This is a genomic window from Myxococcales bacterium (assembly GCA_022563535.1).
Classification (GTDB): Bacteria; Myxococcota_A; UBA9160; order UBA9160; family UBA4427; genus DUBZ01.
This window is the reverse complement of the sequence record JADFNE010000018.1, coordinates 1-57,671: the sequence shown is the minus strand read 5'-3', so window position 1 is coordinate 57,671 and position 57,671 is coordinate 1. Positions and strand designations below refer to the sequence as shown.

Here is a 57,671-nt window from a genome sequence, read left to right as displayed (position 1 = left end):
CACACGGGAACCCGAAAAGTCCAAAGGACTCACGTCTGCATTCTGGATCGACTCGCCCAATGCGGTCTCCAACGCGGTAGTCGTGCTGACTGGGGGATACTTCGATCGGTGCGTGTCCGGGCTTCGCACTGCGGGGGCCCCTGCCACCGGGGCAAGCAGTATAGCCCACGCTCACTTGGCGGGCCTGCGCACTCCTCGCCGGCGAGCCGAGACCCTGACCATACGTCCGTCGCGATCGCGCCGGACGAGCCCCTGTAGCTCGAGATCGATGAGTTCGAGGTCCACGAGATCGAGGTCGAGCTGTTGCGGATCGCGCTCGATTCGACGTCCCAGCTCATCCCGGGACAGGGCTCCGCGGTCGAGGGTCGTGAGGATTGTCTCGGCAAGTGGCCCGATTTCCTCGAAATCGGCAATCTCGGAGATCTGGACTTCCTCGGGCACGGGCAGTCCCAGCCCGTCAAACACGTCGTCGACCTCAAGGATGGGGATCGCACCGTCGCGAATGAGCCGGTTGGGGCCCCAGCTGGTAGGAGAAGTCACGGGCCCGGGCAGGGCCATCACATCTCGGCCTTGATCGAGGGCGTGGCGCGCCGTGATCAGCGAACCGCTGCGTTCTCGCGCTTCGATCACGATCACACCGCAACACAGCCCGCTGATCAGCCGATTGCGCAGGGGGAAGTACGCTGGTCGCGGCGGAGTTCCGACCGGGAGTTCGGTAAGCAACGCACCGCCCTCGGCAATCTCCGAGGCGAGCCGACGATGTTCCGCCGGATACACCCGGTCGGGACCACACGCTTGAACCGCCACAGTGACCCCGGACGCATCGAGTGCTCCCCGATGCGCAGCTGCATCAATCCCCCGGGCCAACCCGGAGACGACCGTTACCCCGGCTTGCGCCAGCCGTTCACCCAACGCCCGCGCCATCTCGAGACCGTAGACCGTCGCCGCCCTGGCCCCGACGATCGCCACGAGGGTTCCCGACAGGTGCGCGACATCACCAGCAATCAAGAGCAGCGGTGCGGGATCTTCGAGCACGGCGAGCTGCGTCGGATAGTGTCGTGAAGTCAGGGGAAGTGCGCGATAGCCTCGGCGCCGAAGGCCTACAACCGCCGCATCGAGCGCAGTGTTACTCAGCGCTTTGCTGCGGCCGCTGATCTCGAGGGCTGTTCGAGGATCTCCGGCCCGCAGCAGACACTCGCGCGCGAGCACGGGTGAGAGCCCCAACGTTGCTTGGAGTTGCAGCCAGTCGCGCAATTCTGCCCGATGCGACGAGTCGGATCGACCGGGGTCGAGCACGCCGGCCTCGGGTTTGGGTGTACTTGAAGGCGTACTTGTTGGTGTATTTGAATGTGTAGAAGTAGTCGCGCGGGTCAGAGACAAATCAAGAGTTCCCCGGGACCGAGGAACTCCTGATTAGCTCAACCCATCAAACTTGGCGCCCCGCCGCGGAAGATAGGGCGACGCCCGTTTTATTTTTTACTAGAACGCTTCCGGGAAATTCCGGGTCGCTCCGCGCACGACATCTCCGACCGCGAGTTCACGGCGTGTGTGCGCGACGTACGCCACCGCACTTTCTTCCTGAACCGTGACCACCACGAGATCGGCGATCACGCGGTCGGGCGTCATGACCGTCTGGCCCCGGACCTTGTCGTCCACCTCGTATCCGGGATCATAAACCTCGAGGTCGGTTCCAATTTCGACTCCCTGCACGGCGCCGACGTCCACAAACACGTAGTCGCTGGTTCCCATCAGGGTGCGGTTCGCAGGCAGGAACGCGACTTCACCCTCGATGCCATCTTCGGCGAACAAGACATCGATATCGCTGGGCAGCTTGGAACGCGGCATCACGCGATCACCGATCGACGTTCCCGCGAGGGACACCCGGATCACCGCAACACAGCTTTCGCCGGTCACTTCGATGACTTCGGCCCAGCCCAGAACATCGACGTGATACCCGATCAACGCGTTGGTACTGGGCGAGCGCACATCGGTCACATTGCGAAAGAAGGTAAATTCGTCACCGACTTCGACTTCTCCCTCGCCGAGTCCGAAGTAGATCGTGTCGAGCAGAGAAAGATGGAGTCGATCCGAGGGGCTGCCCAGGATGATTGTCGACGCCTTGAGCTGCGCGTCGCTTATGAAGCCCATGTTGTCCCGCATCGAAACCCGCACGGTGCGACCGGTTCCCCGGCCCATTTCACCTTCGTCCGGCATGCCCACAGGCAGCTGATCCATCTCGGGGATCTCGAAGTCGTCCGTCGAAGCCATCTGGGTGAACTCGTCATCCGAGGCCGGAACCTCTTCTTCGACGACGTCGGCCGGAATCTCGGCGGCGACTTCCACGTATTCATCCACATCGGTCTCGGCACCTGCGAGGAACTCGTCGGCTTCAGCGTCACTGATGCGTCGGATCTCGGTAGAGGAGATCCACAGTCGATCCCCGGGTTCAATCAGGTGGGGATTCTGGATATCGCCGTTGTCTTTCCAGACCGAGGGCCATACCCAGGCGGTGCCCAGGTAGGCGTTCGAGACATCCCACAAGGTGTCACCGGAAACCACGGTGTGAATGCGTCCCACGCGACCTTCTGCGTCGACAGCCACTGGCCCGAGCGTGATTCCGCCCACGACCAATATCGGTCCGTCGATCTCGATCGACGACATGGCGGATTCATCTACAGCAAGATCGGCCTCCGCTTGCGCGACAGGCGCATCCGCTGACTCCGGTGTCGGATCGCCCGGATTGAAATCTGGATCGTCAAAGTCGTCCCACGCGACCTCGCCCGCGGGTTCTGCCGGGACGGATTCGAGCGCGGACATTTCATCGGCAGGCTGCAACTCGTTCGACTCGACCTGCTCCGCAAATTCGTCCGCGGGCATGTCTTCGGCGAGGACGTCTACAACCACTTCAGCCACGACATCTTCACCAACGACGTCAGCGCCGAACTCGTCGTCGACTTCTACCCAATCCGTAGCGGTGTCCTCAGCCTCAGCCCAGTCGGGCGCAACTTCGACCGATCCGGTCTCGCCGGTCGGTTCGAGTGCCGGTTCGGTATCCGCCGAAACCGCAAAACTCAGAAACATCGCCAACACGGCTACCAATACAAGCGACCCAAGTCTCATCGAATTCTCCACAGTCCACCCATCGTCGGTTCGAGCGCTCTGCTGCCGAATCCGCGTGCGTATCACGCACGCACAACGAATGCGAATTCCGCGCAAGAGCGTCCTGTCTATCGGCGTTCCAGCGGGAGAGCTTGACGCCCTGCGGGAGGATGCAGGGGATCTGGGAGAGAACCGGAGAACATCGCGCAGTAGTGTGGCTTAGTTGCCGGTTGGTGGACCCTTGGTTTCCAGCTGGAACCCAAGATTCCGCGAGCGAACCAATGCGCTCCTCAGCCAGCTGCCGTCAGGCGGTCGAGCATGCTGCGGACTTCACTTTCCCAGGGCGGCGACTGAGGGGTCCGACCCTGTGCTCTTTCGGCCTTGTTGCGCTGCTCGAGATCGTGGAGCGAAGCTCGCAACACTTCTGCGGCGCGCTTCGTGTTGCCGTCTGCTTCGTAAGCCTGAGCGAGATGATGGCGAATCACCCCCAGAGCGGGGTCGTCGGCGTCGGCGCTTGCGACGGACTCCTTCAGGTAACCCACCGCAGCGCCATTGACTCCACGCTTGAAGAGCACCCAGCCGAGGGTGTCCGCCGCATTGGAATCGTTTGGCAGCAACGCCTTGGCGTCCTGCGCCAGATCGAGGGCGCGATCGAGATCCTTGCCCGTGTCGGCCAGCAGGTAGGCGAGATTATTCTTCGCGAATGCGTGATTGTCGTCGTACTTGATCGCGTTTTCATACGACTTTTGAGCCATATCGAGCTCACCCTGGGCTTCGTAGAGCAACGCGAGGAAGTGATGCAGGCGCGCCGAAGTCGGCTGCATCTGGACAGCTTTCTCGTAGGTCGCAATGGTCTCATCGGTGCGGCCAGTCAACGTGTAGAAGCGCGCCAACTGCTGATGCACGTTGATATCGTCGGGGATCAGCTCCGTGGCGAGAACGAATTGGGCTTCTGCCCCTTCCAGGTCATTGTTGCTGAACAAAACCATTCCGTTGAGCTGGACGAGGTCGGGGTCTCTGGGGTCCGCCTTGGCCGCCGCAATGATGAGTTGCTTGGTCTCGGAGAAGTTCTCTTTGCTACCCTGGTCGAGCTTGAATAGTGTCCGCAGCACCTGTTGGTTGTGTGGAGACCGCTCGAGAACTTGCATCAGGTACGCGCGTGCCTTGACTGGATCGGCAAGGCTTGCATGGACGCGCCCCAGAGCGAAGAGCACTCCTGCATCACGCTGGTCGGCCGGTACTTTGTCCAACTCGTTGCGCGCTTCCTCGCGCTTGCCGAGTCGGATTAGACTCTGCGCGACCAGTACTCGGGTTTCGCTGCTCTCGGGTCGAACTTTCAGATAGCGCCGCCCCTGTTCGATTGCATATTCGTGCTCACCCAATGTCTGATGAATCGTGGCAAGGAGTCTGCGAGCCTGGTGGAGTCCTGGATCGAGTTCGAGTGCCCGGGAGATTTCGACCCGGGCGAGACTGGATTGATCCACGGAAGCCATTGCTGAGCCAAGCGCAAAGTGAGCCTCGGGCCAATCGGGGCGACCGTCCACCGCCATTTGGAACGCATCAATGCCCTTTGAGGTTTCACCCTTGGCCAGGTAAGCCTTGCCCCGAACAAACTCGGCCTGGGGATGAAAGGGCGTTTCGGCGAGAATGGCCTCGACCACCTCGAGACCCTCCGCAATCTTCTGATTGGCCATGGAAAGCGCAGCGAGATTGTCTTCCGGGGTTTTCGCCGCTTCGGTACTGGCCTCGCGGTAGCCGAAATCTACCAGGAGTTCTGCCCGGCGAAGCTTTGCGTTCGCATTCTCAGGATCCGCCGCGACGGCCGAGTCCGCCGCTGCCAAGGCTTCTTCGAGTCGCTGGAGCGCTCCCAAGAACGTCGAAAGGACCAGATAAGGTCCCGGGTCGCTCGTATCTATTGTCGTAGCCTGGCGGAGCAACGCTTCTGCTTTTTCGTTTTCTCCTTGCAAGCGATAGTACTTGGCGAGCATGTAGCGCGAAAGGTTGGAATCGTTGTCGATTTCTATACCCTCTTCGAGCGCCGCAACTCCCAGTTCATTGCGCTCCGACCCGAAATACAGTCTGGCGAGGTTGATGAATCCCTCCTCGCGCCTTTTAGGCGATTTGGCCCTGTTGACCGCTTCCTTGAAAACTGTCTCCGCCTCGTCCAAGCGCTCGAGATCCTGAACCAGGAACTTCGCAAGGCTGGTGCGGGCAATGAAGCTCCCGAAGCGCTCCACTCCTTTCCAGAACCAAGGCTCTGCCTTTTCGCGTCCATTCGGCAAATACATGTAGTACGTCGCCAATGTCAGAAGTGTGTCGTAGTTTTTCAAATCGAGTTCGACGGCTTTGAGGTAATACTCTTCGGACTCACTTTCGCGCTTGAGCTTCTCGAGGGCCTTACCCATCAAAATATACCCTTGGTGGTTCTCGGGATCGGACTCGATCGAGATCTGCCCCATCGCGAGGGCCTGATCAGCATCTCCGGCAATGAGTGACAGCGCACCAAAGCTCAGGACAGCTTCAGTGTTGGCCGGGTCCAAACGAACGGTTTCGCTCATTTCCCAGTACGCGTCACGGCCCCGGCTCAGCTTCATGTAGGCCTTTGCCAGCTGATAGTGAGCGTCCGCGTGATTCGGGTTGAGCTTGATTACGTTCTTGTACTCGATCACCGCCTCTTCGTACCGCTCGTTTTCGACGTACCGCGTACCGTTGGCATAGAATTCAGCGAGACTGTCTTCGTCACTCTGACAGCCGACAAGCGTGGTCGTGATGAACAGTGTGATGGCCAGTGCGAACGCACGGCACAGTGAATTCATAGGAAAGCGGTAGTCCATGATGAGGTCCTCATTCGGTTCAGTCTGGCCGATCAAATAGAGCGAAACGCAGCGCCTGCGTCGACCGTATTCGTGCCCTTCGTCGGCACCCTTCGCCCGGTTGCATGCCCATTCCTCCATCACGTCCTTGGAGGATCAGGCGGCGAAGCTTAGCCTGCATTGCCATCGCGGTCGCTAGTTGCGGGCGAGGTTTTCCAGTTCAATTCAACGGTTCGTCCCTGCGCTTTATTGCCCGGCCCGAATCTGGAATCGCTCGGTTGCGGCGCCAGCTAGGATGCACGAGCTCCATGCGCTGAATCATGTAGTTGAGCTTGCGTTTGCTCACGCCAATCAACTGGGCTGCGTCCTTCTGAACGAATCCCGTGCGACGTAGAGCCGCCAGTACCAGCGCACGCTCTACCGTGTGCAAGGAAACACCATTGGGCGGCAATTTGATTTCCCACTCGGCATCACCGCGGTGGTGCCTGGGGCTCTCGAGGTGAATGTCTGCGACGTCGATCTGCGTTCCGTCAGAAAGGAGCACCGCGCGTTCGACGGCGTTGCGCAGTTCGCGCACATTACCGGGCCACGAATAGGACTCCATGCGCGAAATCGCGGCGTCCGTGAATCCGGTACACAGCCTCCCGAGCTCGAGAGAGAAACGTTTCCTGTAGCGTTCGGCCAGGGCCTTGATGTCTTCGCGCCGCTCGCGCAGGGGCTGGAGATGAATCTCGATCACGTTGATCCTGTAGTAGAGATCTTCACGCAGAGAACCGTCGCGCAGCGCTTGATCCAGATCGCGGTTGGTCGCCGCAATGATGCGCGCGCTGGTCCTTTGAACCGCGGTTCCGCCGAGTCGGTAGAACTCCTGGTCTTGAAGCACCCGCAGCAATTTGGCCTGGGTGGCCGGGGACGTCTCGGCGATCTCATCCAACAACAAGGTTCCGCCGTTGGCCTGCTCGAAGCGACCCGCTCGCTGGTGGTCCGCCCCGGTAAAGGCGCCGCGTTCGTGGCCGAACAGCTCCGACTCGAGGAGCGTCTCGGGGAGTGCAGCACAATTGACCTTGATAAAGGGTCTCGCAGCACGCGATGAATGAGCGTGGATCAGACCCGCGATCACCTCTTTGCCCGTTCCCGTCTCACCGGTAAGAAGAACCGTCGAACGAATTCCGGCGACTCGCTTTGCGGTCGCCACCGCACTGCGCATCGCCTCGCTGTTGGCGACGATAAAATCGTCTCGCACCCCCGACACCTGGCAGCGCAGTTCGGAGACTTCCTCCAACAGCCGTCCGTGTTCGACAGCCCGCCGCACACGCAATTCGAGTTCTTCGAGATCAAAGGGCTTTTGAATGAAGTCGAAGGCACCCCGCTGGATCGCCGCGATCGCGTTGTCCACGGTCGCGAATGCGGTCATCAACACAAAAGCGGTACGGGAGTCGCGTTGTTGTGTTGCGCGCTGGATCTGCGTTCCATCCGGCCCGGGCAGTCGCAGATCGCAGAGAACGACGTCAAAGGGCTCGCTGTCCGCGATCATCTCGATTGCGGACTGCCCATCCGACACTTCGATCACACTGGACCACTGTTCTCCGAGGGCCATCACGATGGCCTCACGCAGCGCATCGTTGTCCTCGACCACGAGAATACGAGCGGGCTGAGGACCCGCGTCGTGCGCGTTGGAGTCCGGGTCGGCGCTCACGAGCGAGAATCCCGCGCGAGTTCAGTCTCGGACCACGAGAAACATGCCCCGCGCCGAGGGCACGGACAGCTGACTCTGTGGATTACGATTTGGTGATCGGGAACCTTCACGACTGGGACATCGGTCGAGAGGGGCTATTGCCTGAGGTCGTACTCAGGCAATCGGTCGATCGACCTGCGGAATGACGTAGCGTTTTCCCTGCTGTTGCAACCAACCGTCTTGCTTGAGTCGTTTGACTGCCCGGGTAACGGTCTCCCGCGAGGTCCCGATCATGTCGGCAATCTGTTGATGCGTAAGCGTTGGGGTAATGCGCGTATGATCGGCGTTGCCCTCGTCCCGGGCGAGCCTCTCAAACAGACCTCGGGTGCGTTCCTGGACCTTCTGGAACGAAATTGAACTCGCCTGTTCTCCGGTTTCACGCAACCGACGGGTGAGTTCCTGGATCACACACATCGCCAAGGTCGACCGGCTCTTCAGCAGTTCCAGAAAGTCTCGGCGAGAAAGCGCCAGCAACTGAGTCGGCTCGAGGGTGGTGACGCTTGCAGAACGGGGTTGATTGTCGAGCAGCGACATTTCGCCAAAGAAGTCGCCCTCTCTAAACAGGTTCATGATCTGTTCGCGACCGTCGTCCGAGGCCTTGGTCACTTTCACCCGACCGGAACGAATTACGTACATGTAGTCCCCGGTCAGTCCTTCATCGACAATGATCGCATCTTTGGGAAAGCTGCGCTCGATCAAGTGGAGTCCGAGATTGTCGAGGTCTTCGTCGGTCGCTTCGCGAAAGAGCGGAATGACGCGAAGGGATTCGCGAGCTTCCTCTCGTGTCAGAGTATCAGCCATGTCGAATATTCCCCTGTGCCCATACCGAGCTGAGTGTCAGATCAAATCTTCGCGCCCACGGGCCTTGAGCGTGGCGACAATCCGTTTGACGTCACCCGCGCGCTCTAACTTTGTGACGAAGATCACATCTCCTGTATCGACCACAGCAAGATTTTCTACACCCAATAATGCGATGGGCCTGTCTCCACCCCAGACGAGGTTCGCTTCGGCATCAAACGCCAGCAACTGACCGGCAATGATCCGATTGCCGTTTCGATCCCGTTTCGACTTTTCCCCGACGCCGAGTTCACTGGCGAGCGACTCCCACGTCCCCACGTCACTCCAGGAGAAGCTGACGGGCAATGTCCAGACCCGCTGGCTGCGCTCGAGGATCGCGACATCCACGGACAGTGACGGCGCCTTCTCATACGCCACGGCGACGGCCTGCCGGTTGCGACCCTTGGGGTGTCGGCGCAGCGGCGCGAGAGCCCTGTGTAGATCGGGCGCACATTCGGCAACCTGCTCGAGAAACGTCTTCGCTTGCCAGATGAACACACCCGCATTCCACAGATACTTCCCCCCGGCGCAGTACCGCTTGGCAGTGGCGGCGCCGGGCTTTTCGACAAACTTCGCGACGCGATGCAGCCCCGCATAGGCCTTGCCCGCCCGGGGACCTACCCGGATGTAGCCATATCCCGTGTCTGGCCGCGTGGGCCGCACTCCGAGCGTCACGAGAACCTCGGCAGCGTGGGCCGCGCGGGCGGATTTGCGAATTGCCGCCGCGAACGCGCGCCGATCGGGAACGTGGTGATCGGCGGGCAAGATGACGAGCACGCCGTGCGGGTCCTCCGCAGCGATGCGCTGCGCCGCCCAGGCTGCCGCCATCGCCGTGTTGCGCCGACGGGGTTCGACCAGGACACGATTCGCAGGCAGTCCAGATGCCTTTCGAATCTTCTTGGCGTGCTCGTGCCCGCACACGATCCAAATGCGATCTTTGTCGGCGATTGCCCGGGCGCGATCGAGGGTTGCCGCCAGCAGGCTCTTGCCGCCAATTACTTTGAGTAACGGCTTCGGGTAGTGCGCGCGAGACGCCGGCCAGAATCTTTCACCTGCACCCCCCGCCAGCACGACAACGTGCAGAGGGGGCACTTTCATCTCCCGACGCTCACGTAGTTGAACCCTTCGGCTTGCATCGCGTCGGCGCGATAAATATTGCGCAGATCCACCATGTTGGGTTTGTTGAGCAGACTCTTGATGCGCGTGAGATCGAGCATGCGAAATTGATTCCACTCGGTCACGATCACCAGCGCGTCGGCGCCCTGGCAGGCTTCGTAGGCGTCCTTGCACAATACGAGTTCGGGAAGCGCCTTACCGGCTTCCACCATCGCCTGGGGGTCGAAGGCGCGAACTACCACACCCTCGTTGATCAGGCTGCGGGCGATGTAGATTGCCGGGGAATCGCGCACATCGTCGGTTTCGGGCTTGAACGAAAGTCCGAGGAGCGCGATGGATTTGCCCGCACAATTCTCGCCCAGCACTTGGCGCACCTTCTGCGTCGCATGATCGCGTTGTCGATCATTGGCTCGAATTGCCGCCTCGACGATCTCGAAGTTCATTCCCAGGTCGCGGGCAAAATGGGCCGCGGAGAGAGTGTCTTTGGGAAAGCACGACCCGCCGTAGCCGGGTCCCGCATGAAGAAATTTTGAGCCGATGCGCTTGTCGAGACCCATTGCACGAGCAACACCCTGGACGTCTCCGCCAACTCGTTCGCAGAGGATCGAGATTTCGTTGATGAATGAAATCTTGGTCGCGAGAAATGCGTTCGCGGCGTATTTTGCCAGCTCGGCTGTCGCCACGTTCGAGATGACGAAGGGCGTTTCGTTGATGAACAGAGGACGGTAGAGATCCCGAATGATCGCCAACGCCTGCTCATCTCCTTCGTCGGTTCCGATCACCACCCGATCAGGTCGCATGAAGTCGCTGATCGCCGCTCCCTCGCGCAAGAACTCGGGGTTTGATGCGACACTGAAATTGGCGTTACTCCCCTTGGCGTCGAGTTCGTCCTGGATCCAATTCCGCACCTTCTTCGCGGTGCCGACGGGAACGGTGCTCTTGGTAACGATGACTTTGTAGCCGTCGATGCACTGACCGATTTCCCGCGCCACAGCCTCGATGAATCTCAGATCGGTACTGCCGTCTTCCGCGGCTGGAGTCCCTACTGCGATAAAAATTACGAGCGCGTTGCGGATCGCCTCCGGCGTATCAGAGGAAAAAGCCAGGCGGCCCTCGCGAACATTTCGGCCCACGAGTTCTTCGAGACCCGGCTCGTAGATGGGCATCTCTCCCCGGATCAGGGAAGCGATTTTCTCGGCATCCTTGTCGACGCACGTCACTTGCACGCCAAACTCGGAAAAGCACGCACCTGTCACGAGCCCCACATACCCGGTGCCGATTACTGCCACGTTCATCGTTTCAACTCCCATACTCACACGAACGCGCAAACGCCGCGGAGAACCCTAGTCTTGCTGTCCAGATTCGGTCGACGCGGTGGGGGGCGTCGCGGCCTGCCTCCATTCCGCGAACAATCCGAGATTGCGCAACAGTCGGATCGTCAAGATTAGCACGATGGCCAGTAGCACAAAGCCAAGGCGGAGGTCTTCGAGAATCGCAAAGTAAACCGAGATCGAACAAAAGCACGCAGTCAAGAGATACAAAAAGAACACGGCGCGGGCGTGTGAACCCTCGGTGCGCAGCAGGCGATGATGCATATGCATGTCGTCAGCCGAAAAGACTCCACTTCCGCTTCGAAGCCGACGCACGATCGAAAGTAGCGTATCCATCAAGGGGACCGCGAGTGCCATCAAGGGGACGACAAATGGCAGCACCGAAGCTTTCCTGAACCCGCCCATGTAGCCTTCGAGCGCCAGCAGCGAGATCGAGAAACCCAGATAGAGCGCGCCGGTGTCTCCCAAGAAGATCCGCGCCGGAGGGAAGTTGTACGGCAAGAAGCCGAGCGCACCGCCAATGATTACGGCGCCAAAAATCACTCCGGTCATTTGATCCGCCACAAAGCAGACATAGGTCATGGTCACGGCCATGATCATCGAGATTCCGGTGGCCAGGCCGTCGAGGCCGTCGATCAGATTGACCGCGTTCGTCACCGCCACGATCCAAAACAACGTCACCGAGTAAGACACCCACCACTGCAGCTCGAACGATTCTCCGGTCATCGGGAAACGGAACGATTCGATCGCAAAGCCGGCGTGAAACGCAATCGAGGCGGCAGCAAGCTGACCAGCCAGTTTCGCGACCGCACCCATACCGAACCGATCGTCGATCATTCCCACGCCGAGAACCAGTCCGCCGCCGAACAGGAAGCCGCGCAGACGATCCATGGGCAGGATGTCCGGCCCGTTCACCAACTCTACTGCGAGGAGTCCCGCGCAAACACCTGCTGCGACCGCGACACCGCCCATCAGTGGCATTCCGCCGCGATTGCTGATCTTGCGCTCGTTTGGACGATCGACGGCGCCACACATCCGCGCAAAACGCGCGACGAATGGCGTACAGATCGCCGTGACGACGATCGCCACAGCGAGCGGGAGTGCGATCATCGATGCCGACAAAACTTCCTCGCGAACAGTTCGAAACTAGTAGTAGCCGTAGCTCTCGCGACTAATGTCGGCGCCATTCAAGACCATGCCCAGAATTCTACGTCGATCCAAGATATCCAGTACAGCTCCGACCTCTTCGCGGGGGGTGACGTCAGCGCGCACGACAACCACCACTCCATCGCAGAGATCGGAGACGATCTTCGAATCCGGCAATCCCAGAGTCGCAGGAGTATCGAGAATGATCCGATCGTACGAACTTGCCATCTCTTCGAGCAGCGACTTCATGCGTACTGAAGCCAGCAGTTCCGACGGGTTGTCCGGCTGCGAACGGACCACGAGCGCATCGAGGTTGGTCCCCTCAGCGCGTACAATGGCTTGATCGAGCGTTGCTCGTCCCAACAGGACCTCGCCGATTCCCGCATCTGCAGACAAGCCAAGGGACCGATGAACGGTTGGCCTTCGCATATCGCAGTCGACGATCAGAACGCGCTGATTCAAACCGAGCGATTCTACCACCGCGAGATTGATCGCCGCTGTGCTCTTTCCTTCGCCCGGGTTGGCACTGGTCATGGCGACCGACCGAATGGGGCGCTGCGCGGCGAGGGATTCAATACGACCTCGCAACATGCGGAACTGTTCGGAGACATAGGACTCTGGTCGCAGAATCGCGATCCGCCGCTTATTGACCTCATTCGCGTCCGGAACCGAGGGCACAGATTCCTTGCGGCGGCGGAGGCGTCGCAGCAGCCCGGTTTTCTCAGCGGGCGGTGCGGTCTGGGGGGTGGCATCCCAGCTGAGTGCATTCACAGGAGCGGCCCGTTCGCCAGCAACCTTGTGTCGCTTATCTCGTTCTGCTTTCTGTAGTGCTTCGTAGTTACCCATCGACCTCGTCCATCTAAAACCGCAATTCCTGTCTCAACCAAACAGGCCCAAAAATTTCTTTTTGCGGCCGCCGTCCAAGCTGGCGCTGCCATCGTTGCCCAGCCCAGCTTCGGGCGGCATTAGTGTAGCGACGACTTCGCGAATCACCTTCCCATCAATCGTCGGCAGTTCTCGTGCATAACCCTGCAACAACGCCGCATCACAGACATTGTTGATGATCCGCGGAATTCCGGCCGAGGCCTCGAATATTGCCTTGAGCCCGCCGCGGTTGAATACCGGTCTGCCCGTGTAGCCGGCCTTGGCGAACCGTTCACTGACGTACTCACCCACCTCTTTGGAGTTGAACGGTCGCAAATGATGACGCAGCGCGATGCGCTGGCGCAGCTGTCGCAGCTCGGGTCTCGAGAGCATTTCATTCAATTCGGGTTGACCGACCAACATGATTTGAATCAACTTTGAAGTCGGCGTTTCGAGATTGGAAAGCAAGCGGATCTCTTCCAGCATCTCCGCAGATAGAGTCTGCGCTTCATCTATGATCAGCAGAGTGGGCTCATTGTTCGCGAGGCGCTCGATCAAAAACTCGTTCAAACAAATCAGATACTCGGCCTTGGTCTTGCATTTCTTCTCGATTCCATATTCTTGAAATAGCATCTCAAAAAAATCGAGCGGCGATAGCTTTGGATTGAAAATGAATGCTGAAGCAGTGGACGAATCCAACTGCGCAAGCAGTGCGTGCAGCAACGTCGTCTTCCCGGTCCCGACCTCACCGGTCAGGAGGACAAATCCCTTGCCGGACTGCACCCCGTAGACGAGGGTCGCGAGGCCCTCACGGTGCGCTACTCCCAAATAAAGGAATGAAGGGTCGGGAGTCATCTCAAATGGACGCCGTACAAATCCGTAGTACTCGCAGTACATCGTTTACTCAGTTTCTCACTAATTCAATGACCGACTATGCAATCGGGTCGGTTACCTGATGGCGAAACGCTTCTGTTTCGTCCTCTATCTCCTGAACTTCATCACCAAAACCCGCTTCGATGAGCCCACTCAGCCAACTTGGTGCTCCGTTTACAAATATGTAGGTTCCAAACCCACCGAAAAGACTGAACGCGGTGACACCCGCCATGGCCAGCACGCGCATCGACTTGACACGACGCATGCGATTGAGATCTTCATCAAAAGTGATGCTCGGAATGACGGCCAACACCGGAATACCCACCGAAGACTGCAAGTCGCGCTCCTGGTGAAACGAGGGATCGGTGCCCTCGGCGACAAGGCCCACGACGACCCCGATCGTCAAACCGAGCAGCAGCCCCAGAATCAGGATCAGAGCGCGGTTGGGGGAAGAAATTTTGAGCGGCGGAATGGCCGACTCGAGAATTCGAAATCGCTCACCCAACTGTCGGCGTTCAAGATCGGCCTGAACCGCAGCCTCGAGCCGTAGGTTGGAGAAGCTGAGGAGACTCTGTGACAGCTGGAAGTGTTGCCTGTCGTAGGCTTCCATCTGTTCGGCCACGCGCGGCGTCGCAATGATGTTGGCGCGGAGCTCGTCGAGGTTGGCCTTGATGCGCTCGACTTCCTGCTCGAGTGCTTTCACGTGAAGAATAGCCCGCTGCCGCTCCGCATCTGCGTTCTGTTCCCCAAAACTCATCAGAACCTGCTCGCCGTCTTCACCGGCACCTGCACTTGCGGCGGAGTCGCTGAGTCCGCGTCGATGGGAGGCGATTTCCGCCTTCACTCTGATTATGTCTGGATGTCGCTCTGTAAAACCGCGTGCGATGAACTCCTCGAGCTGAAGCTCGAGCCCTTTGATTCTTCGGGCTGGCGACAGGATATCCCGACCCGTTCCATCACTTCCAAGAGCCTGGGCAGTGCGAAACTGGTGCTCCCAGAAACTCAGATCACTTCGCGCAACATCGAGTTGGCGCTGGGCATAACGCATCTCGCTGAGGTCACGCTCCATTTTTCGCTGGGTGTTGGGAAGATTTTCGGGCAGGCTGGATTCGTTCTCCTCTTTGATCTCGGTCAGTTTCGACTCGATCTCTCCGATCCGTGTCGAGAGCCGGACTTCTTCGGCCGAAATGAATTCGAGACTCGTCTGGGTCGTCTCGACCCGCGCAGAGATGTGCTGCTGAATGAAATCGTTTGCGAGGGTCTGGGCAACCTGTGCGGCAGTGACCGCTGAATCCGCGCTAAAGAAGACCTCAAAGGTGTTGATCTCGATTGGTTTGTTGGTGGGACGCAGTCCACGGGTCAATTCGGGAATTACCGGGCGTACAGAGATCTTTTCCCGCATTTCTTCCACTATTTCTTGCCGGGTCATGTGCTCGGACTCATCTCGGTAGAGCTGGAGTTCCTCGATAATCCGCGACAGACGAGTTCGGCTCAGAATTTCGGCGGTCATCAAATTGAGGCGTTCGTTCAGGTCGATGCCCGATGCCCCCGGCTCGATCAATTTGCCACTCACGGTCTGGGGCTCAACGAGCAAGACGGCGCTGGCCGTGTACTCGTTTGGGAGCGCCATTGCGATCCAATAGACAAAAAGGGTGATCCCGCCCGCAATCACGCTGGCCATGTATGCCCTGCGCTTCAGCGTGCCGACCAGATCGATTTGTATTCCAGTTTCGTTCGTCATTGTTTCGAAAAGTCCCGGCCCTTACCCTTAGAAGCGATACGCCCTTGCGTTGTAGTAGAAGCGAATTGTGGCCCGGATGCGATCGACCGAACCGCTATCCTCTGAAAGATTCTGATTCAGGTAGTCAACCGTAAGACTGCCCATCAACTCACGCATCAATTGGTACGATACCGACGCGGCGGCCTGCCACTGTATTACCTTGTTCGAAAACGTGAAGGACGAGCTCTCGAATTTGCGGATCGCTATTCGCTGGTTCCATCCTCCTTTGACAGCCAGTACCATCTTGCGACTCGCCTTCCAATCGGCCTTTACATCCACCATGTCGATAAGGTATGCGGTCGAAGTGTTTGCAAATTCGGAACTGCTTCTCTGATAGGAAATTGATGCCGAGCCTTTGTCGTATTCAGTAAAGACGTTCATGCGGGCAAAATATTCCGAATTGATTCTGCGATCGCCCTCACGCTCCGACACGACCCATGTCGGACCACCAGCTGCGCTCACACCCGTGAGTGGCGTAAAGCGATGATCCCAAGTCAGAAAGAAACCGTAGTAATCATTCGATGACTTTTCGGTGGTGTTCTTGTTATCAATGATCAGCCTCTGGTGTTGGGCCGCTACGCCGGCGCCAAATGTATCCTTTGCACCGCCGGCATAGTTTCCGCGAAAGCTACCCGAAAACTTCTGGCTGTCTGACAAGTCCTTGTCTTCGCGTGACACGATCGTGTAACCGCCGTTGGCGAATAGTGACATGCGCGGGGTAGCTCCGTATCGAACATTCGCGCGCAGCGCATTTCGCAAGGTCTGCTTGTCACCAGAGCCATCAAGATCGATTTGAATTCCCTCATTGGTGTCGCGATCGGCGTCTTCTTGGACGTGGAATGCGTCACTCAACCCCAAGGTCCAACGTTCGTTGGGCCGATACTCGCTGCGAAGGTTCAAGTCGTGACTCACGTCTACTACATCCCGCTTGCTGTCTCGCGTAAAGATCCTGACTCGAGGCAAATATTTCGCACTCAGTTCGTAGACGGTCGCTGACGAGTCAAAGGCAATCGTCGGTCCGAAATCGAAAGAGAATGCGTCCCTCTTTTTCCCAGAGGAGACGTTCCCGACATTGTTGTTGTATTGACTTCCCGTCGAAAGACCAATCTTAATCTCATTTTCCGCGGCGTTCGCCGAAACGGAAGTACACAAGAGCATCAAAAACAGCAGGATCCGTCGCATCGTTAGCCCCTAATTCTCAACTACGATCGTGTCGCCAGCTTGCAAAACAATATTCGAGTCGGGAGCCTTTCCCGCCAGGTACGCACCGTAATTGAACCTGTACTCCGTCAGGCCCGTCCGGGTTTTGCGCAAGATACGCACCCGGTTCTTGTCCGCCCAAATGGTAAAACCACCCATGGTCGCAATCGCTTCGAGCACCCTCATTTCCTTCCGAAGCTGGATTGCGCCATTCGACCGAACACCCTCTCCGAGCAGGTAGACCAATTGACTGTTCATCTCTCGCACGAGCACCGTGACATCGGGCGCAGCGATGAACTCCGAGAGCGCCTCGGTCAACACTTCCTTGAGTTCCTGCGGCGTCAGCCCTTCGGCCTGGACATCGTCGAGCAGCGGAACCGAAATCTTGCCATCGGGGCGGACCGCAACAGCGACGCTCAGCTCCGGATTCTTCCAAACCGCGAGTTGGAGAATGTCCGTCACGCCGATCACATAGGGCTTGCGCTCGCCTGCCACGAATTCCGGCGGCGGCGGCGGCGACTCGTGCACACAGGCCACGAGCAAACTCGACAACAGGAGAGCTGAAGCGACACTGCGCCACCCCGTACGCATTCCCCTCTGAAACCAGACGTATTGCACCGTCACCTATCGCCCCTCTCTCAGGCCGTTCTCTTTCATCTTGTAGAGAAGGGCCTTGTAACTGATTTGAAGGCGCTCGGCAGCTTCCTTGCGGTTCCAGCGGGTCTGCTGCAAAACCTTGTCGATCACCCGTTTCTCGGCAACCTGCGCCGCCTGCTTCGAAATTTTCTTGAGATCGACACTCCCCGAGAAATCCACACCAAGGGTCTCCAGGTCGAACCCCCCGTCGGCTTCTTTCGCCGAATCGATCCGCTTACCACGCATCGCGATTTCTTGAAGTACGGTCTGCTCGTTTCCCAAGACGACCATCCGCTTCACCATGTTCTCCAACTCGCGCACGTTTCCCGGCCAGTGGTACTCGGACATGATCGTCATGGTCGATTCCGTGAGCTCTGCCAGATCTTTGTTGTACTGGGCGTTGTACTTGGTGAGGAAGTGGTCCACGAGTAGAGGCACCGCATCGATGCGATCGCGCAACGGTGGAAGATGTACGGTCACGACGTTGAGTCTGTAGTAGAGATCTTCACGGAAGGATCCGTCGGCCACTGCTTCTTCGAGATTGCGGTTCGTCGCCGCCAGGATGCGGGTATCGACCCTGATGTCGGCTTCGCCGCCGAGCCGGGAGAACTCACCGTCTTGGAGCACCTGGAGGAGTTTTGCCTGCAGTCCCGGATGCATTTCGCTGATCTCGTCGAGAAAAATGGTGCCGTGATTCGCGTACTCGAACTTGCCCAGCTTTCTCCGCAGCGCCCCGGTGAAGGCCCCCTTTTCAAAACCGAACAGCTCGCTCTCGAGCAGTTCAGAGGGCAGCGCCGCACAATTCACCTTTACGAATGGATAGCTGCGTCGGCTGGAGAGAGTGTAGAGCCCCCGTGCCACCAACTCCTTACCGGTGCCGCTTTCACCCCGAATCAGAACCGTGATGTCGGTGTCCGCGACCTGCTCGATCATCTTGCGGAGTTCGAGCATTTTCGGATTGTCTCCGAACAGACCCAGAACATCTGATTCTTCGCTGCGCACACGGCCTCGGAGTTGCTCGACCTCCTCTCTCAGCGCGTTCTTTTCGAGAGCCTTTTGAAAGGCGAGTTCCAGCTCTTCGACCTCGAACGGCTTGCGCAAAAAGTCTGAAGCGCCGAGCTTCATGGCTTCGACAATGGTCCGTGCCTGGCCGTGCCCCGAGAGCATGATGACCGGAACCTCGGGCAGTCGCAGCTTGAGCTGGCGGAGCGTTTCGAGACCGTCCATGCCGGGGAGCACAGCGTCGAGGGTAATGATGTCTGGGCGCGACGTATCCAAACTGGCCAGAGCCTCTTCGCCATCGCCGACAGTGGTGACTCCATAGCCCTGACGGATTGCAAGCGTCTCCAGGTAATCGCGGATCCCCGGATCGTCGTCGATCACCAAAACTCTAAACCGCTCGGCCATTCAACTCGCTTTCGTCGTCACGGGCTTCCGAGAACCTTGCGTCGGTTACCACGTAGATAAAACTTTCGATATCGCCTAAATGCGAACTTCGTGCCAGATTTTGCGATCTGAATCAAACCCCGTTCCATCTAGCTCTGCGTAGGAAAAGTGGGTGAAATATTTCTCGTAGTGTGGAATATTTTTCCTCAAATAGGAAGATAAATCGTCATTAGGAACGTAGTTTCCCTTCTTCGGCACTCCAAGGGCAATGCTGTTCCCATTTTCGCAGCTGATTTCCACTGTTTTCTGTTCTTGACGGACCTCGACGCAAGCCGGTACCCGCGCAGATTCATGACTAGAAAACCCCAGTCATATCGGTCGCTCAGCGCATAATCTGCGTGTTTTTGTCGAATCAGCGCGATTTGGGCTGCAAGAACTGAAATGTGGGTGGCCGCTGGGGCTGCACAGGGCTGGGATCCCCTCGGTTACCCTGCCGGCACGGCAGCCCGGAACAGGCAACAATCACCGCGAATGCGGTAGCCGCCGCTGTCAGCGGGCACGAAGCAGGAGCGACCGGCTGAGAGTTCCAACCCAGCCGAACCGTCCATCCCCTCGATGCGCCCGCGACCCGCTGTGCACAGCAGAATCTCGACCGCGAGCGTAGCTTCTCTCAAATGCTCCCCGGAAACGTCGATTCGCGAGAGTTCGAATTCGGCCACCGGCGTTTCGAAGGTCCACACCCCGGGAGCAACTTCGCTCGGATCGAGAATCTGGACCGGGCCGCTGGAAAAGGTCAATACGTCGAGAAGCTCCGGCACGTCGACGTGCTTTTGCGTCAGCCCTCCCCGCAAGACGTTGTCCGAATTCGCCATGATTTCGATTCCGCAGCCCGCCAGATAGCTGTGCAACTCCCCGGCCGGCAAGTAGACCGCCTGACCTACCTCGAGGCGAATGACGTTGAGCATCAATGGCGCAAGGACTCCGATGTCGCCGGGGTACTGTTTTGCGAGTTCGACGACCCAACGCCGAGCGGGATGATCCGGTAGCACCTCACAGCGACCTGTCGCAGCGCGCGCGATGCGCGACTGCAGCTCGCGGTCGCTGCTCATGAGCAGGGCAAAGAAATCGCGTATCGCCGCTGCTCCTCCGGGCTGCAACGCTTCGAGAGAAGACGCGAGTTCCCGCAGTTCGAGAGCCGAAATCAATTCGTGGATCTCGTCGATGCTGCGGAAACCCAGCATCGCATCGAAGGTCGTGAGAGCACACAGCAACTCCGGTTTGGGGCGCGGGTCGCGATAGCTGCGCGCGGGATCGTCGATGCTGAGCCCAGTTTGGTTCTCCCGCGCAAATCCGTCGCGCGCCTGGTCCGGATCGGGGTGGGCCTGGAGCGAAAGGGGTCGGCCGGCTGCGAGGACTTTGAAGAGAAACGGCAGCTCGCCAGCAAACTTTCGATCCGTCGATTCACCCAGGCGAGTCGCCGGATCTGCGGCAATCCAATCGCGAAGCGAAATCCAATCGTCTTGGGGCTGCACAAGCGAAGGAGCTCCAGGATGGGCCCCCATCCACAGCTCCGCCTGGGGTCCGCCACTGGGATTTTCAATTCCGAGCAGATCGGAAAGCAGCGAGGGCGAGCCCCACGGATAGTCTCGAACGCAGTTGCGAAGCTCGAGAATCTTCGTCAATGCGGCGACCTCACGCCTACGTTTGCAAAGTTAGAGAGTGCGGCTCGTGCGTTCGCAAACCCTGTGTCTGCAAATCCAGCAGCTGCAGCCTCGAGGGGCTAGTCCGCCTCGAGCCCGCATTCACGGATTTTCTGTAGGAGCGTTTTGTAGCTCACGTTCAGCAGCTTGGCCGCCTGCTTGCGGTTCCAGCTGGTGCGCAACAGAATGCGCTCGATGGTTTCGCGTTCGACCTGTTGGGCCATCTTGCGCCCGACCTCTCGCAGCGGGATATCACCGGCGGTTTCTTCGATTTCCTCGAGCAACGTCTGGAGCGCCGAGCGACCGGCCATCTCGCCGATTTTCTGCCGCTCGAGATCGGCGAGAATCGAGTCTTCGCTCTCGAGCACCACAATGCGTTTGATCATGTTCTCGAGTTCGCGGATATTTCCTGGGAAATCATAGAGTTCGAACGCGCGCATCACTGCGGGGGACAGAACATGCTGCGGGCGTCGATAGCGAGCGCTGTAGCGAGCCATGAAATTCTCGCACAGGCCCTCAATTTCTTCGCGTCGCTCACGCAGGGGCGGGATCACAATATTGACCACGTTCAAGCGAAAATAGAGGTCTTCGCGAAAATCGCCGCTGCTCACCAATTCGAGCAGTGGTTGATGGGTCGCACACACCACTCGCACATCGACCTTGATGTCTTTGTTCCCACCAAGCCGGGTGAACTCTCGATCCTGTAGCACCTGAAGCATCTTGGCCTGCAGTCCAGGGCTCATCTCGGCAATCTCGTCGAGAAAGATCGTGCCGTGGTTGGCAATCTCGAATCGCCCGGGCTTCCTGGCGAATGCCCCGGTAAACGCTCCCTTCTCATAGCCGAACAACTCGCTTTCGAGCAGTTCTTCGGGCAGCGCCGCGCAGTTGACCTTGACAAATTTCTTGTCTCGCCTGCTCGACTGCTGGTGAACCGCGCGCGCCACGATTTCCTTGCCGCAACCGCTTTCTCCCTGGATCAAAACGGTTACGTCGGTGTCCGCGATCTGCTCCAGCACTTCGTGGATTTTGCTCATCGCGTCGCTCGACCAGGCGACGCTATCGGGATCAGCCAAGCTATTGATTTCAGTGTTCGAGCAGACACCCCCGCTGCGGTCCGCATGATCAAAAATCGCTGCCAGCGCGAAGTCGAGATCTTCCTCTTCGAAGGGCTTGTTCAGATAGTCGACCGCTCCCAACTGCATGGATTCTACGATCGACGAAGCGCGTCCGATCACGGAGAGCATCACAACGGGCAGGTCGAGGTTGAACTCGCGAATTCGACGCAGGGTTTCAATGCCGTCGATGCCGGGCATCATGATGTCTAGCAGCACCGCGTCGGGAGCCGCACCGCCTTCGAGCAGTGCCAGTGCGTTGCGGCCGTCTTCGGCCGTATCCACGTCGTAACCCTTTGCCTCGAGCAAATGAGCGAGATAGGTCCGAATTCCCTCGGCATCGTCCACAATGAGGATGCGGCGCCGGGGTGCCCCCTTGGCGCGGTTGCCATTCGATTCCTGGCTCTTTCGATTTCGGCTGGTTGCCATCTTCGCCTAGCACTCCACCTGAGAGTCACGAACGACTGCGGGGATCAAGAACGCGAAACGACTCCCCCTGCCGGGGGCGTCTTCGACCCGGATCTCACCGTCGTGGGCATTCAAAATGCGACGGCAGATTGCGAGGCCGAGCCCCACTCCCCCCGACCGCCGATCGCCTGCGCTGCGGACGTAGGGCTCGAAGATCCGCTCGGAATCGGCAGCCGAGATACCCGGACCGTCATCGGTCATTGCTACTTCGATCATGGGCTGGTGATCTCTCGAAACCTCGCGAACGCTCACGTTGATCTCACTGCCAAATTTTGTGTACTTCACGGCATTGCCCAGCAGGTTGGTCAACACCTGCCCGATCCGAACCGGATCGAACCGCCCGAGCTGTAGCTCGCTTTTCGCTTCGATTTCGACTGTGAGTTTTTTCTCTTCGAGAAGCGGCAGGAAAAACTCGATGACCGCGCGAACCGCCGGGACCATCGGTAGATCCGCCAGACTCAAAGCGATTGCGTGGGTAGGATCGTAGGATGCGTCCAAAAGGTCAAGTACGAACCCGTTGAGCCGCTGACAGCTGTCCCGACTCTCCTCGAGATAGTGACGTTGTTCTTCAGACAATTTTCCTGCGCGCTCGGAGAGCAACATCTTGCTGTAACCCGAAATTACAGTGAGTGGAGTTCGAAGTTCGTGACTCAGCAGCGCAATCAACTCGCTGCGGTCCCGGCTGAATTCTCGGCGAACGCTCTCGAGCTGGGTGTCGGCTGATTGGACCCGTCCCGTATTGTAACCGGCTTCAGGATCCGGGGTTGTATCGGTTAGCAACCAGAGTTCTTCTGCAGGAATGTCGTCCCTGGCCGGCACGTCGATCTGATCGACTCTCACGATTCGCTCACCTGCTCCGTGCCGATACGCGAATCGGTACACCTTCGATCCCGATGTCACGGGGAGTTCGACCTGAACGCCAAGCTCAGCCAACAGCTTGGCCAGGGGACGACCTCGGAGATCGAGTGCGGGATCACTCCCCAATAAATCCGCCAGCCCATCGCTTGCCCAAACAATTTCGCCACCCCGGCACAACGCGACAACGGGATTGCGGGCATCCGCCGCGAGCGGCGTACCCCCCGCGGGCCCGTCGCAGTGCTGTAGTGCCGAACTTTCCATGGATCCTCCTGGCGAATCCTCCTCGCACGCCGTGTTATGTTTCGACCTTCAAGCTGCGAGAAGAATGCCTGTGGTCTCATCGCCTCAGCGCCATGTCTTCTTTAATGGGTTTCGCGCGCATTCCGGCTGGAGAAGCGTCTTTCAATGTCCCCTAAAGCGTCCTCAAAAGCGGCCACCGCCAAGCGTCGGATGGAGCAACTTGCGGATGAACTAGACCGGCATAGTCGCCGCTACTACATCGAAGATCGGCCGGAAATCGCCGATGCCGAATACGACGAGCTGTTTCGCGAATTGCAGTTTCTCGAGGAGGAGCACCCCGAGTGGGCCCGGGCCAATTCACCGACCCAGCGCATCGGATCACCGCCTGCAGAAGGCTTCAAATCCCTTCCCCATCTTTCGCCAATGCTCTCGCTGGACAATGCGATGGACGAAGCCGAGCTGCGCGCCTTCGTGGATCGCGTCGCGCGCCTGCTCGATCGCAGCGACGAAGCTAGCAACGAACCCATGATCGGAGAGCCAAAACTCGATGGCGCCGGAGTCGAGCTGATCTATCGCAACGGAAGATTCGATGCTGGTTTGACGCGCGGCGACGGCACGGTCGGCGAGGACATCAGCGCGAACCTTCGTCAAATTCTTTCTGTACCCATGCAACTCGACGATTCGGCGGGCAAATTGCCGGAGCTGGTTTCGGTTCGCGGAGAAGTCGTACTTCCGATTGCGGCGTTCAAGCGGCTCAATGCAAAACGCATGAAGCTCGAACTCGAACCCTTCGCCAACCCTCGCAATGCCGCCGCCGGGGGACTCCGTCAACTTCACGATATCGACGTCGAACGCCTGCGTTCCCTCGAGTTTCGCGCTTACGCCCTCGAGGAAGGCCGTCCAAAGGAGCTCGAAACTCAGCTTTTGATTCTCGCGCAACTCGAGTCCTGGGGGTTCCTCGTCTCACCGGAATGCACGCTGTGTAAGGACTTCCAGAGCGCGGTGGCGTTTCATCAGAAGCAACTTGCCGCGCGCGACTCGCTTCCGATCGAAATTGACGGCACGGTCTTCAAGATCAACAACCTCGCACTGCAAGTCGAACTGGGCAGCCTGTCCCGCACCCCGCGTTGGGCCATCGCCTTCAAGTTCCCGCCCGAGCAGGCCACCACCCGGTTGGTCGACATCGAAGCCCAGGTCGGGCGCACCGGCGCATTGACACCCGTTGCAAAGCTTGAACCCGTTCAGGTTGGCGGCGTCGTCGTTTCGAACACCTCGCTCCACAACCAGGACGAGATCGACCGCAAGGATCTGCGAATCGGAGACCGCGTGGTCGTACAGCGCGCGGGCGACGTGATCCCACAGATCGTCCGGGTCATTTTGGCGGATCGACCCACTGGAAAAAGCGTTCCCGAGCGATATCGCCTGCCGACGAACTGCCCCGTGTGCGGCAACGCTACGCTCCGCCTCGAAGGCGAGAGCGTCACCCGTTGCCCCAACATCGATTGTCCTGCCCAGCTGAAGAACAATGTCTGGCATCTCGCGAGCCGTGGCGCCCTCGACATCGACGGTCTCGGCCAGAAAATCATCGACCAGTTGGTAGACCTCGAGCACGTCACCCGGCTCTCGGATTTGTTCGCCCTCGAGCGACAGAGTCTGGTCGAGCTCGAGCGCATGGGGGGAAAGTCGGCCGACAATCTGATGAACAGTCTCGCCAAAGCAAGGGAGACGACGTTCGCCCGCTTTCTCATCGCCCTCGGCATCCGACACGTTGGCGCCACCATCGCCGAAATCCTGGCCGACGCCTTCGTCGACCTGGGCGGTCTGATGGAAGCAACCGCCAGCGACATCGCTGGCATCGAGGGGCTTGGACCCACGATCGCCGAGAGCGTCGCCAGTTTCTTTTCAGATCCGCACAACCGCGCTGAAGTCGAGCGGATGGTCGAACTCGGCGTTCGCTGGAAGACCCCCTCACAGGTTCAGGGCGAGCGGAGCGCGCAACCGCTGGTGGGCAAGACGTTCGTTCTGACGGGCAGCTTGAGTGCTCCACGAGATCACTTCAAGGAGCGCATCGTCCTCGCCGGGGGCAAAGTGACGGGCTCGGTGTCGTCCAAGACCGACTTCGTGGTGGCGGGGGAGAACCCGGGCAGCAAAGTCACCAAGGCTCAGAAACTCGGCGTAGAGATTCTCGATGAGGCTGCTTTGACGAAGCTTCTCGGCGAGAGTTGAGCGTCAGTTTCCAGCCGACACGACTCCACCGATGGCGGCTTGCACCGCCGACCGCTCACCGCGCACTCATGCTACAGCGTCCGGCGCCGCCGGACGCCATGCAAGCTAGAAGAGCGTGTAAATGAACGGAGCTGCTCCAGATCCGCCGATCAACACCAGGAGCCCGAGGCCCAGGATCGAAACGATGATCGGTGCGAGCCACCATTTCTTGTTGTCCTTCAAAAAATCGACGAACTCGGTCACGAGACCCGTTCGCTCCTGGGTGGACTGAGCTGCAAAGTCATTGCTTTTGTCTGCGTCTTGATCGGCCATTACGTCTCCACACCCGCAAATGCGGTCTTGATAGGTTCAATTCCCAGTGAATCGGTGTCTAAATTCACCTACACGGCGGTCTGTTGCGTCGCACCTAGAACTGCCGAAAATAACTTTCCTTCTCCCGCGCGGGTCGACAGTCCGTCCAGTAGGACTCGGCTTCGCGGTCAATCTTTCGTTCGAGTGGATCCCGCCCGATGATGCGCATCACAATTCCCATTGGCGTGATCATGCCAAAGAACAATGTCCCCATGATCACGTACGAAAGCACCAGTCCGATCGGATACGAGGCAATCGTGAGTCCCAGGTAGACCGGGAGATTGGCCTTGGGATAGATCAGCGCGAAGATGCCCGAATAGGCCGCTAGAGCGATAAACGTATTGACCACGTAAGGCTTCGCTTCTCCGAGGCCCATCGCGAAGATAAACATCTCGTACTGGGCGATGGCCGCAATGAACCCGAACCCCGCGATCGCGAAGAAGCCAAATTCACGCAGGGTCTTCGCGTCGGGTCGGAGATTGATTTCGATCATTTGGGCCATCGATCAGTCCAGTGCAAATTCGGTGAGGTACGCCTCGAGATCAATTTCCCGGGCGTTGGGTTGGTCTTCTTTCAGCAAGACGTAGTTTTCGAGGACCAGAGCATCCATGTTGGTGTGCATGAAACAACGGTAGGCATCTTCTGAGGTTCGCACGATGGGCTCGCCGCGCACGTTGAAGCTGGTGTTGATCAACACCGGGCTCCCAGTCCGCTCCTTGAACTTACTGATGATTCCGTAGAATCGGGGGCTGCGACGCTTGTCGATGGTCTGCACTCGGGCCGAATTATCGACGTGGGTGATGGCCGGAACCACGCTGCGAAGTTGCTTGAGCTTGTCCAGTCCCTTCTCACCGTGGTCTTCGGTATCGAGCAACTTGTCGCCCTTCACTGGGGCCACGAGCAACATGTATGGGCTGTCTTCCATCGGACGCATTTCAAAAAATTCGTCGACATGCTCCTGCATCACAGCGGGTGCGAACGGCCGAAACGACTCGCGAAACTTGATCTTGACGTTCATGATCTCTTGCATCTTTGTCGAGCGCGCGTCGCCGAGGATCGATCTCGCACCCAGGGCCCGGGGACCGAACTCCATCCGACCGCCCACGTGACCCACGACCTTTTCGTCGGCGATCAACTCCGCCACGCGGTCGCAGAGTTTTTCTTCTTCGGGCAGATATTGATAGACCGCCCCCACCGAATTCAAATATTGCTCGATCGATTCCTGGGATTCCTGTTCCCCGAGCAGTGATCCTCTCTGGCTGTCGAAGCCCTTGTTATCCCGCGGGTTTTCGAGAAGCTGATACCAGACGAAGAGCGCCGCACCGAGAGCGCCACCGGCATCGCCGGCAGCGGGCTGGATCCAGAGGTTTTCGAAGGGGCCTTCGCGCAGAAGGCGACCATTGGCAACGCAGTTGAGCGCGACGCCACCGGCCAGGGTGAGGTTCTTCGAACCCGTCAACTCGTGAGCCGTTCGGGCGGTGCGCAGCACCACTTCTTCGGTCACGACTTGAATCGACGCCGCGATGTCCATTTCGCGCTGGGTAATTTCGCTTTCGGACTTACGCGGCGGGCCACCAAACAATTCGTTCATCTTCGGTGACGTCATGACGTCGTCGTAGCAGTACGCAAAATACGACATGTCCATCTTGAAGGAGCCATCGGCCTTCAGGTCGATCAGGTTGTCGAGGATCAAGTCGCGGTAGATCGGCTCGCCATAGGGTGCCAGGCCCATCAGCTTGTACTCGCCACTGTTGACCTTGAAACCCGTGAAGTAGGTGATGGCCGAATAGAGCAGGCCGATCGAATGGGGAAAGCGCATCTCCTTCAACATCGTGATCTCGTTGCCCACACCGTGGGAGATGCTGCCGGTGGCCCATTCGCCGACGCCGTCCATCGTGAGGATCGCCGCGTCATCAAACGGCGATGGGAAAAACGCGCTCGCCGCATGGGACTGGTGGTGTTCGGTGAATACGAAGCGTCCCTTGTACTTCCCTTCCAAACCCGCATCGAGTTCGCGGGGCGTATGGAGTTTTTCCTTGAGCCACAGAGGAAGACCCATCATGAAGAGTTTGAATCCACGCGGCGCATAGGCGATGTAGGTCTCGAGAATACGATCGAACTTCAGCAGCGGTTTGTCGTAGAAGGTGACCAGATCGAGATCTTCGTGCGAGATACCAGCTTCGGCCAGGCAGTAGTCGATCGCGTGTTTTGGGAATCGATAGTCGTGCTTCTTCCGGGTAAACCGTTCTTCCTGGGCTGCGGCCACGATCACACCGTCCTGCACGAGGCAGGCGGCGCTGTCATGGTAATAGGCAGAAATTCCCAGGATGTTCATTGGGTGCTCCGACATGGGTTGATCGCATCGCGATCACGGCGTCAGGGGGTGAGTGGCCAGCGACCCTCGTAAGGAGTCACAGTATTCGAGTCTGCGCGGCGGGGATTACACTACCTCACATCGGTGTCGGGCTCTTCTGGTATAAGGAAATTCCACTCGACCGGCAGCTCACATGCAGAACTTGAACAGCACGATGCAATCCGCTCGCCATCTTCAACCGCAGTTATCGACGGTGGTCCCCTTCATCACTGACAGAAAAGCGCCATGTCCCCGCTTTGAACCCGTCGGCTTTTCCCACCAGACACGCGCGCTCGACGTGCTCGCCGAAGCGCGGGAAATAGGAACTGCGCTCGATCGCCCAATTGACCCCGCTCGGCAGTTCGATCGTCAGTCTCCTGCGATCTCGAAGTCTGAGCGAGAGTTCGGACCGATCGCCCACACCCGTCCCATCGCGATCACGATCCGCGCTGATGGCGCCCAGTTCCGGTTCCAAGCCCGGTGCCAGAGGGAGCACGAACGTCAGAGGCACCAACTCTCCTTCGATTCGATCTTCAATCATGAGTTGGCCGTCCGCCAACTGAAATGATCGATGGTGTCGTGTCCTGGGTCGCGACCAACTCGTGCAGTGAGCATCGAGACGGCTCTCCGTCGCGAGTTTGATTCCGACCGCAGAGCGGCCCCCAATCCGGTGCGGTGCCCAGATCTCAGACTGCTCAGTGTCGTCGATTTGCAGCGTGGCATGTGAAACAGTCCGGCGACTGATCTCTCGCAGTATTCCCGGTATGTACTCGCTGACTCCCGTGTCCGTGACCACGCGTTCGGTTCCCACCGAAAGTTCGAACGAGAGCGCATCGCAGTGGGCGTGTCCCGGCTGGTAGGCGGGCGAAGGAGGCGATGCCGTTGCGATCAATACGAGATCTCGGCTCTCCATCCGGTACACCCCCGCATCCACGAGTGCGCCAGCCGGTGTGGGACACTTCGCTTCGATGCCGAGTGAACCCGCATAGGCTTCGAGCAGCTCGGGCGGGTGGGCGATGCCAAATGCCGCGTCGCCCAGCAGCGCGATCTCGGCATCGGGATGCGTCCAGACGCGATGCGCCCCGAGCATGCGTCGTGCCGCGTCCTCGAGACTGGCGATCAGCGCGGCGGGCGCACGCACGCCCGTGGCGCGGGCGAGGTTGAGCAGATCCAGGACGTTTTCGAGCAACAGGGCGTGGTACATCGGACTGCCCTCGATGTGAGAGCCATCCGCCTGTATCTGGATCGCGATTTCGCGTCGCAGATCGGATTCGAGGGCCAACCAGGCGTCGGCGCGCTCACCTTCGAAAAGCAGGCCAGCGAACACGACGCCCAGCAGATTCGAGAACAGATGATTCGCTTGCAACCTGATCTCGAGCCCGCGTGAAAGGGTCTCGATCTGCTGCGCCATCGATGCGCTCATTCGCGTCGCCTGATCTTCACGCAACGCAAGCGCGCCCGGAGTGAGCAACAGCTTGCCCCAGGAAAGGGTGCGCAGAGAAATGGGATGCGGCGCCCAGCCCGTGCCATCGACGCAGTGCTCGATCCAATCATCGATCAACTGCCAACGCGCAGGCCCGGTATGGGACGGCGCACGCAGGTAGTCGAACTGATGAAGGTGAAACGACCAGAGCGCGCCCTGACCTTCGTAGTTCCAGTCGATCTTGTCGCGGAAGTGATGAGCGCGATGAATCAGCTCGAAACCGCACGCCCCGTCGAATCGCGCATGGGCGGGGGCCGGCAGAAACGGAACACTCGCCGCCGCCACGCTACGCGTCGGCGCCGCGATCGGACGTTTTTCCGGCTTCTTGCCACCGGTGAGGACATGGAGAACCTCAGCCGCGAGCTGATGCGGACGCACGTGGCGCACGGTCCGCAGAATTTGGCCGAACTGCGCAAGCCTCACGGGCTCTCCTCGTCCTTGAGCGCCAACAACTTTGCGTAGAGTTGCTTGCGAGGAATCGCGGTTTCCCCAGCGACGAGTGCCGCAATCTCGCGTGGACGTCGCCCACTCGCGAGCAGACCGCGCAGCTTTTCGGTCAGTTCCTCATCGCCCAACATGACCTGGCCCGCGACTTTTTCATCCAGATCGCTGCCGCCTTCGACGACGATCGTGATTTCGCCCCGGGCACCGTCAGCAAAGTGCGCGGCAAGTTCACCCAGTGAACCGCGGACAATCTCTTCGTGAAGCTTCGTGAGTTCCCGGGCCACGCAGCCCCGTCGTCGCTCAAAACATTGCGCGAGCGCGAGCAACGTGTCGTGAACCCGGCGCGGCGACTCGAAGATCACCAGCGTCTCGGGTCGCGCGAGATACGAATTCAACAGGCCGGCGCGCGCACCCTTCGTACGGGGCAGAAAACCGAGAAAAGTGAACGGTGCAGCGCCCAGTCCCGCGACCGTCAATGCGCTGAGGACCGCGGAGGGACCGGGGATCGATTCGATCTCGTGCCCATCCTCGATCGCTGCAGCCACCAGGCGACCGCCGGGGTCCGAAACCAGTGGCGTACCCGCATCGGAAACCAGGGCGATCGCCCTGCCCTCGCGCAGCAGTTCGAGCACACCTTCGATACGTGACGCTTCGTTGTGTTCATGCAGGGAAATCGGCTTTGCATCGATCTGGTAGCGATCGAGCAGAATCCTGGTGCGGCGCGTGTCCTCGGCAAAGATCCGATCCGCTTCGGCGAGGCTGCGCAGCGCGCGTGGCGAGATGTCCTCGAGGTTGCCGATCGGCGTCGCTACCACGCACAAGGTTCCCATCCGCTATACTCCGCATCCCCGGTCCCGGGGAAACGACTCCATTGAGCAAACTGAGCGACAAATCAAGGCAATCGCCCGGAAACCCAATCTCCGTCCCCCGCAACTCTGGGCAGGTCAATTCTAACGAGCCCAACCCGCGGCAAACTGATGTTCCAGGCAGCGATCCGCGCCGCAGTCTGGGTGCCGAAGGCGAAGCGCGCGCCGCTTCCTTCTTGATGCGGCGAGGGTATCGCATCGAAGCGCGAAACGTCCGCTACGACGGGGTCGAGATTGACTTGATCGCGCGGCGGGGGGCACTCGTGGTCTTCGTCGAAGTCAAGACCCGCCGAACCACTCGCTTCGGCCCGCCCGAACTGGCGGTCGATCGGCGAAAGCAAGCGCGCATGATTCGGGCCGCGCTGGCGTGGTTGCATCAGCACCCGGGGCGGGCGCGAAACATCCGTTTCGACGTCATCGCCTGTTCGGTGCTCGGAAATGGCGACGGCAATCGTGGACGCGATCGCGCGCGAGACCCGTGGAAACTCGAACATTTCGTCGCCGCGTTCGACGCGGGAGACTGAGGGCTCGAGGGTCTGCCAAGTCAGGTCCGAAAACGTCAGGTCCGATCCCGGGCTCGGCATTGCGCACGAACCCGGGTGATCAGCCCTCGGACGCTTGCTTCGCGGCCTTGGCTGCGACGCGAGCGGCCTTGGCCTTCTTGCCGCGCTTCTTCTTGCTCTTGGCGCCGGAAGCATCGTCTCCCGCCGCGATGCGATCTTGTTCTTCGGGAGAAATGAGATGCGAGACGTCTCGCACCTTCGCGTGCAGCCGCGCCTTCTTGCCGGTGAGTTGGCGCATGTAATACAAACGCGAACGGCGCACGAACCCGCGACTCAGGATCTCGAGCTTGGCCACCAACGGAGACTGAACCGGAAAGATGCGTTCGACACCAACACCGTTTGAAATCTTCCGCACAGTGAAGGTTTCGCCGGCGCTGCCGCCCCGCCTGCGCAGACACAACCCCTCGAATACCTGGACGCGCTCTTTGTCGCCCTCTTTTACTTTGAAGTGAACGCGCACCTGATCACCCACTCGGAATGGGGGCAGATCTCTGCGCAGCGAGTCCTTTTCGATGAAATCGAGGCGATTCATTGTGTATCCCTTTCTCGGTTTCTCGGTCTCTCGCTCTCACGGTCCGAGTTGTTCTGATCTTGAATGTTGCCTTGAAGAAGATCCGGACGTTGCCGCCTCGTCACTTCGATTGCCTTTTCTTTGCGCCAGCGATCGATCACCGCATGATTTCCCGACAACAATTCTTCGGGGACTACGCGACCGCGAAATTCCGGCGGCCGAGTGTACTGCGGACCTTCCAAAATATCCTGTGCAAATGACTCCCGATGAATGGATTCTGCATTTCCCAGCAATCCGGGCAGCAGGCGGATCATGCCCTCGATCAGCACCATCGCCGGAATTTCCCCTCCGCACAGGACGTAATCCCCGATCGACACCTCTTCGTCGACCGCCAGATCGATCACCCGCTGGTCGATTCCCTCGTATCTGCCGCAAACCAGCACCCAATGGGGCTGCTGGGCGGCTTGCGCGAGCCACGCCTGGGTGACAGGACGCCCCTGAGGCGACAACAGCGCCACCCTGGCCCGGCGCCCCTCGCCTTTTTTGCCCGCCAGCGCCTCGATCCCCGCGACCAGGGGCTCCGGCTTCATCAGCATTCCGGGGCCGCCCCCGTAGGGACTATCGTCGACCGTGCGGTGCTTGTCGGCCGTCCAATCCCTCAGATCGTGCGCGTCTATTCTCGCAAGCCCCCGCTCTCGAGCCATGCCGACAAAGGATTCCGAGAGAAAGTTGTCGAATAGATTCGGGAAGATGCTGAGAATATCGATCTCGAGTTGGGCCCCTGACTGCATCTCAAGCTTCCGTTTCGGGGCCGTCTCCCAGATCGATCAAACCCGGGAGCGCCGCCACGACGATTCGCCGCCCCGGCAGATCGATCAACTGGGTCAATTCTCGGGCCGTCGGGATCAGGTTCTGTCGTCCGGACTCGTCTCTCACCACCAACAGGTCGTGAGCCCCGGTTTCCCAGATCTCGCGAACGGTGCCCACGGACTGCCCGTCTTCGGTTTCAACCTTGCAGCCAACCAGTTGGTGCCAGTAGAACTCGTCATCGTCCAGCGGTTCGAGGGCGGATTCGCTGCCCAGTACCAGGAGCCCGCGCAGCGCCTGCGCCGCATCTCGATCGGAAATGCCCTTCAGGCCGAGACGCGCTTCGTTTGCCCGTCCCGTACCCACAAACTGAACCTCGTGCAGCTTGGCGTTCACGTCGCCGCGCCGCTCGCCGAGCCAGACCTGGGTACAGCTCTTGAGATGTTCGTAACTCTCGCCAAAGAAGCGAACGCGAACCTGACCCTTGAGACCGTGTTCACCGACGATGCGGCCCAATTCGACCGTCAAAGGCTCGGACGGCTGCTCGTCAGCAAGGTTGTTGTTGGCAAGGTTATTGTTGGCAAGGTTTCTGGATGAGACGTTCATTGGCGGGTCGCTCGACGGGTTCGTCATATTTGTCATCGCTGTCGACGGCGTGGATGCTGTCGACGAAGAAGAGGTTTCGCGACGATCAGAAGGCATCTGGCTCCGCCCCGGGGTACTGGCCCAGCGTCGACGGGAGTCGACTGGATTAGTCGACGATCTCCAGGCGACAGTCGGTCCCCGTGTTAGACGAGCCCAGGATAGCGCGCATCGATTTGGCGATACGGCCCTGGCGACCGATCACGCGACCGCGATCCGAAGCGTTCGTCTCGAGTTCGAGCAGACTCCCGCCGTCGCAAATCACGACCTTGACGTCGTCGGGTTCGTTCACGATGCCCTTGGCGATGAATTCAACCAGCGCTGCTGCAGCCTTGCCACCGTCTTCCACGATCAGGCACCTCCGGCGGCAGGACTCGCGCCCTCGCGGCGCGCACGCGCCACCAGAGACTTCACCGTCGAGCTCATCTGAGCGCCCTTCTTGAGCCACGCATCTACGGCGTCGGTTTTCACCTTGACCTCGCCGTCCTTGGTATTGGGATCGTAGGTCCCGAGAAACTCCAGGGGACGCCCGCTTCGCTTTTTGCGCTCGTCGATCGCGATGATCCGGTAAAAGGGTCGCTTGTTGCTGCCGAGTCGTACCAGACGGAGTTTCACCATCGTCCGCAGTTCCTTTTTCAGTTCCTATTGATGCAGCGGATCGTCAATGCATTCGATCGTGCATGTGTAAAAATTCGCTGAGCTGAAATCTGCCCTGAGATCTCAGCCTTCCGGAGTGCGAAACTGCCCCGAGAACCGCCAGAACTCGGACGCTTCCCTCGCCGTTTTTCACGTCTCCAGCGTAAACGGTCGACGAATCTAGAGAAACCGCGCCCCGGGGTCAACTGCGGCCCGAATTACGCGTTCTTCCTGGCTCCTGAGGACGTTCCCGAGGACGCCCCGGAGGCCACCCGCCGGTCGGCCTCGCAGCCCGTTGCCGGCGTTGGCCCAGGCCCCACAGCCTTCTCACTCGATTCGCCCGGCCCCAACCGCATCCGCTGAGGCTCGCCAACTGTTACCGACTCGAAAGCGCAGAGCCGTCGGAGCCGTGGAACCGAGAAAATCTTTCAGGGCAGACAGAATCTCCGGCGAGCGCAAATGCAGCTGCTGGCACCAGACGCTCGAATCCACATCCGCGTGGAGCACGCCGGCCTTGATCCCAACGGGCCGGCAGTGTTCGGCGACTTCACGCCCCACGATCGCCTCCCAGTTTTCGCCGATCGCCGCGACCGGGGCAGCCAGGTCGAGCTGCATTGCGGCCAGCACGCCACCGAGCACGTCGGCAACCGCCTGAGGTTCGCGCTTTCTGCGGGCTTCTTTGTCATCCGGATCCACTGGGCGTTCCCTATTTTCGATGATCGCGGAACACTAGCCCGGTCGGCACCTTCGGGTAGAAGCAGGTCGACTTCTGCGGCATGACTTCTCTGCGCCCCGTGGTGCGAAAGACGTCGGCCGGTGTGAGTGGATTCAGATAGAGCGCAACGCTCCCGTCTCCTTCCCGAACTTCTTCCGCCGCGCGCTCCGCACTCCTTGGGAAGCCGACCGCGCCGTCGAGGATCGAGACCAGATCGAGCCCAAAGACAGACTTCAGCACATCCGATTCGAGCTCGCATACCATCAGCCGATCGCCGAGTTCTTCGTCGCGCCAGAAGATGCGCAGGCTGCCCTGGCCGTCGTCGGCGGCAAATGCAGGCTTACCCGCAAGCGGCGTGAGATGCTGTGCGAGCAACTCGCCGATCGATTTGGCGTCGCTCATCGCAACAGACTTGTGTTCCCAACTCGGCAGCCCCGCGCGCCATTGCTCCTCGCTCGGGGGTGCGGCGCAGGCGTGCTTCTTCACCACCCGGTGAATCGGCAGCAACAGGCTGCCGGGGGAATAGGCGTTGGCAAAGTAGGCCAGGGTCGACTCGTAGTTGGCGGTCGGGTTGGGCGAGGTGGCGGTCGCGCGCCGCTCGTCGCGGTACGCCAGGGCAGTCTCATAGCGATGATGTCCGTCGGCGATCACCACCGGCAATCGGCCCATGAATGACTGCACGAATTCGATGTCATCTGAGTTCGCAAGCAGCGCAAACTTGTATTCGATACCGGAATCGTCTTCGGCCTCGGCCACGGTGTCGGTTTCGAGGGCACGAGCCAGCACTGGCGCGAGCGCTTGCTCTCGGTCTTCGTACAACAAGAAAACCGAGGAAAGGTTGGCACGAGATGCGCGCAGCAGCTTGAGTCGATCGGCCTTCGGTCCAGCCAGCGTTCGCTCGTGGGGCCGGACGATGCCCTCGGTATAGTTCTCCAGACCCAGTTCCGCAAAAAAACCGATCCGTTCGAGCACAGTACCGCTGGTGACAGTGAAGCGTTGGCGCATGACGTAGTAGCGGGGTTCGCTGTCCCGAATCAAAACGCCGGACGCACGCCACTTGGCCAAAGTTGTGCCGACCTCGGCATAGTCGGTATCGGCTTCATCTGCTGGGTCGCGGGTCAGTTCGAAGCGGATGGCGTTGTGGGGATCGCGCGCAAAGAAGCTCTCGCGTTCGTCGGCTTCGATGACGTCGTAGGGCGGAACCAAGACGTTCGACAGTTTTACTTGCGCCGTGTTGTAACGCACGCCGCAGAAGGGTCGGGCCACGGTCATTCGCGGTTCACCTCCAGGGATCCCGGGGACGGTCGCATGGGGTTTACCACGATGAGCCGCTCCGCGTCACTGCCTCGACGCAATCAAGTTCAGTGAAAACCAGCGAGAACTTCCGCGAGTGCTTCTTTTCCGATCGCACCCTCGCGCAAAATCCTCGGACCGGACGCGGTGAGATTCAACACCGTACTGGGCGCTCCACCGGTTGCGTCGTGGGGACCGACCCGGAGCGCAATCACGTGTTCTGGATTGTGTGAATCCGCGAGGAGAATTGCCTGAGATTGAGTTTCAACCGGTTTCTCTCCACTGCGATTGAAGCTCGTCGCGGTCAGTGGACCGAGGCCCCGGCCGAGCGCTTCGCGAACCAACAACTTTGCCAGTGGATGATCGCTGCAGCGAAATCCGACGGCCCCGGTCGGTCCCGCAATTCCTTGCGCCAGCTGGGCGTCTGCCGGTCCCTCGATGACCAATGTGAGCGGACCCGGCCAGAAGGCCTCGGCAAGCGCCAGCAGCAGCGGATTCGGGGAAAAGCCGAGCGAGCTGAGAGCGGGAGTCCCGTCGATCAGCACTGAAATGGGTTGATCCAGCGCCCTGTCCTTGAAGGATCGGAGTCGGTCGACCGCGCGCTGGGAGTTGGCCCGGGCAGCCAGTCCCCAGACGGTTTCGGTCGGAAACGCCACCAGGCCGTCCGCTGCGAGGTGATCGAGCGCTTCAACCAGGTTTTCGGGCACGCATACCGAAGCGTCGGACATCAGATCCCTCAGCGGTTGAGGGCTCGAGAAGCGATATCTCGACGCAGCTGAGCGCCTTCGAAGGTGATCTCAGAAACCGCCTTGTAGGCCCGGTCGCGAGCCTCCTGGACTGATGCACCGCGCGCCGTCACCCCGAGCACGCGGCCGCCGTTGGTTTCGAATCCCCCATCCGAGGCACGCCGGGTGCCCGCGTGAAAAATCACCACCGATTCGTCGCCGCCGAGCAAACTCCCATCCTCGGCCAGACCGTGAATCGCGATGCCCTTGGGATATTCGCGGGGGTAGCCTTCGGAGGCGAGCACTACGCAAACGGACGCCCCAGGCCAAGCGAGCTTGCGCTGTTCGTCGAGTTCGCCCCGGGCGGCGCCCAGCAGCAAGGGAACGAGGTCGCCCTGCATGCGGACCATCAAGGGTTGGGTTTCGGGGTCTCCGAAGCGCACATTGAACTCGACGACGTAGGGCTGACCCTCTGGGTTGATCATCAAGCCGATGTAAAGCACGCCGACATACGGCATCCCATCCGCCGCCATTCCGCGAATGGCTGGCAGCGCGACTTGTTCGAAGGCGCGCCGTTCCACTTCCTTGCTCATGACAGGCGCCGGTGAGTAGGCCCCCATCCCCCCGGTGTTCTCACCGCGGTCTCCGTCGAGTGCGCGCTTGTGATCTTGCGCAGCCGCCAGGGTGACGATCCGCTCGCCGTCGGTGATGGCGTAGTAGGACGCCTCTTCTCCCTCGAGCCAGTCTTCGATAACGACGCGCGATCCCGCGGCGCCAAAGCGCAGATCCACCATCATTTCGCGCAGGGCGGCAACGGCTTCGTCCGGGTTCGCGCACATGGCAACGCCCTTGCCCGCGGCGAGTCCATCCGCCTTGACCACACAGGCGCCCCCGCGCTCGCGCACATAGGCGATTGCGGGTTCGAGGGTTTCAAAGGTCTGGTAGCCGGCCGTGGGAATTCCGTGCCGCAGCATGAAGTCCTTGGCAAAGGCCTTGCTGCCCTCGAGTTGCGCAGCCTGTGCCGAGGGTCCGAAGACCGCAAAGCCCGCGTCGCGCAGACGATCCGCCAGTCCGTCGGCCAGGGGATCCTCGGGACCGATCACGACGAGCCCCACGGATTCTCGCGTGCAAAGTGCGGTGATTGCGTCGGTATCGGCCGCGCTCACCTCCGGAAAGCAGGTCGCACAACCGGCCATGCCGGAGTTGCCCGGAGCGACCAACACGCGAGTCACGCTTTCGCTTTGCGCAATTTTCCACGCCAACGCGTGCTCACGACCGCCTGAGCCAATGACGAGTACGTTCACGAAAACTCCTTCTGCGCCGAACGACTGCGCGAAGCAGTTTTAACGGTGTGCCGAGTCCAAGTCAATCAATCGGACACCGCGGGGTCTACTTCTCGACGCGGCACCCGCTGGCCCACCCGAACCAGCAGTTCGTAGGGAATCGTTTCTGCCCAGGCGGCGGCCTCTTCGACTGAAATGCCCGCTTCGTCGACTGCAGCATTCCCGAAAATGACCGCGCGATCCCCGAGACCGACGCGCGCTCCCTCGTCCCGGCCGCCGACGTCGATCGTGATGTAGTCCATCGACACCCTGCCCACGATCGGATGTCGTTTCCCCGCCAGCCAGACCCAGCCATGGCCCGAAGTCGCGCACGGAACACCGTCCGCGTAACCCAACGGGAGCGTCGCGATTCGGGTTTTTTGCACGACCCGGAAGGTCGCGCCATAGCCAACGGGCTGGCCTGGAACCACATCCTGCAGCCGGACCACCTGGGTTTGCAGACACATCACCGCCCGCAAGGATGCGTCGTCAAAATGGGGAGCGGGGCAAACGCCGTAGAGCATCAGGCCGGGACGCACTGCGGTACCCTCTGGCAGCGCATCCAGGAGCGACTTTCCCGCGAGCAGCCCGGCGGAGTTGGACGCGTGAACAATTCGGGGCTCGACGCCCTGCTCCCTCGCCGATGCCAAAATCCGGCGGAAGCTCGCCAATTGTTCGAAACAGGGTTCGAGATCAGTTTCGTCGGCCCGACTGAAGTGGGTGAATACGCCGGCAAGATTGAGTTCCGCCGTGCCCGCGACCCGAACCAGCAAATCGACAGCCGACTCCGCCGCGACACCCATCCTGGACATCCCGGTGTCGACCTCGACCTCGACCTCGATCGGTGCACCCGAGCAGCGACCGGCTGCTACCGCCAGGCTGAGGGTTTCGTCGTCGTAGACAACCGGCGTCAGACGCCGTCCGCTGGCCTCTTCGGCTTCGGCGCGGCTGTGCAGTCCTGAAAGCACCAGGATGTCCGGGGCGTCCAAACCGGCGTCGCGCAGGACCGCGGCTTCGTCGACCGAAGCGACCGCGAGCCGGCGACATCCCTCCTCGACCAAGATTCTCGCCACCGATGCGACGCCGTGACCATACGCATCCGCCTTGACGACGCCGATCAGCTCGCGCCCCTGGGAGAGCCTGCCGACAAGTGCTGCGTTGTCCCGCAATGCCGCGAGATCAATCGTCGCTTCGCTGGTCCCCACCTTCTCCATGCCACACCCCACCAAGCTGGACTGTCCCACCACCCAAAATCCGCATTTCGGCCCGCACCGGCTCAAGCCAGAATCGGCGAGAGGTGGGCGCAGGCGAAGTAAAGCGCAGCCACCAGGCTCGCGCCGTCGCTCGGCAACATGACTCCAAAATCGTCACCACAAGCGTGCACTTTGAAACGGTTGCGAGCCATGAGCCGGAGCCCACCTCTCGCCGATTCTGGCGTCTCCCGATCAACAGCAAACCACGAATCCCAAACCAATCGCCAATACCACTCAATTTTCACCCCAACGACTACACACCCAAGCGCCCATCTCGCTACGATGGGTTCGTGAATCCCGACCCCCATATAAGCGTCAACGGTGACCCACGCGAGGTTCCGGAGGGCTGCACCCTGGATCAACTATTGGGGATGCTCGATCTTCGCGATCGTCGCGTCGCGGTGGCAATCAATCGCGGCATCGTGCCCCGGGCACGCTACGCCGCTTCTGTGATCGCGGATGGCGATCGAATCGAGATCCTCGAAGCCGTCGGAGGAGGCTGAATCATGTCCAGCAGCTATCAGTTTGGTGAGTACAAGTTTTCGTCTCGCCTGATCATCGGCACGGGCAAGTACGAGTCGTTCGAGCAGAACCTCGCCTGTGTAGAAGCCAGCGGTGCCGAGATGGTCACGGTGGCCCTGCGCCGGGTAAATTTCGACCGCGAAGCCGGCCCCCTTCTGCTGGACTTCATCAAACCCGATCGCTACACGATTCTTCCCAATACCGCCGGTTGTTATACGGTTGAAGACGCGGTGACGACCGCTCATCTCGGACGCGAACTTCTCGACACAAAATTGATCAAACTCGAGGTGATCGGAGACGATCGCACTTTGTTCCCGGACGTAGCGGGAACCCTCGAGGCCGCAAAGATTCTGATCGACGATGGCTTCGTCGTGCTTCCCTACATCACCGACGATCCAGTTGCGTGTCAGCGCCTGGAGGCGATGGGGTGTCCGGTCGTGATGCCGCTGGCGGCGCCGATCGGCTCGGGACTCGGGGTCCGCAACCCGACAAATCTTCGCATCATCATGGAAACGGTCGAAGTGCCGGTGATCGTGGACGCGGGCGTGGGGACGGCGAGCGACGCCGCACTGGCAATGGAGCTCGGAGCCACGGCCGTATTGATGAACACCGCGATCGCTCACGCCAAAGATCCACTGGCGATGGCCAAAGCGATGCGGTTGGGCGTCGAAGCGGGGCGCCTCGCCTATGAAGCCGGCCGCATGCCTCGACGACTCTACGCTTCGGCTTCGAGTCCGCTCGATCAGATCGCTTCTTTTTAGGAAGACGCTGAAGGCTCCGTTTTGACAGACGCCGATCTAGCGCAAAGACCGATTCTCTGTCTCGTCGTCGATCGGAACTGCGGCGCAGTCCCGATCCTCGAAGCCGTAGAAGCCGCCGTCGCGGGGGGCGTCGATTGGGTTCAAATTCGCGAGCGAAGTCTCGAGTCAGCACCGCTGCTCGAGTTCGCACGGGATATTGAAGCTGCGGTCCGGCGCGGCGCGGGAAATCGAAAAGTACGCCTGTTCGTGAATCGGCGCATCGACATCGCCCTCGCCCTTGCGGCCGACGGTGTTCATCTTGGGTTCGACGCGCTCTCACCCGAGCGGGCCCGCGCCCTGCTCCCCCCCAACGCAATCATCGGATGTTCCGTTCACAGCGCAGCCGAAGCGAAGACCGCCGCCGATGCCGACGCCAATTATGTGCAGCTGGCCCCGATCTATCCTCCACTCTCCAAACCCGCGGGTGGCCCAGCCCTCGGGACTGCCGCCGTGAGCGAAGCGCGCGCTCACGGAATCGCAGTGCTGGCCCAGGGAGGGATCCAAACCCAGCACTGCGCCGAACTCGTGCGGGCGGGAGCAACCGGCATCGCTGTCACCGGGTCGATCTTGCTGAGTGACGATCCACGACTCGCCTCCTCGTCGCTGCGCGCGGCGCTAGACGGCTAGGGTTTCGTATCAGGCGAATCCGCAATCGAACAAAGTACGGTTCAGCCGCGTCTAAGCTGAGCGACTCCAGGCGGGCAAAGCCACTGGCGCGAACGAAGCCATTTGCGCTTTGGGACGAGTTCGTGGCCGAGCTAGCCTGTAACCCATTCGCATCCGCACGGGAAACCCGGCGGAAAACAAGAGGTCTTTCGATGAAGGGCAAGATGAATCTCATCGATTTTCCGTGGATCGCACGAACCCGCAATCAGCTGGCACACGGCGCGCCCGTGCTTGCGGTTGCGCTGCTGTGCCTCATGGAGAGCCTTGCGGCTTCGACACCCGCTCGGGCCGCCGATCCGTTTCTGCGTCGGACCGCAGCGGTTCAGGTCGTCGAACGGGTCGGGCCGGCGGTCGTCAACATCACCACCGATCTCTCCGACTCGAAGCCCGAGTCCTTCCAGTCCCGAGAGAGGAACCGAAACAACTTCTACCGCGACTTTCTGCGACCGCGCGGACGAGACTCGAAGGCAAGCATTCTCGGATCCGGAGTCATCATTGACCCGCAGCGACACGTTCTCACCAATGCACATGTGATCGCCGGTTCGAACCGCATTCGCGTCACCCTGGCCGACGGCCGGGAATTTCCCGCCAGCCTGGTCGGCGCCGCGCCAAACAATGATCTCGCGGTACTCAAGATCGAAACCGACGAAGACTTGCCCTGGATCCCGACTGGGGTTTCCAACGACCTCATGGTCGGAGAGCCGTTGATCGCCATTGGCAACCCCTTCGGATTGTTCTCCAACAGCGTGACCACGGGGGTGCTGTCGGCGATCAATCGCTCGGTCGTCATCGATGGCGACTACTACTACGGGTTCTTGCAGACCGATGCGTCGATCAATCCCGGCAACTCGGGGGGCCCTCTATTGAACGCCGAAGGCACTTTGATCGGGATCAATACCGCCATCTACAAAGGCGCCCAGGGAATTGGCCTGGCCATTCCGATCGACACGGCCAATCGGGTCATCGCCGAACTCCTCGAGCACGGCGAGATCCCTCCCCCGTGGATCGGTCTCCAGTTTCGGATTCTCGATCCCGCGCTGCGAACCGTAATGAAGCTGCCCGAAGGCGTTTCGGGCACGCTGGTAACCGATGTCGAAAAGGGAAGCCCCGCGGAAAGCGCTGGCATGCTGCGCGGCGATCTCGTGATCAGCATCGATGGACACAACGTGGGTCGCGATCGCACGTTATTTGAAGCCCTGAACTCATCGTTGGTCGGCCAGACTCTCGAATTGGAGGTTTGGCGGAACGGGGCCAGCCACAAAATTGATGTGGTGGGCACGGATCTACCCGACCACGTCGTCAGAAATATGGCGCTCCAGTATTTGGGAATGAATCTCTCCCAGGAAATCTCGAACGGTTTCAAAATCAACAAACTCGACGCCAACTCTCCTGCTGCGTTCATGGGCATTCGAGGCGGTGATGTCCTGCTGCGCATCAACGGCCGGGGACTGCGTGACATCGACGATTTGCGGCGGGCCATGGTCGATTTGCGCCGAGACTACATATCGATGCATGCGCAAAACCGGGTAATGCTCTTGCTTCGCCGAGGCCGTCACGTGCGACACTTCTCATTGCCGAGCTACGAAAATTTCACCGCGCTTCGAAAGAGTCGAGGCGGCTGAGCACCCAATCCGCGTCTAAACTAATGGATCGGACCGGAAGGAACAGCGAGATATGACTGCAACGCGAACCACGCAATACTGGCCGATGTACCTCGCACTGTTTGCCGCCATCGCCCTGATCGGCGCCGGTAGCGACCGAGCCAATGCATTCGATCTATTCGGCAGCTCCGATGACAGCTCTGCGAAAATGGACGAAGGCCCATCGAGCGAGTCGCTGTGGAAAGAGATCGAAAAACCGATCTTCATAAAGCCGAAAGGCGTCCCGGATTCGTTCGCCGATCTCGCCGAGAAGGTATCCCCCGCGGTCGTCAACATTCGGGTTTCGGTTTCGAAACCCTTCAACTCGATGATTCCGCCGCAATTTCGGGACTTCCACAATTTCCCCTTCGCGTTTCCGGACCGAGACATGGACTTCCGCTCCTGGGGTGAAGGAAGCGGCTTCGTCATTTCGAGTAACGGCTATGTCGTAACCAACGCCCACGTGATCGACGGTGCTGATGAAATCGAAGTCATCCTGCTCGACGGCAAGAAGTTTCGGGCGGAGATCATTGGCGTCGATAAAAAGACCGACATCGCCCTGATCAAGGTCGAGTCCGATGAACCCCTCGCCACCATCCCGCTCGGCGATTCCGATTTGGTGCGCCCGGGGCAATGGGTCGTGGCCATCGGCAACGCAATGAGTCTCGAACACACGGTCACGGCCGGGATCGTGAGCGCAAAACATCGCTACCTCGCCCGGGGAAACTACGACGATTTCATTCAGACCGACGCCGCGATCAACCCGGGCAATTCCGGCGGTCCTCTGATCAACCTGGCGGGCGAGGTGATCGGGATCAATTCTGCGATCAACCCTCGCGCCAACACGATCGGCTTCGCGGTTCCGATCAACATGGTCAAACAAATTCTCCCGCAACTCCGAGCCAAGGGTCACGTCACGAGAAGTTGGTTGGGCGTCGAAATTCACGAATTGACCGAACCACTCAAAGAAGAGCTGGGAACCAATGGCGGAGCCCTGGTCAATCGAGTGCTCAGCGCGACTCCGGCGATGAAAGCCGGGATCGAAGATGGTGACGTGATCGTCAGATTCGATGGGAACCCCGTCGCAAATCATCGACAGCTTCCGAACATCGTTGCGCGCACACCGGTCGATCGAAAGGTCGAGGTCGAGGTGCTTCGCGACGGCGTGAAGAAAATCATCACCGTCACCCTCGCTGCGATGGAGGAGCCCGAGCAAGTATTGGGTCGCTGGCGGCATTCCGAAAAAAGCGAGCCCGAACCCGCTACCACTCTCGACACCTTCGGCCTCGATGCCCAGGATCTTACGCCCGACCTCGCCGAGCAACTCGGGCTCGAGGATGATCACGGTGTGATCGTCACCCGCGTGGTTTCCGGGAGCCTGGCAGACGACGCCGGCTTGCTCCGCGGCGACGTCATCATCGAGATCGCGGGCGCGGCGGTCGGCTCGACCGCTGACCTCGACATCTTGCTCGAGAGCACGGAAAAGGGTGCGATTCTGCTCGTGCGGCGAGACCGAACCACACTCTTTATCCCCCTGAAACCTCAGGGCTGAAGCCGTTCGCGACGCAAAAAAGTTGAATGCTTCCTTGACGCCCCGGCCGGGGTGAACAGAGTTGGGTCCATGCAAATGGACAAATTCACCATCAAGTCCCAAGAAGCACTCGCGAGTGCGCAGGGCCGTGCGTCAGACCTGAAGCACAGCCAGATCGAGCCCGTACACCTGCTGGGCGAGCTGATCGGCCAGGGCGGAGGCAGCACGATTCCAATTCTGCAAAAGCTCGGCGTTGTGCTTCCCACGCTGCAGCAGCGGATCGAAGAACGGTTCGCAGAACTCCCCCGCATCCAGACCGGGGTCCAGCCTCAACTCGCCAGGGCGACCCAGGAAATTCTCGACGGAGCCTTTCTAGAGGCCGACAACTTCAAGGACGAATACGTCTCGACCGAGCACATTTTGCTTTCCCTGGCCCAGACGGAAACGGATCCCGTCGGTGCAATCTTGCGCGACGCTGGAGCCACCCACGGCACCATTCTCAAAGCTTTGAAGACGGTCCGCGGGAGCGCGCGGGTGACGGACCAGGATCCGGAATCGAAGTACCAGGCACTCGAAAAATTTGGTCGCGATCTCACTGCCGTGGCGCGACAAAACCAGCTCGACCCGGTGGTGGGACGCGACGACGAGATTCGCCGCGTGATCCAGGTTCTTTCGCGTCGGCGAAAGAACAATCCCGTGTTGATCGGTGAGCCCGGAGTCGGAAAGACCGCGATCGCCGAGGGACTCGCCCAGCGAATCGCCGAGGGTGATGTACCCGAATCCCTGAAGGACAAGCGTGTCATCGCCCTCGACGTCGGAGCCTTGATCGCCGGTGCAAAGTATCGAGGAGAATTTGAAGATCGCCTCAAGGCCGTGTTGCGAGAGATCGCCGAATCGGACGGAAACGTCGTCCTGTTCATCGACGAACTCCACACGATCGTGGGAGCGGGCGCAGCTGAGGGAGCGGCGGATGCGGCCAACTTGTTGAAACCCGCCCTCGCCCGGGGCGAGTTGCACTGCATCGGAGCCACGACCCTCGACGAGTACCGCAAGCACATCGAAAAGGATGCGGCCCTGGAGCGGCGCTTCCAACCCGTCCTCGTGGGAGAACCCAACGTCGAAGACACGATTTCAATATTGCGCGGACTGAAAGAGCGCTACGAAGATCACCACGGCGTGCGAATCCACGATGCCGCGTTGGTCGCCGCCGCGACGCTTTCACACCGCTACATCGCGGACCGCTTTCTACCCGACAAAGCAATCGACCTGATGGACGAAGCGGCCAGCCGAGTCCGCGTGCAGATCGACTCGAAGCCCGAAGAACTCGATACCCTCGAACGCAAACAGATCCAGCTGTCGATCGAGCGAGAAGCGTTGAAGCGGGAGTCGGACGAAGCGAGTCTCACCCGCATCGAAACCGTCGAAAAGGAAATCGCGGATCTCCGGGAAAAATGCGACACCCTGCAAACTCGCTGGCAGAATGAAAAAGACGTCATCGCTTCGGTACGGAAGTTGATTACGCGACGTGGCGAGCTCAACCTCGAACTCGACCGCGCCCAGCGCGAAGGGGACTACGAGCGCGCCGGGGAGCTTCGCTACGGGAAGTTGGTCGATCTCGAGCGCGACCTCGCCTTGCGCCAGGAGTCCCTCGACGGACTCCATGCCCACGGCTCCCTGCTCTGCGAAGAAGTCACCAGTGAAGAGATCGCGGAGATCGTATCGAAGTGGACCGGCATTCCGGTTGCCAAGATGCTGGAGGGCGAGCAAGACAAGCTCCTGCACATGGAAGAGATGCTGCATCAGCGGGTGATCGGACAGGACAGTGCTCTCGTGGCGGTCTCGAACGCGGTACGGCGCGCACGTGCGGGATTGCAGGACCCCAACCGTCCGGTGGGTTCGTTCATCTTCCTCGGACCCACGGGTGTGGGCAAAACCGAGACGGCCCGGGCTCTCGCCGAGTTCTTGTTCGACGACGATCGCGCCATGGTGCGCATCGACATGAGTGAATTCATGGAGAAGCATTCGGTCGCACGCTTGATCGGAGCACCGCCGGGATACGTCGGCTACGACGAGGGCGGCTATCTCACCGAAGCCGTGCGACGCCACCCCTACAGCGTGGTTCTCTTCGACGAGATCGAAAAGGCGCATCCAGACGTATTCAACGTGCTGTTGCAGATTCTCGACGACGGCCGCCTCACTGATGGACAGGGACGGACCGTAGATTTTCGCAATGTGATCCTGATCATGACCTCCAACATCGGAAGCGAACACATTGTCGAACTCGCTTCGGATCAGCAAAACGAACTCGAAGAGCGCGTCAATCGCGCGCTACGCGCCCATTTCAAGCCGGAGTTTCTGAATCGCGTCGACGACGTGGTCGTCTATCGACAGCTCCAGAAGGAACAAATCGGAGCGATCGCACAGATCCAGCTCGGCCGGGTCAAGGAACTGTTGGCTGCCAAGCGGATCGATCTCGAGGTGAGTAGCGCAGCGCAAGACCTCATCGCCGAACGGGGCTACGACCCTCATTACGGCGCGCGACCGCTCAAACGGGTGATTCAGCGACTCATCCAGGATCCCCTGGCCGTGCAGATTCTCGCAGGCGAGTTTCCCGAGGGCTCGAAAATCTCGGTCGACGTGCGAGACCCGGAATCTGCCACAGCTGACGCCCTCGAGTTTTCAAAGATCTGAGTCGCCGGGGGGCGCCCTTTATGAATCGCGCAGGCGCCTAGAGCTGCAAATGCTGATACAGGGCGCCGTCTTTGAATCCAAGGCGGCGGTAGTAACCTCGCGTTCCGACCGCCGAGATGACCGCCAGGTCTGAGTAACCATGCGCTTGCGCCCGGTTGCTCGCCTCCCGGATCAACCGGGCGCCAAAGCCGCGATGCTGCGGCTTGTCGCGATTGCGGGTACCGAGATCGAGCGCACCCCCGTAGACGTGCACCTCGCGAATCAAGGCGCTGCTCTCGATTTCCCGACAGAACGAAGCCGATTCGGGCAGTGCGAGGCGCAAGAATCCAATGATCCGATCCTCCGGCGTCACGAATTCGAAAAACACCTCTGCCCCGGTTCCGCTCGCGTAGTCAGTAGCCCGCATTTCAAGGGTCTCGGGATCAAATCTCTGCCCGCGAATCTCACGGGTGCGGATTTCTTGCGACTGTTTTCCCTCGGCCGCCAGTGCCTTCTCCGCAAGTTCGCGAAAGTTGGTCAGCTTGTTCCCGACTACGATGTCGTCGGACGAGATATCGCGGATCACCCGGGTCAAGCGGCAGTAGCGCGGCGTACTTGCGAGGGATCGCGTGAGTACATCCAGGAGTTCATCGTGTTCGTAAGGGCGCCAACTGCCGTCACGATACGAGCTCATCAACTCGGCCGTCTCGATCAGACTGCAGGGGTAGATCTTGAGTTCGTCGGGACGAAAGTCGGGATCATCGAAGAGCCGTCGGTAGTCCTCGCAATCGGCTTCGGGAGTCGATCCCAGCAGGTTCGGCATCCAATGAGCGTGAATCTTGAAGCCCGCTCGGCGCAAGAGCCCAATGGCGCGACGGGTATCCTCGACGCTGTGACCGCGCTTGATCAGATCGAGCACCGAATCCGAAAGGCTCTGGATGCCCAGCTGTACTTTCGTGCAGCCCAGCCGGCGTATCCGCAGCACTTCGGCTTCGGTCACGTAGTCGGGTCGGGTTTCGATCGAAAACCCCACGTTGCGACAAACCGTGTCTTCGTTGCGCTGCTGGCTTTCGCGCAATGCCTCCCAGTCGGCAGATTCGACCTCGACCTCGCCTTCCCGCCCTTGTTCGCGCAAAAATGAACCGACGACCTTGTTGTAGATCGGCCCGCTGCGAAGCCCTGAATGGGCTGCGTCGTCGAACCCGTCGAAGTTTGCGGCGTGAACCTCGGCCCATTCACGACCATCGATCTCGAGACCAAAGTCGTTCATCGCGTCCAGACAGCGCTTGGCAAACCAGATCTGATAGGCCTCGGGATAAAACGACCAGGTCCCGCCCAACACGATGAGCTCAATCTTGTCCGTGGAATGCCCCGTTGCTCGAAACGCGGCCAGGCGATTCCAGGTCTGAAGATAGGGATCGAAGCGATTGTTCGCGGCTCGCTGCGCCCCGGGCTCGTCCGAAAGATAGCTTTTGGGCATGCGTAGATCGTTTGGGCAATAGATACATTTTCCGGGACAAGGGAACGGCTTGGTCAGAACGGTGAGTGGAGTAACGCCACTTTGACTTCGCACGGGCCTGCGGCGAACCCGGGACACGAATTCGATATCGCTCAGGCCAAAACCTTCGGAGTCGGCGAACGCCCGGTATCCGGCGATGATCTCGGCCCGAGAGAAGAAACCCTTGCCTCCCCGCGGATACCGACGCAACACCGCGTCGAGTGCTCTCGTGTCGACCTCGGGCAAGGCCTCGATCTCGCGAACGATCGCAACCAACTCGCGGCGATGGGGCACCGGATCGAAATCGGCCCCGTTCCACTTGCTTGGTTTCCTACGGATCGCCGTCGAAGTGCCTCGCGTCATTTCCGTATAGTATGGCAGCGACCATGAACGCCAAAACCCGGCAATCCCTGATCGATCTCAACCGCCTCTTCTATGCGGGGCTTGCCGAAGAGTTCAGCGAGTCGAGACAATATTCCTGGCCCGGTTGGTCGCGCGCACTCTCGCATCTCAAACCCCCGGACGATCACCCGATCTCAGTGTTGGACGTGGGCTGTGGCAACGGTCGCCTCGTCTCTTTTCTCGAAAAAGACCTCGGGTCTGCGTATCACTATCTCGGCCTCGATTCGTCCCCCGCCCTGCTCTCACACGCTCTCGCGTGTCACGCCTCGCTCCCCCATGTGAAGTTCGAAGATCTCGAAATTCTCGATCCGGCCGTACGACTCGCACCCGAGGGGCTCCGGTTCGACCTCATTGCGCTGTTTGGAGTCCTCCACCACGTCCCGAGCGAAGGATCTCGGCGAGAATTGATGCAGCGGTTGGTCGCTCGGTTGCGCCCGGGCGGATTACTGATCGTCACCGCCTGGCAATTTGGGGCGTTCGAACGGTTTCGCGCCCGGATCATTCCCTGGGAGGAGTACAACGCTCGGGCCCGGGACCCGATCGACGAGCGCGAGTTGGAAGTCGGCGACCACCTGCTTCGCTGGGGCGAATCCTCCCTGCCCCGCTATTGCCATTTTGCCCCTCCGGACGAGTTGCGGGAGCTGTCGACGCTGAAGTCCGCTGAATGGGTGGATGAATTTTCCGCTGACGGCAAAACGGGCGACCTCAATCGCTATCTGGTTTTGCGTCGCGGCCGCGACGCGAACGATTGATCGTCGGTCGCAGCACCCACCCCGATCTCCGTATCCCAACCACTGGACCCCGACTGCTTTAGCAGTCCGTGCGCAACTACATCGGTAGCGGAACTCGCAACCCATTGCCCCGGTTCTGGCGCAGCTCTGTGGCGTTTCGGGATCTAGACGACGGTTCGCGGCTCCCCCAGAGAATCGGCGTCGCGCAAGTGTTGCCGGCAACCCGCGCGAAGTCACAGGTTTGGCGGCCAAAGAGGCCATTTGTGACCTCAATCACCGCGGGCATGAGGCCGATGTATTCGGAGCACCCATGCAGCTATCGACCTCTCTCCAAATTGGCGCATTCGTGATCGCCACTGCCGTTTCTACACTCGCTTCGAGTGTTCTCGCCGAAGTGCCGCTCGCCGCAATGCCCGCTGTAGAAACGACCGAAGTTTCGCACTCGATCGCGGCGGAGCCGGAGGCGTCGAACGCTGCGATTGCCGAACCGCAAGTTGACGAGGAACAGATCTCACAACTGCTGCCAACCCTCGACGACGGGTCCACCGAGATCGAGACTGCCGATCTGGAAGATCCACCGGCGGAGTCTTCGAATCTACCCAATGTTCTGAACGACGCATCGCTGCGCCAGTCGCGAATTTCGGCGCATCGACCCGCCATCGTCTCGACCTCGCACCAGTCGATCCTTCCACCCGTCCTCAGGGTCCGAGCGCAACGACTCCGCGGGATCGCCCTCGAAGCCATTGAAGACTACGAGGGATCGCGCAAGGCGTTTGAAATCTGTGTCGGGCTGGGAGACGAAACCGCGAACAACTGGCAGCGCCTGGGTCGCGCCCGTCTTCGCACAGGCGATTTCGAGGGCGCAGAAGCCGCGTTCCTCGCGGCGTATCAACGGGGTCTCTCACAGGATCGCGACGGCAAAGCAGATCAATCGCTCGCCCTGCAGGAACTGGGCGAGCTCTATCTCCTCACGCGACAACTCGATGATGCGCGACTGATCTTGAATGCGGCGCTGAAACTCACACCGAATCAGCGGCGGATCAAAGAACTTCTGAGGCGACTGGAGCACGAGAGCAGCGATGAGTTCAGAGCGGTCTCCCGGGCGGCGCGACCTCTCTGGCCGGAGACTCGTGCCCAGGTGATTCGGGCACAAGTCGATCATGCGCTCGACCGCGGCTATCAACTGCTCCCCGAGGAGCTCAAGCGTCCTCTGCGCCAAGTCGGAGAGTTCGCCATCGATCAGCAGGGTCGCGACGCGGGGTTCGTATTGATCGCATGCCTCGCGCTCACGATCGGGGTGCTGAGGCGTTTTCGGGGACACGGAGACCTGGTGATTGCGATCGAGTTCCCCCAGGAGCTGCGGGGATCGTTCACCGTGGCCATTTCCGAGAGTCCCGGACAATACAAGCGAACCAAGTCGGGTGAGGTCCGCGGAGCGAGCGGACGCGAAAGCAGTTCGAGCCGCAGTGTGCATCAGAACGTTGGAAGGGAAACTCAATTCCAACGGCTGATCCCCAGGATCTATTACATCGCGGTCGACGGGGCGCTGATGGACGCCGACAGCAACGAAGTCTTGATGAGGCCCTTTGACGAACAGGGGATCGAGATTCGCAAGGGCGAGACCGTGCGCCTCCAATTTGACCTGAAGCCTCGCGAATGCCCCGTCGACGTCCACGTGCTCTGGGACAAACAACCGACCGAAGACGCGGGGGTTTCGGCGCGCGGATTCCCGAACTCTCTTCGCTATACACGAAACGGTGCCGCGCGACTGCGACTGTGCAAAGGAAGTCATACGATCATGGTCGGAAGTGGCGACCGCGTTGCGGAACGCGAGATCGAAGTGCAATCCTTCTCGCCCACCACGGTCATGATCGATCTGGCTGGCTCCGAGGGCATCATCTTCAAAGGTTGCCCTCCGGCGGTCAAACCCTATTTGCACGGGGATCACAACGCCGCAGCGCGAGCCCTGTCCCGAGATGGACACACGCGGATCGCCAACATCCTGCTCGCGCGGCTTCACCGAGATCAGGGCCAGGCCGAGCGTGCCGCCGAATACTTCAAGGCCGCGGGCCAGCCCCTCGAAGCGGCCGAACTGCTCGCCACGCTGGAGGACTACGCAGGCGCCGCCCTGTTGTTTGCAGAAGCCGGCAAGGGAGACCGCGCAGCGGAGATGTACCGGTCTGCCGGCGAGTGGTTGAAGGCGGGGGAAGCCTTCGAATCGATCGAAAACTTCAGGGAAGCCGCCGGATGTTTTCGCGAATCGGACAACGTCGGGCGATGGCTCGGTGCCCTCGAGAAAAACGGCGACTATTTCGAGGCCGCGGAAATCGCCCTGGGACGTTCGGACCGTGCGCGCGCAATTCGACTCCTTCAACTCATTCCAATCGACTCCACGCAATACATAGACGCCTGTGAGTTGCTCGCCGATGCCTTCGAGCACGAGGGACATGCGGACCTGGCCGTTCAGAAAATCGAACAGCGAATCTCTGCGGATGACAGTTCGCCGGATCTGCATTCGCGACTGGCCGCGCTGCTCGAGACCTCCGGCGACTTCACTCGTGCTCTCGATGTGCTCGAATCCTTGCGCGACAGTGAACCGACTTATTCGAATATCGCGACACGCATCGAGGGACTGCGCAAAAAAATCACGGCGCAGAACCATTCGCCTGCCAAGGGCGGTCGAAGCAATCTCAGCGCCGCAACCCCCACCGCGTTTCTGTCTGAGAAGCGTTACAAGATCATCGAGGAGTTGGGGCGAGGCGGGATGGGCGTGGTCTACAAGGCCATGGATCTGCGTCTCAATCGAGAAGTGGCACTCAAACAGTTGCCGGAAAACCTGCGCGAACATCCGAAGGCGATACAGCTGTTCCTGCGTGAGGCTCAGGCCTGTGCACGACTCAACCACCGCAACATCGTCACGATCTTTGACACCGACCAGGAAGACTCCAACTTCTTCATCACCATGGAGCTACTTCAGGGCTATCCACTGAATGTGATTCGCAACAAGCGCGGGCGCATTGCAGAGCGCGATGCAGCCCGCCTGGGCATCCAGGTTGCCGACGGACTCCACTACGCCCACAGCCACGGCATCGTGCATCGCGACATCAAGACCGCCAATCTCTTCTTCACGACGGACAAGGTCGTAAAGATCATGGACTTTGGCCTGGCCAAAATGATGGAAGAGGTTCGCCGGGGCACCACCGTACTCGGAGGCACGCCCTACTACATGTCTCCCGAACAAGCGATGGGTGGCGAGGTGGATCAACGCGCGGATATCTATTCGTTCGGCGTCACGCTCTACGAACTCGTGACGGGGGGCGTACCGTTCTCCGAAGGTGACGTCGCATACCACCACCGCCACACCGAGGTCACGGATCCACGAGACCGGGCAGAAGGAATTGGCGATGATATGGCTGAACTGATCCTTCACATGATGGAAAAGGATCCACAGCAGCGATGCGCGAGCGCTGGGGACGTCGGAAAGCGACTACAGCGAATTGCCAACCGGCCGGATTAGCGAATTTCGGTCACGGGCTCTAGGCGCAGTTGCGTGAGTTCGAGTTCCGCTCGTTGGTGTCCCTGGGCCGCCGCCATGGCTAGCCATTTCTCCGCTTCTTCTCGCGTCAGGTTCGCGCTCAGCCCCCTCGAGTACATCCCACCCAGGTTGTACTGGGCCGGTGCGTAGTTCTGCGCAGCCGCGGCGCTCCACCAGCGCTCCGCCTCGGCGAGATCTCTTGCAGCCCCTTGTCCGGTGAGGTAAACCGACCCGAGCATGTTCTGCGCCCCGGCGTGATTGCGCTTGGCAGCCTCGCCGTACCAATGGAGAGCCTCGGCATAGTCCTGCCTGACACCGAACCCCTTGAGATAGAGAACCGCGAGATTGTTGCAGCCATCGGGATCTTGTTGCTCGGCGGCCGAACGGGACCAACGCGCTGCTTCTTCGTAGCGAACCGGCACTCCTGCACCGGCCGCATACATGTAACCGAGTTGCGCCTGCGCCGGTGGATAACCCTGTTCAGCGGCCAGCCGAAACCACGTCAACGCTTCCGCCGCATCGAGTTCGACACCCTTGCCATTTTGGTAGATGTCTCCAAGCGTGTATTGGGCGACCGAAAAACCCTGTTCCGCAGCGCTTAGATACCAGCGCAGCGCCTGCTGCATGTCTGCCTCAACACCGGTGCCGGTTTCGTACGCGCGAGCCAGGGCGTTCTGCGCATTGAGTAGCCCGAGATCTGCGGCTTTTTGAAACATCGCAACAGCGCGACGAGCATCGACCGCGACGCCCTGCCCTCGCTGGTAGACCATTCCCAGGTGGTGATACGCGGTGGCGTCTCCCCCTTCGATCGCGAGTTCGAGCCAGCGACGTCCCGCCGCGAAGTCCGGGCTACTGAGCCCGACGCCGTTGACCAACAGACGACCCAGATCACTCTGCGAGCGAACGTGGCCGGCTTCAGCCGCCCGGGTGAACCATGCGACAGCGGCACTGTAGTCGCGCTTGCCCGGGTCGGCGGTCATCCACAGCGTCGCGACCTTGTGTTGCGCTTCGCGATTGCCGCTGATGGCGAGTTCGAGCACGCCGGGTGCGACCACACCCTCGGGCAGCGAAGAATGACGACGATCCGGTGAGTAATCGATCCGATTGCACGCCGACAACGACAACATCGACGACAACGACAGGGCGAGCAATCCCATCGCAAGCCAAGAACTAGAAATCGAAAGCGAACAGACAGACAAGCGCATCAACAGAGTCTCCAAACAGCCTCGCGGCCTAGATTTCGTCTCTGCTATTCGGATGCTACTGCGTGTGGGTTGAGCCCCAGATCGGAACCAGTCCCGCCTGGTTGAACGGCGCCGGTGGGCGCGGACACGCAAAACAAACGCGTGTCAAATGGTTTGGCGGGTCCAACTGCATCCGACTGAGGCGGACACGACCCAGGCTCAGCCCGTGCTTCCCAGCCCTGCAACTCGCCGGCAACTCTCCAGCACGGGTGCCGCAATGCTGCGAGCCTTTACCGCACCGGCGGCGAGGATGTCGATCACATCATCGGGTCGCTTTTCAAACTCGGCGCGACGCTCTCGCATGGGTTCGAAGTACTCGAGCACGCGTTCGAGCAGTTCGAGTTTGATGTGGCCGTAGCCCAGGCCCCCGGCGCGCGTGCGTTTCGCAAGATCCTCGCGTTCCGCCTCGTTGGCAAACAACGCGTAGATTTCGAACAGCGCTCCGGTCGGCTCTTTCGAATCTTCCATCGGAGTCGAGTCGGTGACGATCCCCATCACCGCTTTCTTGGTCTTCTTGGGCGTCGCAAGCATCGGAATCGTGTTGTCGTAACTCTTGCTCATCTTGCGCCCATCGGTGCCGGGAACCACCGCCGTAGAGTCGAGGACGTAGGCCTCGGGGAGTTTGAGGACCTCTTCCCCGTAGTTGTGGTTGAAGCTCAGCGCCATGTCTCGTGTCATCTCGAGATGCTGCTTCTGGTCCTGACCCACTGGCACGAGATCGGAATGGTAGAGCAAGATGTCTGCAGCCATCAAAACCGGGTAGGTAAACAAACCGTGATTCGTCGTATCCCCCTTGGCGATCGCATCCTTGTACGCATGGGCGCGTTCGAGCAGGCCCATCGTCGTGACCGTCGAGAGAATCCAGGTCAGCTCCGTGACTTCGGGAATATCGCTCTGCACAAAGAAGATGGCGCGGTTGGGATCGATTCCGGCTGCGAGATAGTCGAGCGCCACATCGAAGGTGTTCCGACGGCGTTGCTTGCCATCGCGCATCGTGGTCATCGAATGGTAGTCGGCGATGAAGTACATCGTCTCGCTGTGCGCGTCCTGAAGCTCGACGAACTGGCGCAAGGCACCGAAGTAGTTGCCCAGGTGCAGAGAATCGCTAGTGGGTTTGATCCCGGCCAATACGCGCATCGACTCGAACCTCGAAAAACCGCCGAAGCGGAAACTGATCAATCAATAGAGAGTTAAACGACCTGAAGCCAGTGAGCAAACTCTGGATCGCGACCGCTGACCACTCGTTCGAAGCGTTCTTGCAGCATCTTCGCGACCGGGCCGACCTCCGCCGCTCCAATGGTCTTGCCGTCCACCGCAACGACCGGCCACACCCCTGCTGTCGTTCCCGTCAAGAAAACCTCTCCGGCCTCGAGCAGTTCTTCTGGCGTGATCGGCGCCTCGCGAACCTCGAGCCCACTCGCGCGAGCCAATTCAAGAATGGTCAAACGCGTCACCCCGAGCAGGACCCGGTTGACGGGCGGGGTCAGGAGCACGCCGTCGCGATCTACCATGAAGACATTGGCGGTTGGAGTTTCCGCAACCTGCCCGTACTCGTCGATCAACAGGATTTCGTCGTGGCCGGCGGCCCGGGCCCGGGCCTTGGCCGCCATTGTGGAAACGTAGTTTGCCGCCACTTTGGCCTGGGGAGAGACGATGTCCGCGCGTCGGTTGTGGATCTGCTTTTCGATCCACAGACGGCAGGTCGCGCTGCGCGGTGGGACGGGATTGGCCTTGTGGGCCAGCACGTCGGACGTGGGATCGTAGGCCGCAATTGCGACCTGGACTTGATCGTCAACCGGGACGACATCGATTTCGATCGAGGCGATGAACGCGTTGATCTTTACAGCCCGAGCCCCGGGGTTGATACGGACCGTCTGCCTGACCGCGAGATCGAGCTCCGCGTCGGCGTAATCGAGGCGAAGACCAATCAACTCGCAGGAGCGGCGGAACCGTTCGAGATGCTCGGGCAGCCGAAACAGGGCCGCCCCCTGGGGATTCTGGTGCACACTCAAATAATCGAAGACCAGCGAGCCGCGCTGCACCGCGTGGGAGAGCACGTGGAGCGTCGCCGCGGCCCAATCGACAAACTCGCCGTTGAGCCAGATCTTGCGGTCAACCCTCGGGTTGTTCGGTTTTTGGGGCACAGCGGGACTGTATCACGCGGCCCGCTGCGGGAAAGATTCGAACAATCTCAGTCGCGATCAAATTTCTTGCAACCTCGGACGCCCTCGCGCCCACTTCCAAATGAGCACCACAAGTGAAAAAATCCGAGAACGGGAGTACCAGTCCGTGAGACATGCCATCGACTTCATGCGCAGCGCCACAAGCAGCGGCGCGTATCTCTACCGAGAGATCGTGCTTTCGGCCCTCGAACTGATTCCAGTTCGGAGCGATAGCCGGCCGCTCAGCTTCCAGACACGTCCCTGGCCGGAAATTCGGGGTTCCTGGGTGGCTGCGCCGGATGCAGTCCGCCTGCCGGGTCAAAGCCCGCAGTCGCTCTAGTCACGGAGTGCAGCGCTGAAACCCGGCGCTGCTTCGCCAGTAGTTCGGGTTCGTATGCCTTGACCCAGGTGCGCGCGGCGAGCGTCAGCGCGAAGAGCAACAAGATCCCCGCAATAATCAGAAACTCGAACGGCCCGAGAAAAAAGATCGCCGGCCGATACGAGGTGGTGATCGCAATCGCCTTGAGGACCCCGCCCAGCGCGAGGCAGGTCCAACCAGTCAGAATCAACAGATCGATCATCGGTAATACGGGCATCGAGAAGGCTCCCTTGGCTGCTCCGTCAGTATAACCTCCAGGGGAGCGGACAAGCGAAAAGTCTACCGGGCGCAGAAACCTGGAAAATCCCATGATTCGACCGGCCGCCATCCGGAAATTCGGCCAGCGAGACAAACATTTGCAGCCGAGGATGCCGAAAAGAACCCCGCGGGCTAAAATCCGCCGCCGGGTTTCTCCGACCCGTAAATTTTTCGCTGATGTAGCTCAGTTGGTAGAGCAGCTCACTCGTAATGAGCAGGTCGTCCGTTCAAATCGGATCATCAGCTCCA

48 protein-coding genes and 1 tRNA gene (1 of these 49 running past the window's edge) are annotated in these 57,671 nt (G+C 60.0%); 11 read left to right on the top strand and 38 right to left on the bottom strand.

Annotated elements, in window-relative coordinates:
• The 18 genes from trmFO to IH881_07945 all read right to left on the bottom strand — a co-directional run.
• Positions 1 to 24 carry the 5' portion of a methylenetetrahydrofolate--tRNA-(uracil(54)-C(5))-methyltransferase (FADH(2)-oxidizing) TrmFO gene (gene trmFO, locus IH881_08030; protein MCH7867633.1) on the bottom strand. It extends 1,323 nt beyond the left edge of the window, so only the first 24 of its 1,347 coding nucleotides appear in the window; its start codon is at positions 22 to 24; its stop codon lies beyond the left edge, outside the window.
• A 147-nt stretch (positions 25 to 171) separates the two neighbouring features.
• Positions 172 to 1,296 (bottom strand): DNA-protecting protein DprA, encoded by a 1,125-nt coding sequence (dprA, locus tag IH881_08025; GenBank protein MCH7867632.1) that lies wholly within the window; start codon positions 1,294 to 1,296, stop codon positions 172 to 174.
• Between the two features lie 183 nt (positions 1,297 to 1,479).
• On the bottom strand, positions 1,480 to 3,120 hold the full coding sequence (locus IH881_08020) for a LysM peptidoglycan-binding domain-containing protein (GenBank protein ID MCH7867631.1): 1,641 nt from the start codon (positions 3,118 to 3,120) through the stop codon (positions 1,480 to 1,482).
• A 269-nt stretch (positions 3,121 to 3,389) separates the two neighbouring features.
• On the bottom strand, positions 3,390 to 6,053 hold the full coding sequence (locus IH881_08015; GenBank protein ID MCH7867630.1) for a tetratricopeptide repeat protein: 2,664 nt from the start codon (positions 6,051 to 6,053) through the stop codon (positions 3,390 to 3,392).
• Positions 6,054 to 6,132: 79 nt separating this feature from the next.
• Positions 6,133 to 7,608, bottom strand: coding sequence for a sigma-54-dependent Fis family transcriptional regulator (locus IH881_08010; GenBank protein ID MCH7867629.1), 1,476 nt, complete (start codon positions 7,606 to 7,608; stop codon positions 6,133 to 6,135).
• Positions 7,609 to 7,761: 153 nt separating this feature from the next.
• Complete coding sequence (locus IH881_08005; GenBank protein ID MCH7867628.1) at positions 7,762 to 8,448, bottom strand: Crp/Fnr family transcriptional regulator; 687 nt, start codon at positions 8,446 to 8,448, stop codon at positions 7,762 to 7,764.
• A 36-nt stretch (positions 8,449 to 8,484) separates the two neighbouring features.
• Entirely contained in the window at positions 8,485 to 9,576 is a 1,092-nt protein-coding gene (locus IH881_08000) for an NTP transferase domain-containing protein (GenBank protein MCH7867627.1), read from the bottom strand.
• Positions 9,577 to 9,578: 2 nt separating this feature from the next.
• Positions 9,579 to 10,895 (bottom strand): UDP-glucose/GDP-mannose dehydrogenase family protein, encoded by a 1,317-nt coding sequence (locus IH881_07995; GenBank protein MCH7867626.1) that lies wholly within the window; start codon positions 10,893 to 10,895, stop codon positions 9,579 to 9,581.
• Positions 10,896 to 10,943: 48 nt separating this feature from the next.
• Positions 10,944 to 12,053, bottom strand: coding sequence for an undecaprenyl/decaprenyl-phosphate alpha-N-acetylglucosaminyl 1-phosphate transferase (locus tag IH881_07990; protein ID MCH7867625.1), 1,110 nt, complete (start codon positions 12,051 to 12,053; stop codon positions 10,944 to 10,946).
• A 24-nt stretch (positions 12,054 to 12,077) separates the two neighbouring features.
• On the bottom strand, positions 12,078 to 12,923 hold the full coding sequence (locus tag IH881_07985) for a CpsD/CapB family tyrosine-protein kinase (protein MCH7867624.1): 846 nt from the start codon (positions 12,921 to 12,923) through the stop codon (positions 12,078 to 12,080).
• Between the two features lie 33 nt (positions 12,924 to 12,956).
• Entirely contained in the window at positions 12,957 to 13,796 is an 840-nt protein-coding gene (locus IH881_07980) for an AAA family ATPase (protein ID MCH7867623.1), read from the bottom strand.
• Positions 13,797 to 13,872: 76 nt separating this feature from the next.
• The gene (locus tag IH881_07975; protein MCH7867622.1) at positions 13,873 to 15,555 is read right to left on the bottom strand and encodes a hypothetical protein; all 1,683 of its coding nucleotides are present in this window, start codon (positions 15,553 to 15,555) and stop codon (positions 13,873 to 13,875) included.
• A 27-nt stretch (positions 15,556 to 15,582) separates the two neighbouring features.
• The gene (locus tag IH881_07970; protein MCH7867621.1) at positions 15,583 to 16,506 is read right to left on the bottom strand and encodes a hypothetical protein; all 924 of its coding nucleotides are present in this window, start codon (positions 16,504 to 16,506) and stop codon (positions 15,583 to 15,585) included.
• A gap of 279 nt (positions 16,507 to 16,785) precedes the next feature.
• Positions 16,786 to 17,418 carry a polysaccharide biosynthesis/export family protein gene (locus tag IH881_07965; GenBank protein ID MCH7867620.1) on the bottom strand — a complete coding sequence of 211 codons (633 nt, stop codon included), beginning with the start codon at positions 17,416 to 17,418 and terminating at the stop codon, positions 16,786 to 16,788.
• Positions 17,419 to 18,837 carry a sigma-54-dependent Fis family transcriptional regulator gene (locus IH881_07960; GenBank protein ID MCH7867619.1) on the bottom strand — a complete coding sequence of 473 codons (1,419 nt, stop codon included), beginning with the start codon at positions 18,835 to 18,837 and terminating at the stop codon, positions 17,419 to 17,421.
• A gap of 464 nt (positions 18,838 to 19,301) precedes the next feature.
• A complete protein-coding gene (manA, locus tag IH881_07955) occupies positions 19,302 to 20,498 on the bottom strand; it encodes a mannose-6-phosphate isomerase, class I (GenBank protein ID MCH7867618.1) in 1,197 nt (398 codons plus the stop codon).
• A gap of 98 nt (positions 20,499 to 20,596) precedes the next feature.
• On the bottom strand, positions 20,597 to 22,057 hold the full coding sequence (locus IH881_07950) for a sigma-54-dependent Fis family transcriptional regulator (GenBank protein MCH7867617.1): 1,461 nt from the start codon (positions 22,055 to 22,057) through the stop codon (positions 20,597 to 20,599).
• Positions 22,058 to 22,063: 6 nt separating this feature from the next.
• The gene (locus tag IH881_07945; protein MCH7867616.1) at positions 22,064 to 23,215 is read right to left on the bottom strand and encodes a HAMP domain-containing histidine kinase; all 1,152 of its coding nucleotides are present in this window, start codon (positions 23,213 to 23,215) and stop codon (positions 22,064 to 22,066) included.
• 144 nt (positions 23,216 to 23,359) lie between these two features.
• Here IH881_07945 and ligA point away from each other — a divergent pair, with 144 nt between their 5' ends.
• Positions 23,360 to 25,420: an NAD-dependent DNA ligase LigA gene (gene ligA / locus IH881_07940; protein MCH7867615.1), complete on the top strand. Its 2,061-nt coding sequence runs from the start codon at positions 23,360 to 23,362 to the stop codon at positions 25,418 to 25,420.
• Positions 25,421 to 25,525: 105 nt separating this feature from the next.
• Here ligA and IH881_07935 read toward each other — a convergent pair whose 3' ends face one another.
• The 5 genes from IH881_07935 to rsmI all read right to left on the bottom strand — a co-directional run bounded on the left by IH881_07935 (position 25,526) and on the right by rsmI (position 30,881).
• Positions 25,526 to 25,732 carry a hypothetical protein gene (locus IH881_07935; GenBank protein ID MCH7867614.1) on the bottom strand — a complete coding sequence of 69 codons (207 nt, stop codon included), beginning with the start codon at positions 25,730 to 25,732 and terminating at the stop codon, positions 25,526 to 25,528.
• Positions 25,733 to 25,826: 94 nt separating this feature from the next.
• Positions 25,827 to 26,273, bottom strand: a complete 447-nt coding sequence (locus tag IH881_07930; GenBank protein MCH7867613.1) for a hypothetical protein — start codon at positions 26,271 to 26,273, stop codon at positions 25,827 to 25,829.
• A 3-nt stretch (positions 26,274 to 26,276) separates the two neighbouring features.
• Positions 26,277 to 28,106, bottom strand: coding sequence for a carbamoyltransferase (locus IH881_07925; protein ID MCH7867612.1), 1,830 nt, complete (start codon positions 28,104 to 28,106; stop codon positions 26,277 to 26,279).
• Positions 28,107 to 28,329: 223 nt separating this feature from the next.
• Positions 28,330 to 30,030 (bottom strand): heparinase II/III family protein, encoded by a 1,701-nt coding sequence (locus tag IH881_07920; protein ID MCH7867611.1) that lies wholly within the window; start codon positions 30,028 to 30,030, stop codon positions 28,330 to 28,332.
• Positions 30,027 to 30,881, bottom strand: coding sequence for a 16S rRNA (cytidine(1402)-2'-O)-methyltransferase (gene rsmI, locus IH881_07915; protein ID MCH7867610.1), 855 nt, complete (start codon positions 30,879 to 30,881; stop codon positions 30,027 to 30,029). The genes IH881_07920 and rsmI overlap by 4 nt, the downstream gene beginning before the upstream one ends.
• A gap of 86 nt (positions 30,882 to 30,967) precedes the next feature.
• Here rsmI and IH881_07910 point away from each other — a divergent pair, with 86 nt between their 5' ends.
• Positions 30,968 to 31,441 (top strand): YraN family protein, encoded by a 474-nt coding sequence (locus IH881_07910; GenBank protein ID MCH7867609.1) that lies wholly within the window; start codon positions 30,968 to 30,970, stop codon positions 31,439 to 31,441.
• A 79-nt stretch (positions 31,442 to 31,520) separates the two neighbouring features.
• Here the strand turns inward: IH881_07910 and rplS are convergent, their stop codons facing one another.
• The 10 genes from rplS to alr all read right to left on the bottom strand — a co-directional run bounded on the left by rplS (position 31,521) and on the right by alr (position 39,336).
• Positions 31,521 to 32,012 carry a 50S ribosomal protein L19 gene (rplS, locus tag IH881_07905; protein MCH7867608.1) on the bottom strand — a complete coding sequence of 164 codons (492 nt, stop codon included), beginning with the start codon at positions 32,010 to 32,012 and terminating at the stop codon, positions 31,521 to 31,523.
• Positions 32,009 to 32,782 carry a tRNA (guanosine(37)-N1)-methyltransferase TrmD gene (gene trmD, locus IH881_07900; protein ID MCH7867607.1) on the bottom strand — a complete coding sequence of 258 codons (774 nt, stop codon included), beginning with the start codon at positions 32,780 to 32,782 and terminating at the stop codon, positions 32,009 to 32,011. The genes rplS and trmD overlap by 4 nt, the downstream gene beginning before the upstream one ends.
• Position 32,783: 1 nt before the next feature.
• Positions 32,784 to 33,404: a 16S rRNA processing protein RimM gene (gene rimM, locus IH881_07895; protein ID MCH7867606.1), complete on the bottom strand. Its 621-nt coding sequence runs from the start codon at positions 33,402 to 33,404 to the stop codon at positions 32,784 to 32,786.
• A gap of 145 nt (positions 33,405 to 33,549) precedes the next feature.
• On the bottom strand, positions 33,550 to 33,759 hold the full coding sequence (locus tag IH881_07890) for a KH domain-containing protein (GenBank protein ID MCH7867605.1): 210 nt from the start codon (positions 33,757 to 33,759) through the stop codon (positions 33,550 to 33,552).
• Between the two features lie 32 nt (positions 33,760 to 33,791).
• Entirely contained in the window at positions 33,792 to 34,058 is a 267-nt protein-coding gene (gene rpsP, locus IH881_07885; protein ID MCH7867604.1) for a 30S ribosomal protein S16, read from the bottom strand.
• A 345-nt stretch (positions 34,059 to 34,403) separates the two neighbouring features.
• Positions 34,404 to 34,772, bottom strand: coding sequence for a DUF721 domain-containing protein (locus IH881_07880; GenBank protein ID MCH7867603.1), 369 nt, complete (start codon positions 34,770 to 34,772; stop codon positions 34,404 to 34,406).
• 10 nt (positions 34,773 to 34,782) lie between these two features.
• Positions 34,783 to 36,063 carry a DUF1015 domain-containing protein gene (locus IH881_07875; GenBank protein ID MCH7867602.1) on the bottom strand — a complete coding sequence of 427 codons (1,281 nt, stop codon included), beginning with the start codon at positions 36,061 to 36,063 and terminating at the stop codon, positions 34,783 to 34,785.
• A gap of 89 nt (positions 36,064 to 36,152) precedes the next feature.
• Positions 36,153 to 36,812 (bottom strand): L-threonylcarbamoyladenylate synthase, encoded by a 660-nt coding sequence (locus IH881_07870; protein ID MCH7867601.1) that lies wholly within the window; start codon positions 36,810 to 36,812, stop codon positions 36,153 to 36,155.
• Between the two features lie 8 nt (positions 36,813 to 36,820).
• A complete protein-coding gene (gene purD / locus IH881_07865) occupies positions 36,821 to 38,113 on the bottom strand; it encodes a phosphoribosylamine--glycine ligase (protein ID MCH7867600.1) in 1,293 nt (430 codons plus the stop codon).
• Between the two features lie 65 nt (positions 38,114 to 38,178).
• Positions 38,179 to 39,336 carry an alanine racemase gene (alr, locus tag IH881_07860; GenBank protein MCH7867599.1) on the bottom strand — a complete coding sequence of 386 codons (1,158 nt, stop codon included), beginning with the start codon at positions 39,334 to 39,336 and terminating at the stop codon, positions 38,179 to 38,181.
• Between alr and thiS the strand changes: the two genes are divergently transcribed.
• The 6 genes from thiS (at position 39,300) to clpB (ending at position 47,234) form a co-directional block, all read left to right on the top strand.
• Complete coding sequence (thiS, locus tag IH881_07855; protein ID MCH7867598.1) at positions 39,300 to 39,887, top strand: sulfur carrier protein ThiS; 588 nt, start codon at positions 39,300 to 39,302, stop codon at positions 39,885 to 39,887. The two genes, alr and thiS, sit on opposite strands and share 37 nt — an antisense overlap.
• A gap of 3 nt (positions 39,888 to 39,890) precedes the next feature.
• Positions 39,891 to 40,667: a thiazole synthase gene (locus IH881_07850; protein ID MCH7867597.1), complete on the top strand. Its 777-nt coding sequence runs from the start codon at positions 39,891 to 39,893 to the stop codon at positions 40,665 to 40,667.
• A gap of 21 nt (positions 40,668 to 40,688) precedes the next feature.
• Positions 40,689 to 41,333: a thiamine phosphate synthase gene (locus IH881_07845; GenBank protein MCH7867596.1), complete on the top strand. Its 645-nt coding sequence runs from the start codon at positions 40,689 to 40,691 to the stop codon at positions 41,331 to 41,333.
• Between the two features lie 191 nt (positions 41,334 to 41,524).
• Positions 41,525 to 42,994, top strand: a complete 1,470-nt coding sequence (locus tag IH881_07840) for a trypsin-like peptidase domain-containing protein (GenBank protein ID MCH7867595.1) — start codon at positions 41,525 to 41,527, stop codon at positions 42,992 to 42,994.
• 52 nt (positions 42,995 to 43,046) lie between these two features.
• A complete protein-coding gene (locus IH881_07835; protein ID MCH7867594.1) occupies positions 43,047 to 44,564 on the top strand; it encodes a Do family serine endopeptidase in 1,518 nt (505 codons plus the stop codon).
• Positions 44,565 to 44,633: 69 nt separating this feature from the next.
• Entirely contained in the window at positions 44,634 to 47,234 is a 2,601-nt protein-coding gene (gene clpB, locus IH881_07830; protein MCH7867593.1) for an ATP-dependent chaperone ClpB, read from the top strand.
• Positions 47,235 to 47,271: 37 nt separating this feature from the next.
• Here clpB and IH881_07825 read toward each other — a convergent pair whose 3' ends face one another.
• Complete coding sequence (locus IH881_07825) at positions 47,272 to 49,005, bottom strand: tRNA uridine(34) 5-carboxymethylaminomethyl modification radical SAM/GNAT enzyme Elp3 (protein ID MCH7867592.1); 1,734 nt, start codon at positions 49,003 to 49,005, stop codon at positions 47,272 to 47,274.
• Between the two features lie 92 nt (positions 49,006 to 49,097).
• On the opposite strand from IH881_07825, the gene IH881_07820 reads away from it, so the two are divergent.
• Together IH881_07820 and IH881_07815 are read left to right on the top strand one after the other, a co-directional pair.
• On the top strand, positions 49,098 to 49,865 hold the full coding sequence (locus IH881_07820; protein ID MCH7867591.1) for a class I SAM-dependent methyltransferase: 768 nt from the start codon (positions 49,098 to 49,100) through the stop codon (positions 49,863 to 49,865).
• Between the two features lie 289 nt (positions 49,866 to 50,154).
• Positions 50,155 to 53,361, top strand: coding sequence for a protein kinase (locus IH881_07815; protein ID MCH7867590.1), 3,207 nt, complete (start codon positions 50,155 to 50,157; stop codon positions 53,359 to 53,361).
• Here the strand turns inward: IH881_07815 and IH881_07810 are convergent.
• From IH881_07810 to IH881_07795, 4 genes are all read right to left on the bottom strand, one after another.
• Positions 53,358 to 54,584, bottom strand: a complete 1,227-nt coding sequence (locus IH881_07810) for an SEL1-like repeat protein (protein MCH7867589.1) — start codon at positions 54,582 to 54,584, stop codon at positions 53,358 to 53,360. The genes IH881_07815 and IH881_07810 overlap by 4 nt on opposite strands.
• Before the next feature lie 198 nt (positions 54,585 to 54,782).
• Positions 54,783 to 55,760: a tryptophan--tRNA ligase gene (gene trpS / locus IH881_07805; protein ID MCH7867588.1), complete on the bottom strand. Its 978-nt coding sequence runs from the start codon at positions 55,758 to 55,760 to the stop codon at positions 54,783 to 54,785.
• 53 nt (positions 55,761 to 55,813) lie between these two features.
• Complete coding sequence (locus IH881_07800) at positions 55,814 to 56,767, bottom strand: aminotransferase class IV (protein MCH7867587.1); 954 nt, start codon at positions 56,765 to 56,767, stop codon at positions 55,814 to 55,816.
• A gap of 260 nt (positions 56,768 to 57,027) precedes the next feature.
• Entirely contained in the window at positions 57,028 to 57,381 is a 354-nt protein-coding gene (locus IH881_07795; GenBank protein MCH7867586.1) for a hypothetical protein, read from the bottom strand.
• Between the two features lie 214 nt (positions 57,382 to 57,595).
• Between IH881_07795 and IH881_07790 the strand changes: the two genes are divergently transcribed.
• Positions 57,596 to 57,671, top strand: a tRNA-Thr gene (locus tag IH881_07790).

Excerpts from the sequence above, each read along its gene's own strand:
- IH881_07870 (MCH7867601.1), bottom strand. The coding sequence starts at position 36,812 with ATGTCCGACGCTTCGGTATGCGTGCCCGAAAACCTGGTTGAAGCGCTC.
- clpB (MCH7867593.1), top strand. The coding sequence starts at position 44,634 with ATGCAAATGGACAAATTCACCATCAAGTCCCAAGAAGCACTCGCGAGT.
- IH881_07950 (MCH7867617.1), bottom strand. The coding sequence starts at position 22,057 with ATGGCAACCAGCCGAAATCGAAAGAGCCAGGAATCGAATGGCAACCGC.
- IH881_07995 (MCH7867626.1), bottom strand. The coding sequence starts at position 10,895 with ATGAACGTGGCAGTAATCGGCACCGGGTATGTGGGGCTCGTGACAGGT.
- IH881_07810 (MCH7867589.1), bottom strand. The coding sequence starts at position 54,584 with ATGCGCTTGTCTGTCTGTTCGCTTTCGATTTCTAGTTCTTGGCTTGCG.
- rplS (MCH7867608.1), bottom strand. The coding sequence starts at position 32,012 with ATGAATCGCCTCGATTTCATCGAAAAGGACTCGCTGCGCAGAGATCTG.
- IH881_07875 (MCH7867602.1), bottom strand. The coding sequence starts at position 36,063 with ATGACCGTGGCCCGACCCTTCTGCGGCGTGCGTTACAACACGGCGCAA.
- IH881_07840 (MCH7867595.1), top strand. The coding sequence starts at position 41,525 with ATGAAGGGCAAGATGAATCTCATCGATTTTCCGTGGATCGCACGAACC.
- IH881_07925 (MCH7867612.1), bottom strand. The coding sequence starts at position 28,106 with ATGAACATCCTGGGAATTTCTGCCTATTACCATGACAGCGCCGCCTGC.
- rpsP (MCH7867604.1), bottom strand. The coding sequence starts at position 34,058 with ATGGTGAAACTCCGTCTGGTACGACTCGGCAGCAACAAGCGACCCTTT.
- IH881_07820 (MCH7867591.1), top strand. The coding sequence starts at position 49,098 with ATGAACGCCAAAACCCGGCAATCCCTGATCGATCTCAACCGCCTCTTC.
- rimM (MCH7867606.1), bottom strand. The coding sequence starts at position 33,404 with ATGAACGTCTCATCCAGAAACCTTGCCAACAATAACCTTGCCAACAAC.
- IH881_07930 (MCH7867613.1), bottom strand. The coding sequence starts at position 26,273 with ATGGCCCAAATGATCGAAATCAATCTCCGACCCGACGCGAAGACCCTG.
- IH881_07815 (MCH7867590.1), top strand. The coding sequence starts at position 50,155 with ATGCAGCTATCGACCTCTCTCCAAATTGGCGCATTCGTGATCGCCACT.
- trpS (MCH7867588.1), bottom strand. The coding sequence starts at position 55,760 with ATGCGCGTATTGGCCGGGATCAAACCCACTAGCGATTCTCTGCACCTG.
- IH881_08020 (MCH7867631.1), bottom strand. The coding sequence starts at position 3,120 with ATGAGACTTGGGTCGCTTGTATTGGTAGCCGTGTTGGCGATGTTTCTG.
- ligA (MCH7867615.1), top strand. The coding sequence starts at position 23,360 with ATGTCCCCTAAAGCGTCCTCAAAAGCGGCCACCGCCAAGCGTCGGATG.
- IH881_08005 (MCH7867628.1), bottom strand. The coding sequence starts at position 8,448 with ATGGCTGATACTCTGACACGAGAGGAAGCTCGCGAATCCCTTCGCGTC.
- IH881_07975 (MCH7867622.1), bottom strand. The coding sequence starts at position 15,555 with ATGACGAACGAAACTGGAATACAAATCGATCTGGTCGGCACGCTGAAG.
- IH881_07835 (MCH7867594.1), top strand. The coding sequence starts at position 43,047 with ATGACTGCAACGCGAACCACGCAATACTGGCCGATGTACCTCGCACTG.
- IH881_07935 (MCH7867614.1), bottom strand. The coding sequence starts at position 25,732 with ATGGCCGATCAAGACGCAGACAAAAGCAATGACTTTGCAGCTCAGTCC.
- thiS (MCH7867598.1), top strand. The coding sequence starts at position 39,300 with ATGCCGCGAGATCAATCGTCGCTTCGCTGGTCCCCACCTTCTCCATGC.
- IH881_07960 (MCH7867619.1), bottom strand. The coding sequence starts at position 18,837 with ATGGCCGAGCGGTTTAGAGTTTTGGTGATCGACGACGATCCGGGGATC.
- IH881_07980 (MCH7867623.1), bottom strand. The coding sequence starts at position 13,796 with ATGACTCCCGACCCTTCATTCCTTTATTTGGGAGTAGCGCACCGTGAG.
- IH881_07850 (MCH7867597.1), top strand. The coding sequence starts at position 39,891 with ATGTCCAGCAGCTATCAGTTTGGTGAGTACAAGTTTTCGTCTCGCCTG.
- trmD (MCH7867607.1), bottom strand. The coding sequence starts at position 32,782 with ATGCAGTCAGGGGCCCAACTCGAGATCGATATTCTCAGCATCTTCCCG.
- IH881_07945 (MCH7867616.1), bottom strand. The coding sequence starts at position 23,215 with ATGGAAAGTTCGGCACTACAGCACTGCGACGGGCCCGCGGGGGGTACG.
- IH881_08015 (MCH7867630.1), bottom strand. The coding sequence starts at position 6,053 with ATGGAGGAATGGGCATGCAACCGGGCGAAGGGTGCCGACGAAGGGCAC.
- rsmI (MCH7867610.1), bottom strand. The coding sequence starts at position 30,881 with ATGGGAACCTTGTGCGTGGTAGCGACGCCGATCGGCAACCTCGAGGAC.
- IH881_07795 (MCH7867586.1), bottom strand. The coding sequence starts at position 57,381 with ATGCCCGTATTACCGATGATCGATCTGTTGATTCTGACTGGTTGGACC.
- IH881_07985 (MCH7867624.1), bottom strand. The coding sequence starts at position 12,923 with ATGGGTAACTACGAAGCACTACAGAAAGCAGAACGAGATAAGCGACAC.